At 28.2% G+C, this 57,671-nt stretch carries 57 protein-coding genes, 2 pseudogenes, 1 CRISPR repeat array and 1 other annotated feature; of the genes and pseudogenes, 3 read left to right on the top strand and 56 right to left on the bottom strand.

What is annotated here, in order from left to right:
* Nucleotides 1–440: 440 nt before the first annotated feature.
* The 4 genes from BUA90_RS07445 to ftsE form a co-directional block, all read right to left on the bottom strand.
* A complete protein-coding gene (locus BUA90_RS07445; protein WP_072967186.1) occupies nt 441–1,439 on the bottom strand; it encodes an Rpn family recombination-promoting nuclease/putative transposase in 999 nt (332 codons plus the stop codon).
* 322 nt (nt 1,440–1,761) lie between these two features.
* Complete coding sequence (locus tag BUA90_RS07440; protein WP_094756795.1) at nt 1,762–2,892, bottom strand: murein hydrolase activator EnvC family protein; 1,131 nt, start codon at nt 2,890–2,892, stop codon at nt 1,762–1,764.
* 16 nt (nt 2,893–2,908) lie between these two features.
* Nucleotides 2,909–3,808 (bottom strand): permease-like cell division protein FtsX, encoded by a 900-nt coding sequence (ftsX, locus tag BUA90_RS07435; protein WP_072967184.1) that lies wholly within the window; start codon nt 3,806–3,808, stop codon nt 2,909–2,911.
* Nucleotides 3,798–4,484: a cell division ATP-binding protein FtsE gene (ftsE, locus tag BUA90_RS07430; protein ID WP_072967182.1), complete on the bottom strand. Its 687-nt coding sequence runs from the start codon at nt 4,482–4,484 to the stop codon at nt 3,798–3,800. The genes ftsX and ftsE overlap by 11 nt, the downstream gene beginning before the upstream one ends.
* A 263-nt stretch (nt 4,485–4,747) precedes the next feature.
* Between ftsE and BUA90_RS07425 the strand changes: the two genes are divergently transcribed.
* On the top strand, nt 4,748–5,329 hold the full coding sequence (locus BUA90_RS07425) for a 5-formyltetrahydrofolate cyclo-ligase (RefSeq protein ID WP_072967180.1): 582 nt from the start codon (nt 4,748–4,750) through the stop codon (nt 5,327–5,329).
* Nucleotides 5,330–5,344: 15 nt separating this feature from the next.
* Here BUA90_RS07425 and BUA90_RS07420 read toward each other — a convergent pair whose 3' ends face one another.
* On the bottom strand, nt 5,345–7,747 hold the full coding sequence (locus BUA90_RS07420; protein WP_072967177.1) for a Lon protease family protein: 2,403 nt from the start codon (nt 7,745–7,747) through the stop codon (nt 5,345–5,347).
* Nucleotides 7,748–7,974: 227 nt separating this feature from the next.
* Here BUA90_RS07420 and BUA90_RS12700 point away from each other — a divergent pair, with 227 nt between their 5' ends.
* The gene (locus BUA90_RS12700) at nt 7,975–8,802 is read left to right on the top strand and encodes a methyl-accepting chemotaxis protein (protein WP_072967175.1); all 828 of its coding nucleotides are present in this window, start codon (nt 7,975–7,977) and stop codon (nt 8,800–8,802) included.
* 25 nt (nt 8,803–8,827) lie between these two features.
* On the opposite strand, the gene phoU is transcribed toward BUA90_RS12700, so the two are convergent.
* The 51 genes and pseudogenes from phoU to cas6 form a co-directional block, all read right to left on the bottom strand.
* On the bottom strand, nt 8,828–9,481 hold the full coding sequence (gene phoU, locus BUA90_RS07410) for a phosphate signaling complex protein PhoU (RefSeq protein ID WP_072967173.1): 654 nt from the start codon (nt 9,479–9,481) through the stop codon (nt 8,828–8,830).
* A gap of 26 nt (nt 9,482–9,507) precedes the next feature.
* The gene (pstB, locus tag BUA90_RS07405; RefSeq protein ID WP_072967171.1) at nt 9,508–10,266 is read right to left on the bottom strand and encodes a phosphate ABC transporter ATP-binding protein PstB; all 759 of its coding nucleotides are present in this window, start codon (nt 10,264–10,266) and stop codon (nt 9,508–9,510) included.
* A 22-nt stretch (nt 10,267–10,288) separates the two neighbouring features.
* Complete coding sequence (pstA, locus tag BUA90_RS07400) at nt 10,289–11,122, bottom strand: phosphate ABC transporter permease PstA (RefSeq protein WP_072967169.1); 834 nt, start codon at nt 11,120–11,122, stop codon at nt 10,289–10,291.
* Nucleotides 11,115–12,038, bottom strand: a complete 924-nt coding sequence (gene pstC / locus BUA90_RS07395) for a phosphate ABC transporter permease subunit PstC (RefSeq protein WP_094756793.1) — start codon at nt 12,036–12,038, stop codon at nt 11,115–11,117. The genes pstA and pstC overlap by 8 nt, the downstream gene beginning before the upstream one ends.
* A gap of 149 nt (nt 12,039–12,187) precedes the next feature.
* Nucleotides 12,188–13,015, bottom strand: a complete 828-nt coding sequence (locus BUA90_RS07390) for a phosphate ABC transporter substrate-binding protein (RefSeq protein ID WP_072967159.1) — start codon at nt 13,013–13,015, stop codon at nt 12,188–12,190.
* A gap of 291 nt (nt 13,016–13,306) precedes the next feature.
* Nucleotides 13,307–14,221 carry a branched-chain amino acid transaminase gene (locus BUA90_RS07385; protein ID WP_072967157.1) on the bottom strand — a complete coding sequence of 305 codons (915 nt, stop codon included), beginning with the start codon at nt 14,219–14,221 and terminating at the stop codon, nt 13,307–13,309.
* A complete protein-coding gene (gene ilvB / locus BUA90_RS07380) occupies nt 14,214–15,923 on the bottom strand; it encodes a biosynthetic-type acetolactate synthase large subunit (RefSeq protein WP_242945062.1) in 1,710 nt (569 codons plus the stop codon). Before ilvB ends, BUA90_RS07385 begins: the two co-directional genes overlap by 8 nt.
* A gap of 35 nt (nt 15,924–15,958) precedes the next feature.
* Nucleotides 15,959–16,951: a ketol-acid reductoisomerase gene (gene ilvC / locus BUA90_RS07375; RefSeq protein WP_072967155.1), complete on the bottom strand. Its 993-nt coding sequence runs from the start codon at nt 16,949–16,951 to the stop codon at nt 15,959–15,961.
* 47 nt (nt 16,952–16,998) lie between these two features.
* Nucleotides 16,999–17,232 carry an ACT domain-containing protein gene (locus tag BUA90_RS07370; protein WP_242945064.1) on the bottom strand — a complete coding sequence of 78 codons (234 nt, stop codon included), beginning with the start codon at nt 17,230–17,232 and terminating at the stop codon, nt 16,999–17,001.
* Between the two features lie 361 nt (nt 17,233–17,593).
* Nucleotides 17,594–17,860: a binding site (T-box leader), on the bottom strand.
* Nucleotides 17,861–17,975: 115 nt separating this feature from the next.
* Nucleotides 17,976–18,968: a muramidase family protein gene (locus tag BUA90_RS07365; protein ID WP_072967151.1), complete on the bottom strand. Its 993-nt coding sequence runs from the start codon at nt 18,966–18,968 to the stop codon at nt 17,976–17,978.
* Between the two features lie 106 nt (nt 18,969–19,074).
* A complete protein-coding gene (locus BUA90_RS07360; RefSeq protein ID WP_072967149.1) occupies nt 19,075–19,545 on the bottom strand; it encodes a protease complex subunit PrcB family protein in 471 nt (156 codons plus the stop codon).
* An 88-nt stretch (nt 19,546–19,633) separates the two neighbouring features.
* Complete coding sequence (locus BUA90_RS07355; RefSeq protein WP_072967147.1) at nt 19,634–20,572, bottom strand: transketolase family protein; 939 nt, start codon at nt 20,570–20,572, stop codon at nt 19,634–19,636.
* On the bottom strand, nt 20,572–21,396 hold the full coding sequence (locus BUA90_RS07350) for a transketolase (RefSeq protein ID WP_072967146.1): 825 nt from the start codon (nt 21,394–21,396) through the stop codon (nt 20,572–20,574). Before BUA90_RS07350 ends, BUA90_RS07355 begins: the two co-directional genes overlap by 1 nt.
* A 17-nt stretch (nt 21,397–21,413) precedes the next feature.
* Nucleotides 21,414–22,280 carry a YitT family protein gene (locus tag BUA90_RS07345; protein WP_072967144.1) on the bottom strand — a complete coding sequence of 289 codons (867 nt, stop codon included), beginning with the start codon at nt 22,278–22,280 and terminating at the stop codon, nt 21,414–21,416.
* A 107-nt stretch (nt 22,281–22,387) separates the two neighbouring features.
* A complete protein-coding gene (locus BUA90_RS07340; RefSeq protein WP_072967142.1) occupies nt 22,388–23,131 on the bottom strand; it encodes a WecB/TagA/CpsF family glycosyltransferase in 744 nt (247 codons plus the stop codon).
* Nucleotides 23,132–23,155: 24 nt separating this feature from the next.
* A complete protein-coding gene (gene csaB, locus BUA90_RS07335) occupies nt 23,156–24,244 on the bottom strand; it encodes a polysaccharide pyruvyl transferase CsaB (RefSeq protein WP_072967140.1) in 1,089 nt (362 codons plus the stop codon).
* Nucleotides 24,245–24,280: 36 nt separating this feature from the next.
* Nucleotides 24,281–25,600 (bottom strand): O-antigen ligase family protein, encoded by a 1,320-nt coding sequence (locus BUA90_RS07330; protein ID WP_072967138.1) that lies wholly within the window; start codon nt 25,598–25,600, stop codon nt 24,281–24,283.
* A 29-nt stretch (nt 25,601–25,629) separates the two neighbouring features.
* Nucleotides 25,630–26,160 carry a hypothetical protein gene (locus tag BUA90_RS07325; RefSeq protein ID WP_072967137.1) on the bottom strand — a complete coding sequence of 177 codons (531 nt, stop codon included), beginning with the start codon at nt 26,158–26,160 and terminating at the stop codon, nt 25,630–25,632.
* A 16-nt stretch (nt 26,161–26,176) separates the two neighbouring features.
* Complete coding sequence (locus BUA90_RS07320; RefSeq protein ID WP_072967135.1) at nt 26,177–26,665, bottom strand: DUF4330 domain-containing protein; 489 nt, start codon at nt 26,663–26,665, stop codon at nt 26,177–26,179.
* 12 nt (nt 26,666–26,677) lie between these two features.
* A complete protein-coding gene (locus tag BUA90_RS07315; RefSeq protein WP_072967133.1) occupies nt 26,678–27,805 on the bottom strand; it encodes a glycosyltransferase in 1,128 nt (375 codons plus the stop codon).
* 49 nt (nt 27,806–27,854) lie between these two features.
* On the bottom strand, nt 27,855–28,964 hold the full coding sequence (locus tag BUA90_RS07310; RefSeq protein ID WP_072967131.1) for a glycosyltransferase: 1,110 nt from the start codon (nt 28,962–28,964) through the stop codon (nt 27,855–27,857).
* Between the two features lie 27 nt (nt 28,965–28,991).
* Nucleotides 28,992–29,153: pseudogene (locus BUA90_RS12825) on the bottom strand (DapH/DapD/GlmU-related protein); the annotation flags it as partial.
* Nucleotides 29,154–29,519: 366 nt separating this feature from the next.
* A complete protein-coding gene (murJ, locus tag BUA90_RS07300; protein WP_072967127.1) occupies nt 29,520–31,088 on the bottom strand; it encodes a murein biosynthesis integral membrane protein MurJ in 1,569 nt (522 codons plus the stop codon).
* 69 nt (nt 31,089–31,157) lie between these two features.
* Nucleotides 31,158–31,724, bottom strand: coding sequence for a hypothetical protein (locus tag BUA90_RS07295; RefSeq protein WP_072967125.1), 567 nt, complete (start codon nt 31,722–31,724; stop codon nt 31,158–31,160).
* Nucleotides 31,725–31,893: 169 nt separating this feature from the next.
* Nucleotides 31,894–32,244 (bottom strand): type II toxin-antitoxin system PemK/MazF family toxin, encoded by a 351-nt coding sequence (locus BUA90_RS07290; protein WP_072967123.1) that lies wholly within the window; start codon nt 32,242–32,244, stop codon nt 31,894–31,896.
* Nucleotide 32,245: 1 nt separating this feature from the next.
* Nucleotides 32,246–32,524, bottom strand: a complete 279-nt coding sequence (locus BUA90_RS07285) for a CopG family ribbon-helix-helix protein (RefSeq protein ID WP_072967120.1) — start codon at nt 32,522–32,524, stop codon at nt 32,246–32,248.
* 137 nt (nt 32,525–32,661) lie between these two features.
* Nucleotides 32,662–33,831: an alanine racemase gene (gene alr, locus BUA90_RS07280; protein WP_072967118.1), complete on the bottom strand. Its 1,170-nt coding sequence runs from the start codon at nt 33,829–33,831 to the stop codon at nt 32,662–32,664.
* Between the two features lie 18 nt (nt 33,832–33,849).
* The gene (locus BUA90_RS07275; protein WP_072967116.1) at nt 33,850–34,479 is read right to left on the bottom strand and encodes a LolA family protein; all 630 of its coding nucleotides are present in this window, start codon (nt 34,477–34,479) and stop codon (nt 33,850–33,852) included.
* Nucleotides 34,480–34,560: 81 nt separating this feature from the next.
* Nucleotides 34,561–36,108 (bottom strand): bifunctional ADP-dependent NAD(P)H-hydrate dehydratase/NAD(P)H-hydrate epimerase, encoded by a 1,548-nt coding sequence (locus tag BUA90_RS07270; RefSeq protein WP_072967114.1) that lies wholly within the window; start codon nt 36,106–36,108, stop codon nt 34,561–34,563.
* Between the two features lie 91 nt (nt 36,109–36,199).
* Entirely contained in the window at nt 36,200–36,565 is a 366-nt protein-coding gene (gene acpS, locus BUA90_RS07265) for a holo-ACP synthase (RefSeq protein ID WP_072967111.1), read from the bottom strand.
* A 152-nt stretch (nt 36,566–36,717) separates the two neighbouring features.
* Complete coding sequence (locus BUA90_RS07260; protein WP_072967109.1) at nt 36,718–37,314, bottom strand: hypothetical protein; 597 nt, start codon at nt 37,312–37,314, stop codon at nt 36,718–36,720.
* A 184-nt stretch (nt 37,315–37,498) separates the two neighbouring features.
* A complete protein-coding gene (gene nrdG / locus BUA90_RS07255; protein WP_072967107.1) occupies nt 37,499–38,044 on the bottom strand; it encodes an anaerobic ribonucleoside-triphosphate reductase activating protein in 546 nt (181 codons plus the stop codon).
* An 18-nt stretch (nt 38,045–38,062) separates the two neighbouring features.
* Nucleotides 38,063–40,426, bottom strand: a complete 2,364-nt coding sequence (locus BUA90_RS07250; protein ID WP_072967105.1) for an anaerobic ribonucleoside triphosphate reductase — start codon at nt 40,424–40,426, stop codon at nt 38,063–38,065.
* A 381-nt stretch (nt 40,427–40,807) separates the two neighbouring features.
* Nucleotides 40,808–41,107, bottom strand: coding sequence for a YdcF family protein (locus BUA90_RS12510; protein ID WP_200793503.1), 300 nt, complete (start codon nt 41,105–41,107; stop codon nt 40,808–40,810).
* The gene (locus BUA90_RS12505; RefSeq protein ID WP_200793502.1) at nt 41,104–41,400 is read right to left on the bottom strand and encodes a YdcF family protein; all 297 of its coding nucleotides are present in this window, start codon (nt 41,398–41,400) and stop codon (nt 41,104–41,106) included. The genes BUA90_RS12510 and BUA90_RS12505 overlap by 4 nt, the downstream gene beginning before the upstream one ends.
* 263 nt (nt 41,401–41,663) lie before the next feature.
* Nucleotides 41,664–42,425, bottom strand: coding sequence for a gamma-glutamyl-gamma-aminobutyrate hydrolase family protein (locus BUA90_RS07240; RefSeq protein WP_072967103.1), 762 nt, complete (start codon nt 42,423–42,425; stop codon nt 41,664–41,666).
* Nucleotides 42,426–42,451: 26 nt separating this feature from the next.
* Nucleotides 42,452–43,342, bottom strand: a complete 891-nt coding sequence (gene thrB, locus BUA90_RS07235; RefSeq protein ID WP_072967270.1) for a homoserine kinase — start codon at nt 43,340–43,342, stop codon at nt 42,452–42,454.
* Nucleotides 43,343–43,351: 9 nt separating this feature from the next.
* Nucleotides 43,352–44,845, bottom strand: a complete 1,494-nt coding sequence (thrC, locus tag BUA90_RS07230) for a threonine synthase (RefSeq protein WP_330390694.1) — start codon at nt 44,843–44,845, stop codon at nt 43,352–43,354.
* Nucleotides 44,846–44,870: 25 nt separating this feature from the next.
* A complete protein-coding gene (cobO, locus tag BUA90_RS07225; protein WP_072967100.1) occupies nt 44,871–45,386 on the bottom strand; it encodes a cob(I)yrinic acid a,c-diamide adenosyltransferase in 516 nt (171 codons plus the stop codon).
* A gap of 362 nt (nt 45,387–45,748) precedes the next feature.
* A complete protein-coding gene (locus BUA90_RS07220) occupies nt 45,749–46,663 on the bottom strand; it encodes a pseudouridine-5'-phosphate glycosidase (protein WP_072967098.1) in 915 nt (304 codons plus the stop codon).
* Nucleotides 46,657–47,760, bottom strand: a complete 1,104-nt coding sequence (locus BUA90_RS07215) for a carbohydrate kinase (protein WP_330547709.1) — start codon at nt 47,758–47,760, stop codon at nt 46,657–46,659. Before BUA90_RS07215 ends, BUA90_RS07220 begins: the two co-directional genes overlap by 7 nt.
* Before the next feature lie 87 nt (nt 47,761–47,847).
* Complete coding sequence (locus BUA90_RS07210) at nt 47,848–48,120, bottom strand: hypothetical protein (protein WP_072967094.1); 273 nt, start codon at nt 48,118–48,120, stop codon at nt 47,848–47,850.
* A gap of 76 nt (nt 48,121–48,196) precedes the next feature.
* Nucleotides 48,197–48,613 (bottom strand): secondary thiamine-phosphate synthase enzyme YjbQ, encoded by a 417-nt coding sequence (locus BUA90_RS07205; RefSeq protein ID WP_072967092.1) that lies wholly within the window; start codon nt 48,611–48,613, stop codon nt 48,197–48,199.
* A gap of 141 nt (nt 48,614–48,754) precedes the next feature.
* Nucleotides 48,755–49,261: a CRISPR direct-repeat array (repeat unit 30 nt; unit sequence GTTTCAATTCCTCATAGGTAGTCTAATAAC).
* Nucleotides 49,262–49,501: 240 nt separating this feature from the next.
* Nucleotides 49,502–49,765 carry a CRISPR-associated endonuclease Cas2 gene (cas2, locus tag BUA90_RS07200; protein WP_072967090.1) on the bottom strand — a complete coding sequence of 88 codons (264 nt, stop codon included), beginning with the start codon at nt 49,763–49,765 and terminating at the stop codon, nt 49,502–49,504.
* 12 nt (nt 49,766–49,777) lie between these two features.
* Nucleotides 49,778–50,674, bottom strand: a complete 897-nt coding sequence (gene cas1b, locus BUA90_RS07195) for a type I-B CRISPR-associated endonuclease Cas1b (protein WP_330390697.1) — start codon at nt 50,672–50,674, stop codon at nt 49,778–49,780.
* A 20-nt stretch (nt 50,675–50,694) separates the two neighbouring features.
* Nucleotides 50,695–50,865 carry a Dna2/Cas4 domain-containing protein gene (locus tag BUA90_RS07190; RefSeq protein WP_159430007.1) on the bottom strand — a complete coding sequence of 57 codons (171 nt, stop codon included), beginning with the start codon at nt 50,863–50,865 and terminating at the stop codon, nt 50,695–50,697.
* Between the two features lie 36 nt (nt 50,866–50,901).
* Nucleotides 50,902–53,160, bottom strand: coding sequence for a CRISPR-associated helicase/endonuclease Cas3 (locus BUA90_RS07185; protein ID WP_072967086.1), 2,259 nt, complete (start codon nt 53,158–53,160; stop codon nt 50,902–50,904).
* Entirely contained in the window at nt 53,147–53,848 is a 702-nt protein-coding gene (gene cas5b, locus BUA90_RS07180; RefSeq protein ID WP_072967084.1) for a type I-B CRISPR-associated protein Cas5b, read from the bottom strand. Before cas5b ends, BUA90_RS07185 begins: the two co-directional genes overlap by 14 nt.
* A gap of 10 nt (nt 53,849–53,858) precedes the next feature.
* Nucleotides 53,859–54,758: a type I-B CRISPR-associated protein Cas7/Csh2 gene (gene cas7b, locus BUA90_RS07175; RefSeq protein WP_200793501.1), complete on the bottom strand. Its 900-nt coding sequence runs from the start codon at nt 54,756–54,758 to the stop codon at nt 53,859–53,861.
* Entirely contained in the window at nt 54,751–56,526 is a 1,776-nt protein-coding gene (locus tag BUA90_RS07170) for a TIGR02556 family CRISPR-associated protein (protein ID WP_072967080.1), read from the bottom strand. The genes cas7b and BUA90_RS07170 overlap by 8 nt, the downstream gene beginning before the upstream one ends.
* Nucleotides 56,527–56,530: 4 nt before the next feature.
* Nucleotides 56,531–57,280, bottom strand: coding sequence for a CRISPR-associated endoribonuclease Cas6 (gene cas6 / locus BUA90_RS07165; protein ID WP_072967078.1), 750 nt, complete (start codon nt 57,278–57,280; stop codon nt 56,531–56,533).
* A 246-nt stretch (nt 57,281–57,526) separates the two neighbouring features.
* Between cas6 and BUA90_RS07160 the strand changes: the two are divergent.
* A pseudogene (locus BUA90_RS07160) lies at nt 57,527–57,671 on the top strand (IS3 family transposase); the annotation flags it as partial.

The raw sequence follows: 57,671 nt of genomic DNA, 5'->3' as shown, positions 1-57,671 counted from the left end.
AAGTAAATTGATTATTTGACTTGCTATTTTAATAATAAATTCACCACCTAGTCATCACATTTGTTAATTTTCTCTCAATCCAATTATAATATATCGTTTGCCTTTTTCATAATAAACAAACATCATGTACTATAAAATCTTTTTATACTCAAATTAATTTGAAAATACTCTATAAAATTTTAACAGCTATTTAAAATAAAAAATCAGACATCTAAATCCTAGCAATATTAATTTAAAATAAAATATCTAGGAGATGCCTGATTATTATTAATATACACAAATTCTTAACAAAATAAACATAATTATTAAATTTTTCTACACTATCTTACATTTTTGGTTCTTTTTTAATATTACATTTTTTAATATATTTTCTTCAAACATTTCATATCCATTTAGTATTTCTTTAAAGCTTCTTACTGCTGTCCATTTGTTAAAATTCTTTAATGCTTTTCTTTTTCAGCTTTTTCTTTTATCTTCATTACTTCTTCATAACTTATACCTGCTCCATCTGCAATTATCTTTAAATCTACTCCCATTTTTATTAGATTTTTTACTACTTCATATTTCCCTTCTTTTATTCCTTGTTTTATTCCTTCTCTTTTTCCTTCCATTATTCCCTGTTTTATTCCTTGTTTTATTCCCTGTTTTATTCCTTCTTTTTTCCCTTCTTCTTTTGCTTTTTCTTTTGCACGCTGCAGCATTATTTCTTGATATTTCTTTGCTGATATTTGGTCCAGCAAAGCTTTTTCTCTTGCTAAATACATCTGTCTTGCCCTTTCATCTGCACTTAACTTTTCCAACATCTTTCCAGCCATATCAATCACCTCATCTTTCTTTCTTATTTTTTCTATCCTTCCCTCTTTTCCTTCTTCACCAGCATTCTTTATAAATGTCAACCATTTTTCCAGTTCGTCCATTTCTTCTATGTCTTTCATATCATCAAACTTCTTAAGCTCAATATAATGTATCTCTAAATCTTCTAACAACTCATATTTCTCTTCTATTTCCATTATTCTAAATTTACTATGATACTTCTCCGTTTCATATAATAGATTGAAATTTAATATATTTATTACTATACACTTCTTTAATGTTTCATAGGCTTTAGATTCATTTATCGTTTCGCTATATAATTTACTCCAGTAATATAGACTTCTTTTTCTATAGTTATCATTGTTATTTATCTGCATCTCTATATCTATTATTTCTTCTTTTTCTGTTTTTACTTTTATATCCATTATTGATAGTTTGTCATTTTCATATTCTTTATTATTATATGGATTTAAATAGATTATTTCTTTAATTTTCTCCTTTTCTCTTAATCCTAATATTGAATTCAAAAGATGTATTAATATTATTTTGCTTTCCTCATTTTCTGACCCAAATAATGCTTTAAATGCAAAGTCTACTATGGGTCTCATAAGTTTTTGTTTCTTCATTTTTATTCTCCTCAATCTTGTTAATTCCTTTTTTCATTTTTTCACACTTCTTCCTATATTTATTATACCATAGAAAAAATCCTTCTTAACATAAAAAAACACCACTTTTGTCGAAGATTTTTATCTAAAAATTTTTATAATACTAAAAAACTTTTAATTCAGTTTTCTTTTTATTTTTTTATAAATTTTGCAGGTAGCACTTATGTAGTCAACAACATGAATAGAAAAGGTTATATCACAAAAAAATCGTTTCTTTGTAAATGAAAACAGCCAGATAACTGCTTATCTTCTAGCTGTTATCTGGCTTGTTTTATATGAAAAACTATGGTCTGACATATTTAAGCGGATCTACAAATTTACCATTTTCACGAACTTCAAAATGCAAATGAGGTCCTGTTGACATTCCTGTACTACCACATTTAGATATAACTTGTCCTCTACTCACATTTTGTCCTTCCTTAACTAATATTCGAGAATTATGTGCATAAAGCGTAACAATTCCTCCACCGTGGTCAATCATCACAACTTTACCATATCCTCCAAGCCAACCTGCATGTATAACTTTACCGCTTTGTGCCGCTACAATATTTTTGCCCAAAGGTATACCTATATCGATACCTGTATGAAGCTTCTTAGTCTTTAATATCGGATGTATCCTATATCCAAATGGAGAAGTTATTCTATGGTATCCCGGTGCAGGCCAAGTCATTTTTCCACCTACATATTTAGCAGATGATTGTTTTCTTCTTATTTCTTCTTCTATTCTCCTAGCTAACTTTACAAGTTCATCTTCTTCAGCTTCAAGAGCTGCATAGTCTTTCATAAGTTTTTTCTTTACTCTTTCCATTTCTCCTCTTGAAACTCTCAACTTTTCTTTTTTATTTTTCATTTGATTTAAAAGACTTATAAGCTCAGATTTATGAACTTCAAGCGATTTTTTCTTTGCCTCAATCAAATCTCTCTGCTGTTTCAAATACTTTAAAAGCTCTATATCCTTTTTGAATATCTTCTTTATCATATCCAATCTTGACATCAAATCAGCAAAATTTTCACTGTCAAGCAAAACTTCCAAATATCCTACATTTCCATTCTCATACATTACTCTTAATCTTGAGTCTAATATATCTTTTTTATCACTTATATCTTTCTCTGCTCTTGTTAAATCATTTTTAGCTGTTTCTATTTCTTTTTTTGTTTTACTGACATTATTTTCAATACTCTGCAATTCTCTTTCAAGTTTTTGAATTTCGTTTTCTAATCTCCTTATTTCTTCTCTTACCGTTTCCTGTTTCTTTTTATTTTCTTTTTTATCACTTTGTATTTTCTTTATCTTATTAGTAACTTCATTTAATTTCTTTTTATCATTATTTACACCTACTGCAAAGCTCTCAATAATCATAAATAAAACCATTATCAAAGATATAATCAATGTAATTATTTTATTTTTCCGCACATATATCCCTCCTCCCTTATACTCTCAAATATTTCCTCATAGACATTAAACTTCCCAAAGCACCTATTCCCGCACCTAATACTATAAATAAAACTATTATGTCATTTAATATGACATCTATTGGAAGAATATAAGCTGTAAATATATCATATAAATTATTTATTACTAAGTTATATATATATTTATATGTCCCATAAATTATCAATACACTAAGAAAAGCCCCTATTAAACCCACTAAAGTACCTTCAATAAAAAACGGCCATCTAATAAACCAATTTGTAGCTCCAACATATTTCATTATATTTATTTCTCTTTTTCTTGCTGCAACAGCTAACTTAATCGTATTTCCTATTATAAAAACCGATATTATTATCAATACTGCTATTACAGCTAATCCTATTAACTTTATAAGACTAGTTACTCCTATAAGTTTATCTATAATATCTTTATAAAAATTTACTTTTTCAACTCCACTTATACTTTTAAGCTGGTTTACTATTTTTTCACTATCTTCTATATTTTCTAAATATACCGTATAAGAATTTGGCAGAGGATTTCTATTTTCAAATCCTTCTAAAAGATACCCATGTTCGCCCCAACTTTCTTTCATCTTTTTTAAAGCATCTTCTTTGGATTCAAATTCAACGCTTTTTATTCCGCTTATCTGCTTAATTTCTTTTCCTATTTTTACAATTCTATCTTCTGATATATCATCACTTAAATAAATCTTGATAGCATCAAACTGATCTTTTGCCCATTCTGTAAAATTATTAATATTTAATACAAGCACAAAAATTATACCTAAAATTATTAATGTCGCTGACACAGAACCTATGGATACTAAGCTCATCATCCTATTTCTCCATATATTCTTAAATCCTTCTTTAAACATATATCCAAAAGTTTTAATCTTCATAACCGTAGCCTCCCTTTTTGTCATCTCTTACAACTTGTCCTTTTTCTAATGCTATAACTCTCTGCTGCATCATATCAACTATATCCTTAGCATGAGTTGCCATAACTACGGTTGTTCCCCTTCTATTTACCATTCTAAGCAATTTCATTATTTCCCAAGATGTTTCAGGGTCAAGATTTCCAGTTGGCTCATCTGCAATCAAGATTGGCGGATTATTAACTATCGCCCTTGCAATAGATACTCTCTGCTGTTCTCCACCTGAAAGCTGATTTGGATACATTTTTGCTTTATTGCTGAGTCCTACCATACTAAGTACCATTGGCACCTGTTTGCGTATTTCCTTTCCAGCTGCTTCAATTATTTCCATTGCAAAAGCTACATTTTCATATACCGTCTTATTTGGAAGTAATCTAAAATCCTGAAAAACTACTCCTACTTTTCTTCTCAAATAAGGTACTTTTCTTCTATGAATATGTGTAATATCTTCATTATCTATTATTATCCTGCCTTGAGTAGGTTTTACTTCTTTTAACAACATTTTTATAATTGTGGATTTACCAGCACCACTTGGTCCTACTAAAAATACAAATTCACCTTTTTCAATTTTTAAATTTATATTAGAAAGTGCCATTACACCATTCTTATATCGTTTTGAAATATTAATCAGTTCAATCATCACATCAACTCCTAACTTTATTTTAAGTTCGACATATAATCTATCTTTCCTTCAAAATTTTTTTGACAAATGATAGGAATTTTAGACTATTTTCCCTACTTATATATTATAATTATTTATATAGACGATATAAAGGAAATATAAATAATGTAATTTTTTTGTAAAGATTATAAGTCTATCTATAATTGAATAAAATTCAATATAGAATAATGTAAAAATATAAGTAAAATTTTAAAATAATAAAATCATAAAGGTGTGATAGCATGGAAAAAAAAGAAATGAGAAAGATTTTTCTTAAAAAGAGAAATGCTCTTACTACTGATGATGTAAATATGAAAAGCAAACAAATATTTTATAATTTATCCAGCTTACCAGAATATAAAAATGCAAATAACGTCATGGTTTATTTGGACTTCAGAAAAGAAGTAAAAACAAAATATATAATTGAAGATTTGTTTCTAAATAAAAAAAATGTAATCGTTCCCATTTCAAAAGTAAAAACTAAAGAATTGTTATTATCTAAGATTAATTCTTTTGATGACTTAACTATTTCTACTTATGGAATTTTAGAACCTAAAAGTGAAAAAATAGATATTGTATCTCCTGAAATAATAGATATAATATTAGTTCCCGGAGTAGTTTTTGATAAAAAAGGGTATCGTATAGGCTATGGTGCTGGATATTATGACAAATTTCTTTCAAATCTCAGTCATAATTTTACAGCCATAGGACTTTCATATGAACTTCAATTAATTGATAAAATACCAAAAGATAAACATGATTATCAATTAGATTTCATTATCACTGAAGAAAAAATAATCAAAACTAAAAAAGATAGGGATTGAGGCCCTATCTCATTGTTACTTCTCTTCATTTTTTTCTCTACTCTTTTCATATAATTCTTCAAGTCTTTTATTAACAAGATAATGAATTGTACCTATTGGATATTCGCCTTTTTCATTGATTTTTCCAGCCGGTACTCCAGTCAATATTTCAATCCCTTCATCTATAGTTTTTACTGCATATATGTGGAATTTACCTTCTTTTACAGCTTCTATCACTTCATCAGTTAACATTAAATTTTTGACATTTTGATGTGGAATCATAACTCCCTGTTTTCCTGTTAAACCTTTAATTTTACAAACTTTATAAAATCCTTCAATTTTTTCATTTACTCCTCCAATAGGTTGAATTTCACCTCTTTGATTGACTGAACCAGTAACTGCTATATACTGCTTAATTGGTACTCCTGACAAACTTGACAGTATTGCATAAAGCTCAGTACTTGAGGCACTATCTCCATCAACTCCTGAATATAGCTGTTCAAATACTATACTAGCAGATAGTGCTAAAGGTCTTTCTTGTGCATATTTATATCCCAAATAACCGCTTATTATCATTACACCTTTATCATGTATTTTACCACTAGTCTTGACTTCTCTTTCAATATTTATTATACCTGCTTTTCCTCTATATGTTGAAACAGTTATTTTGCTTGGTTTTCCAAAACTATATTCTCCAGTCCCTACTACTGCAAGACCATTTATTTCTCCAACTTTCTCCCCATCCACATCTATCAAATAATCTCCTTCTCTAAACATTTCTAAAACTTTTTCTTCAAATTTATTATTTCTAAACTTCTTTTCTTCAATTGCCTTTTCAATATGACATACCTTTATAATATCACTTCCATCTACTTCTGCCCAACTGTCTGCTTCATATAAAATCTCAACAATCTGATTAAAACGTGAACTAAGTTTCTTTTGATTAGATGCAAGTCTTGAACTGTACTCTACTACTTTGCCTACTGCATCTGCACTAAAATGTCTTAAATTTTCCTGCTTGCAATGTGTAGCTATAAACCTTGCCATTTTAAATGTATTATCTTCATTTCTATCCATTTCTATATCAAAATCAGCCATTACTTTAAACAACTTTTTAAATTCTTCATCATAATTATATAAAATATGATAAGTATACGGGTCACCTATCAAAATAACTTTTAAATTAAGCGGAATGGGCTGTGGTTTAAGGGTCGTAGTTACTACATATCCTAGTTGTTTCCCAAGTCCTTCAATATTCACTTCTTCAGTTGTTAACGCCCTTTTAAGTCCCTGCCATGCAAAAGGATTTGTAAGTAAATCCTTAGCTTGCAAAACTAAATATCCGCCATTGGCTTCATGAAGTGCACCGGGTTTTATTTGAGTAAAATCTGTTTTCATTACACCCATTTCATTTCTATATTCTATACTTCCAATTAAATTGTAATAAGTTGGATTAGTTTCAAAAACAACTGGAGCACATTTTCTATTGCTATTATCTATAAATAAGTTTACCTTATATCTTTCAAAAAATGAAACTTTAGAACGCATTTGAAATATTGCAAATGGATTATCTGTTGACTCATCTAAATCTTTTTTAAATTTATCAATATTTTCAACTATATCTTCTTTAAGCATTTCAAAATATTTGCATGTCTTGTCATTGCAATCAAATTTAGACTTTAATTTGTTTATATGAAATTCCACTACTTTACGGGAAGTTTCAACATCTAATTCTTTAAGTTTTTTTCTCAATTTTTCGTCTAAAACTCTAAGTTTATTAAAAATATCAACTGTTTCTAAACTCATTTCATTTGTTCTTTTTTTCAAATCTTCAAATTCTTCTGGTGACAAATTTCTATATTCAGTTTCACTCATAGGTTTACCATTTTTTAGTGGAATACTTACTAATCCTTTTTCCGTCTGTGTAAATTTAAAATCATATTTCTTACCCACTTCATTTAATTCATCTATTATCTGCTGTGTAAAAAGCTGATATTGCTGAAATATTGCATTTTTCATATTTTCATAATCTTTGCTTATAAATGCATTTTCTATCTCTTTTTTTAAAATTTTTATTGTATCTTCCATATCTTTTACAAACTCTTTACCCATTCCAGCTTTTAGATTAAGAGCTATTGGACTGTGTGGATTTTTAAAATTATATACATATACCCAATCATCTGGTATTTTCTTTTTAGAAGCCATTTTTTCAGTTATTAGCTTAACATAACTATTTCTTCCTGTTCCACTTTGACCTGAAACAAATATATTGTATCCTTTCTTTTTAACAGCTAATCCAAATTTTAACGCCTTTGATGCTCTATCCTGTCCTATAATTCCCTGAAGAGGTACAAGCTCAGCTGTACTGTCAAATTTAAAGCATTTCGTATTACATCTATTTTTTAATTTTTCTACACTAATTTTATATTTATCAATCACTTTCCCACTCCCCTTTACTAGATTTATTATAAAACTATATACCCTTTCTTTTTTAGATTAATCCAAATTATTTGAATTTTTATAGTAATATATGTATAATATTCTCAACATATTATTTTTTAATTAAAAATTATTATATCCCATATCAATACTAATCATTTATCATCAATTTAAATTATAAATACCACTACTTTCAGTTAAAATCAATTTTTAGGAGGGATTTTTTTATGGATAATGGATTGAATTTAATAGATTCTTTTATTAATATAGGAGATTTCTTAAAAGATTTATTAGATGACGATATTATGGTTGCTATATCTGATACTGAAAAAATATTAAAATACTATCCCGGAAGAAAACTTGATGTAAAAGAAAAGGAAGGAACTAGATTAAAACCGGGTGATGTAATGTATGAATGTATTAATAAAAATGAAAGAATATCAAAATATGTTCCAAAAGAAATTTTCGGCATACCTTTTAAAGCCATATCTGTCCCCATTAGAAATGAAAATGGCAGCTGTATAGGCTGTATTAGTATAGGAAAGAGTTTAGAAAAAGAAAAAAAATTAAGTGATTTATCTGAAAGTGTTGCAGCTGCACTACAGGAAATAGCAGCAAATGTTGATGAAATGTCAATTGGTGCAAATAAAATAGCTACATCTTCTCATGAAATCTCTATACAAAGTGAAAATACAAAAAATAAAGTTAAAGAAACTGATAAAATTTTACAATACATAAAAAATATTTCAGATCAGACAAATATGCTAGGTTTAAATGCTTCTATAGAAGCTGCTAGAGCTGGAGAACATGGTCGAGGTTTTTCAGTTGTAGCCGAAGAAATAAGAAAACTTTCAGACCAAACTAAAAACGCCATTGTAGACATAAAAAATATTCTTGAAAATATTCAAAATTCAGTCGAACAAATGTCAGCAGCAGTTAGTAGTACAGATAATTTTACAAAAATTCAAGCTAAAACTACAGAAAAGATTGTAGCTTCTATACAAGAGCTAAATTCTACAACTCAAATTCTAGCAGAAATCGCAAAAGAATTTTAAAGACCTCCTATTATAGAGGTCTTTTTTAATTTATGCTAACCCTATCTCCTTGTGATATATAAATAATTCTTTCACATATATTAGTTATATGGTCTGCCATTCTCTCAAGATACCTACCGACAAATAAAAGTTTTGTTCCCTGACTTATAAATTTGCTATCTTCATGTATCATCATCAATATTTCAGTATATATATCTTTATATAAATTATCTATAATTTCGTCATCTTCTCCTACTCTATATGCAAGTTTATAGTTTTCATTTATAAAACTTTCTTTAGTATTAGCAAACATTTCTAATATTATATCTCTCATTTTTGGAATATCTATCAATGGTTTAATATGTTCTTCATGACCTATTTTAATAGTTTCTTTACATATATTTACACAAAAATCTCCTACTCTTTCAATGTCTGTAATGATTTTAGAAATAGAAAATATTATCCTCAAATCTTTTGCCATAGGCTGCTGAAGTGCTATTAATTCTATAGTCTTTTCTTCTATATCATTCATTAATTTATCTATTTCATCATCTTTTTTTATTACTTCTCTAGCCAATTTTATATCTCTATTGACAAGTGAATCTACTGAGTCTTGTATTAACTTACTAACTTTTTCCATCATATTAACTACTTCTTCTTTAAGACTTTTCAAAGACGACTCAAAACCTTCTCTTACCATAACATATTCCCCCTTATCACATGATTTTAACCAAATCTACCTGTTATATAATCTTCTGTTTTCTTATCTTTAGGATTTGTAAATATAGTACTTGTTTCTCCAAATTCTATTAATTCTCCCATTAGAAAAAACGCAGTCTTATCTGATATTCTTGCTGCCTGCTGCATTGAGTGAGTTACTATAACTATTGTATAATTCTTTTTTAATTCTTCAATTAAACTTTCAATCCGCGATGTAGCTATCGGGTCTAATGCTGATGTTGGTTCATCCATAAGAAGTACTTCAGGTTCTACTGCTAAAGCCCTTGCTATACAGAGTCTCTGCTGCTGTCCTCCTGAAAGACCTAAAGCATTTGTCTTTAATCTATCTTTAACTTCATCCCATAGTGCTGCTCCTCTTAAACTCTTTTCAACTATTTCATCTAAAATAGATTTTTTTCTTATACCATGAGTTCTTGGTCCATAGGCTATATTATCATAAATACTCATTGGAAATGGATTAGGCTTTTGAAATACCATTCCCACTCTCTTCCTTAATTTTATAACATCTATATTTTTGTAAATATCTTGCCCATCAAGTTTTACTTCCCCATTTATTTTTACTCCTTCTACTAAATCGTTCATTCTATTTAGAGTCCTTAAAAATGTAGACTTCCCACAGCCTGAAGGTCCAATTAATGCTGTTACTTCTTTTTCGTATAAATCTATATTTATACTATATAATGCTTGAAAATCTCCATAAAACAGGTCTAAATTTTTTACTGATATTTTAATATTTCTGCTCACTCTGCACACCTTCCCTTGATAATTATCTTGCCTTTTTAAATTTTAAAGCTATCCTATTGGCACTAAAATTTATAATTATTATAATTATGATTAAAATGGTAGCCGTAGCATAAGCCTTTTTAAATGATATTCCTTCTTTAGCTAATAAATACAAATGAACGGATAAAGTTCTGCCGGATTCCATTATACTTCCCGGAATTCTCGGTGTCATACCTGCAGTTAAATATACTGCTGCAGTTTCGCCTACTACCCTACCTATACTTAAAATAACAGCTGTAATTATTCCAGAAATTGCACTAGGCAGTACAACCTTTATTATTGTTCTCAATTTAGATGTGCCTAAAGCTAAACTACCTTCTCTGTATGAATTTGGAACAGATTTAAATGCTTCTTCTGTAGTCCTTATTATCGTTGGCAGTACCATTATGCTAAGCGTAACAGCTCCAGACAATAAAGACCATCCAAGTTTAAGTGTTTCAACGAAAAAAATCATACCAAATAAACCAAATATTATAGAAGGAATTCCTGCTAAACTTTCTGTAGCAAATCTAATAAATCGAACTAATTTGCCTTGTTTTGCATACTCAACAAGATATATCGCAGCACAAACTCCTATTGGAGTAGATATTAATATTGACAGAAGTACTATATATATCGTACTAACTATCATTGGAAGTATTCCGCCCTTTTCACCAGATGGCATTGTAGTTAAAAATTTTAAATCTATTTCTCCTATACCATTTATGACGATATACCCTATTATCCAAAATAAAATACCAACTGTGAATATAGCTGAAAACCATATACCAGCTTTCAATGTATTGTCAATTAATTTCCTCTTATTCAATTTACTCACCAACCTTGTGTGTAAATATATTTAAAACAATGTTAAAAAACATTATGAAAATAAAAAGTATAACTCCCGTTGCAAAAAGTGCTTCTTGATGCAGTCCAAAAGCATATCCCATTTCAATTGCAATATTTGCAGTCATTGTTCGAACTCTATCTAATATGGAGTGAGGAATTAAAGGTGTATTTCCTGCAACCAATATTACTGCCATAGTTTCTCCTATTGCTCTTCCTACGCCTAAAACTACTGCTGCTAAAATACCAGAACGTGCTGCCGGTATTATTACTTTAAAAATCGTCTGTATATGAGATGCTCCCATAGCTAGAGAACCTTCTTTATACTCTTTAGGCACTGCTCTAATAGAAGTTTCTGAAATACTTACAATAGTAGGAAGTATCATTATAGTAAGTATGAATATAACAGCTAATAAACTGTTACCTCCACCTCCAAATAACTTATCTATAATTGGTACAATGACAATTAGTCCAAAAAAACCGTATACAACAGATGGAATACCTGCAAGAAGTTCTACTGCCGGTCTTACAATTTTAGCAATCCATTCTGGTGCTATTTCAGCAAGAAATATTGCTGTAAACAGTCCAACAGGTACTCCAAGTATCACTGCCCCGAAGGTAGCATAAATTGAAGCAAGTATCATTGGAAGTATTCCATATATATCTAACATAGGTTTCCACTTTGTACCTAATAAAAAATCTTTTATACCTATCTTAAATATAGCTGGTCCACCTTTTATAAATATAAAAATTGAAATCATAAAAACTGCTATTATAGCTGCTAAAGCACAAATGAGAAAAAAAGTTTCTATAATCCTCTCAAAATACTTCCTTTTTTTATTTTCTTTTAAATCTATAAATTCTTTTTTTCTAATTAATGTCTTATTAATACTTTCAGCACTTTTCAACTACTTCACCTCCATAATCAAACTGAAAATTCAATACTGCAAATTTTGCGATAATTGTTTAAATTTTTAAAACACTCTAACTATTTTTTGTCAAACAGCAGATAACTCCACTAAATTAGTGGAGTTTTCCACAGAAAATTATATTAATACTACTTTACTGTTATTAATTTTTCTCCAACTATTTTCTGTCCTTCATCACTCAATATGAAGTCTAAATAAGCTTTTGCTGCCGGTTTAATTTCACCCTTAGTTACCATTAAAAATGGTCTTGAAATCTTATAATTTCCAGCTTTTATATTTTCAACTGTTGGCTCTGCTCCATCAACTTTTAATGCCTTTACAGAATCATCTAAATATGCAAATGATAAATAACCTATTGCATATTCTTTGCTAGCTACATTTGCCTTTACAGCACCATTTCCCTCTGCTACTAAAGCGTCTTCTCTGACAGCATTTTCTATCCCTACTATTTCTTCAAAAGCTCCCCTTGTACCTGAACCTGCTTCACGACTTACAACTAGTATTTCTTTATCTGGTCCGCCAACTTCTTTCCAATTTTTAATCTCACCTTTAAAAATCTTCGCTATCTGTTCTTTAGTAAGTTCCTTTACTGGATTATTTGGATTAACAACTACTGCTATTCCGTCATATGCTATAACATGCTGTGTTAATCCCCACTCTTTTTCCTTCTCTTTTAAATTACGTGATGCCATTCCTATATCTGCACTACCATTACTAGCAGCTTTTATACCAGCTGAAGAACCTATACCTTGTACATCTATCTTTACTTCTGGATGTATAGACATGAATTTATCTGCTAAATTTTGAGCTACCGGAGTAACTGATGTAGAACCAACAACTGCAATAGTCCCTTTTAATACATCATTATTTTCAACAGAAACTTTTTTTTGAGAACAACCTGTAAATAATGAAACAGTTAAAATTCCAATTAATATTATAGAAAATATCTTTTTCATATATCTTTTCCCCTTTCAAGTTTTTATTTTTTCTCACATAAATAAAATATCATTAATCAGTTTATATTTTGTTATAACAATGTTAATCAAATGTTAATTCTACGTTAACTCAAAAAATATCTTCAACACTTTTTCAGATTTTTAGTTCCAAGCTCTCAACTTTAAGCTTTTAAAGTCAATCCTTCAAGCTTTTAAAAGATTTTATATAACTCTCAATTCTAAATTTTAAACTCATAAAAAAAACTGCTAGATATGCATATCTAGCAGTCTATTTTGTTTATTTTTCATTATTTAATACACAGGTGTACAGAAATGTGCATATTTAGGATTTTTTCCTGTTGTTATATTGAAGAAAATTTCTTTTATTTTTTTACAAACTTCACCCGGTTTTCCATCTCCAACTTTTCTGTTATCAATTTCAACTATTGGTGTAACTTCCATCGCAGTTCCACTGAAAAATGCTTCTTCAGCAGAATAAAGTTCTGTTCTAGTTATACTTCTTTGTACTACTTCCATTCCCAATTCTTCTCTTGCCAGAGTCATTACTGTATCTCTAGTTATACCTTCAAGAATATTATCTGAAGGAGGTGGAGTAATCAGTTTTCCATTTTTATATATAAATATATTTTCACCCGGTCCTTCACAGACATAACCACTATCAGTGAGTAAAATTGCTTCATCATAACCATTTTGCAGTGCTTCAAGCGAAGCCAAAGCAGAGTTTAAATATCCCCCAGTTGGCTTTGTTCTCGCTGGAATCATATTATCAGAAATTCTACGCCAAGAAGATATACAAACTCTAAATGCATCTTTTCCAGCAAAATTACCCATTGGATGACAGTATATCAAAATGCGATTATCATCATCATAAAGTGTAGGAAATAAATGGTCTGAACCCTTAAAAGCAACTGGTCTAATATATACTGTAGTTTTAAACTCATTTTTTCTAAGAAGTTTTAAAGTCCAATCACAAAGTTCTTCTACTGTATAAGGAATATTGATATTTAATGCTTTGCATGACTGCAGTAATCTTTCATAGTGTTCTCTTAATCTAAATGCATACAATTGATTTGTTTCTTCATCCCAATAAGCTCTTATACCTTCAAAACATCCAAGTCCATAGTTAAAAGCTTTACACCTTATGCTTATTTTTACTTCTTCTTCCTTTACAATTTTTCCTTGATAAAAAACGTATGAATTACTCATTTTTTTCTCCTCCCTTTATTATTAAATTATCTATAGGTTTGCCCGGTGGAACAATTGGATATACACATTCATCTTTATTAATTAAACATTCTACAACTGCAGGTCTATCTGCTTCTAAAATTTTTTCAAAGACCTCTCTTAATTCATCTAATGTTTTTACTCTATACCCTTCTATTCCATAGGCTTTAGCTAATTTAACGTAGTCTACTTCTCCTCCTAGACACGTTTCAGAATACCTTTCATTATTAAACAGTTTTTGCCACTGTCTAACCATACCTAAACAGCTATTATTAAAAAGTATTGTTATTATTGAAAGTCCATATCTGCTCACCGTAGCTAGTTCGTTACAATTCATTCTAAAACTTCCATCACCTGTAATATGCACTACCCTTTTATTTGGGTTTCCAACCTTAGCTCCTATTGCTGCACCAAGTCCATAACCCATAGTACCTAATCCACCAGATGATAAAAATGTTCTAGGCTTTAAAAATTTCCAGTACTGTGCAGTCCACATTTGATGCTGTCCTACATCTGTAGTTACTATCACATCTTCTCCTAAAATTTTATTTGCAAATTTCAATATATTTTTAGGACAAAATTCTCTTTTTTCTTCTGTTTCTTCTATTTTCCAACTGTATATTTTATTTATCCATTCTTTTCTATTTTTCTTTTCTAAGTACTTTTCTAAATCTTTTAATATTCTTTTAACATCTCCTATAAGTGAAAAATTAACTTCTTTATTTTTTCCTATTTCAGTTTTATCTATATCTATATGTATAATCTTTGCCTTTGGAGCAAATTTTTTAGCATTCCCAATTACTCTATCGCTAAATCTAGCTCCAACTGCAATAATTAAATCAGAATTCGTCACTGCTAAATTAGCCTCTTTAAAACCATGCATACCTACTAATCCTAAAGATAATTTTTCATTTCTTGGAAAATTACCTAATCCCATTAATGTATTAACAATTGGAATATCAGTTTTTTTAGCAAATTTGTATAATTCATTTGATGCTTCAGATGTAATTACTCCTCCACCTGCATATATAACTGGCTGTAATGATTTATTGATTAAATATGCTGCTTCTTTTAAAATCACTTCGTCTTTTACATGAGATTTGTTTTCATTACTACAATTAATATTTACTTTTCCTTTAAAATACGTCTTTTCTAAAAATATGTCTTTTGGTATATCAATGAGTACAGGTCCCGGTCTGCCACTTTTCGCAATATAAAAAGCTTCTTTAATAATATCTTCCAAATCTTCAACATCTTCTACAAGATAGTTATGTTTAGTTACAGGTACAGATATTCCCGTTATATCTACTTCTTGAAATGAATCTCTTCCTAATAGACTCCTTGGTACTTGACCGGTAATAACAACTAAAGGAACTGAATCCATAAAAGCCGTAGCTATCCCTGTGATAGTATTTGTAGCACCCGGTCCCGATGTAGCAAAACATACTCCTACTTTTCCCGTTGACCGAGCATATCCATCTGCTCCATGTACTGCTCCTTGTTCATGAGATGTTAATATATGAGTAAAATAATCTTTGTAATCATATAATGCATCATAAAGGGGTATAACTGCTCCTCCGGGATACCCAAATATTGTATCTATTCCTTCATTTATTAAAGATTTGAGCACTATTTCTGCTCCAGTAAATTTAACTATCTGACTATTTTTTGCTTCTAATCCCACATTTCATCATAAACAGCTCCTTTGTTTTCTACTCACTACTTTTCAATCCACGACATCATACTTCTCAAATTTTTTCCAACTTCAACAATTGGATGACTAAGTTCTCTTTTCTTTACAGAATTGAAAACTGGTCTATTGAGTTTATTTTCTAACAGCCACTCTTTTGCAAATTCTCCACTTTGTATTTCTTTTAATACTTTTTTCATTTCTTTTCTAGTATCTTCATTAATAATTCTCTTGCCTACCATATAATCTCCATATTCAGCTGTATCACTTATACTGTATCTCATCTTTTCAAAACCACCTTCATATAGAAGGTCTACAATGAGCTTCATCTCATGTAAACATTCAAAATAAGCTATTTCCTTTTGATAACCTGCATTAACCAGCGTATCAAATCCAGCTTTAATAAGTTCTGTTACTCCACCACATAATACACACTGTTCTCCAAATAAATCTGTTTCGGTTTCTTCTTTAAATGTCGTCTCTAAAACTCCTGCTCTAGTTGCTCCAATTCCCTTAGCATATGCAAGAGCCATTTCTCTTGCTTTACCTGTATAACTTTGATGTACTGCAAATAATGCTGGAACTCCCTTACCATCTTTATAAACTCTCCTTACCAAATGTCCGGGTCCCTTTGGTGCAACCATAAATACATCTACATATTCAGGCGGAACTATCTGATTGTAGTGTATATTAAATCCATGTGCAAAAACTAACGCATCACCTTCATCTAAATACGGCATAATGTATTCAGTATACACGCTTTGTTGAAGTTCATCTGGTATTAAAAGAACTATTACATTGCTTTCTTTTGCTGCTTCGGCAACCTCTACAACTTTCAATCCATCACTTTCTGCTTTTTTCCAAGATTTACTTCCACTATATAATCCAACTACTACATCAACACCACTTTCTAATAAATTTAAAGCATGTGCATGACCTTGACTTCCATATCCTATTACAGCAACTTTTTTATTTAAAAGATAATTTAAATCTGCTTCCTTATCATAATACATTTTTGCCATTATAAATCCCCCTTAAATTCATGAAATTAATAATTTAAATTTCTAATTTACATAACTTCTAATTCCTTAACTTCATATACATCTACTAATTTTTCTAACTGACTTATAGCTCTGTTTATATCTATGTTAAAACAATCCTGCAGAGTAATTGTCAAATCTGCAAAATTTGAATTTTCTATTTGCTCCATTTTTACACTTGTAACGTTAAATCTCTTTCTCTTTAATACTCCAACAACTCTCGTCAAAACTTCTAATCCCGCATCAACCCGAGCATATAACATTTTATTCAAATTCTTCCCTCCTAAAAACTCTCAATTTAAAATACGAATAAATAATAAGAATTACTTCCATATAAAAAATATTTTTCGAAATATTCTAACTTTTTAATTTAAAGAAGGATATTAATTACCTAATATCTAATAGTATATTTATGCTTTTTATTTTTTCTTTTAGGCTAAAGGTTTTATAAATTCCTTTAGCTTTTTTTCTGTTTTATCTAAATTATTCTATATTTGACTATATTTATCCCTCCTCTCATAAAACATATTTATAATTTTTTGTTTCAAGTTATTAATTATGTTTTACTAATACATTTTTTAATTATATATAAAAACTCTCGCCTCTAAGACACAACTATATCGTCTTAGGGGCGAGAGTTATTTCCCGCGGTACCACCCTAATTCCCAATTGCCTAACAAACATAAGACAATCAGCTCTTTATCAGGTCGAAGGATTTACCTTGAACCCTAGCTATATAACGGTAGCACCCGGCCTCATCTACTCAAAATAATCTTTCGAATTAGCAGCTCTGGAGTGATCATTGCATATCCCCTTTAACACCAACTCTCAGCAAATGTTGGCTCTCTGTAGTTAAAGAATAGATATCTTTCTCTCCGTCATTGCTTTTTTTATTTATTTAATGGAGATTATACTATTTTTATTATTACAGGTCAATATATTTTTGTGAGTTTTCTAATAATTTTTAAATATTAAATTTTTTTAATATTAATTAAAAATTAAATTATTATAATCCTGCAGCTATTTTAATATTTTTTTGATGGTCATAATCTACTTTACCGTCTTTATGTCTTGTACTATTTGCAAAATGAATATCCATATGTCCAATAAAATTATTATCGGTAATATATTGAATACTATGCGGCATAGAAGCTGCTGAAGCTGCTATTTTTCTACCATCTACAAGTATTAAAACAGGTCTTGTTATCCAGCTGTAGCTTCCACCCCATACTTTTTTTATTATTTCTGAATCATATTTTGTTAGTGGTTCACAATCTGCATGATTAGCTCCTATAGTTCTTTTCATAGTCCATTCTTTTCCTGTATAAAAATCTCTTACTTTAAAAATTTTTCCAATTGGTACTACATATTGAGCTTCTGTCCACCAGTCTAAATATTCACCATATTGTTGTCCCGGAGTTTGTTTAACTGGTATATGATGTACAGGAATTTTTAAAACATCTCCTACATATACAGTAGAGTTTTCATTCATATTATTTTCTTTTAAAAGTTCATAATAAGATATTCCAAATTTTATTGCTATTTTCCAAAGGTCATCATTTTTTTGAACTGTATAGTATGTATAAGTTATATAAGGCTTCTTTTCTATATTATTATCATTTGGAACTATAACTACATCTCCAATATTTAGCTGACTGTATTTATCTGCTCCATTTATTTTCAAAAGCAAATTAAAATCAACATTAAAATACTTACTTATTTTCCAGTAAGTATCTCCCCACTTTACTTTATACAACCTTTTTTGTGAAGAATTATAAGGAAGTAAAATCGTATCACCTACATCAAGATAAGGTTTTTGATATGAAGAGTTTATATCTAATAATTCTTGATAGTTTAAATTATATTTTTGGCTTATTTTCCAATAGGTGTCTCCAGACTTTATTTTATAAGAAACTGTTTCTGCCGATGATAAAATACTGCTTTGCGATAATATAGTAAATCCTATCAATCCACCTACAATTATTTTCTTTAAATTCATCTACAAACCTCCTATTAATTTTACTTCTCAATATATATTCGACAAAAATCGTCAAATTCTTTTATGTAATTTATGCCAAAAAAAATGCAGCTTAAAAAGCTGCTTTTTAATCTTCATATTCGGTTTTCAATTCTATTCTATATGGCAATTCAGTTAAATTAGTTTTTGCTACTACATAAGGATATGTAATCCCTTGAGTTACAGCATCACCTTGTTTTGGGTCTGTAAATTTAGCATGAACCACTAATCTAAATTTTCCATCTTCCTTAATTTTTTCTATTTTCTCAATATCAACTGTATATCCTCCTGTAGGCTTTTCTCCTCTAGTTACAACTACATAAACCTCATCATCAACTTTACATGCTAATGCCCTTTCCAATGTTTGATATCTAGGTAAAATATCTTTTAATTTTTTTGGTATCTGCTGATTTTCAATGATTTCAAACTTTACATTTTCTTTTCCATCTGTAAAATGCTTCACTGCCATTGTTCCACTTATAATAACGAGTATAATTACAATAGAAATCATAATCGATTTCTTGTTTAAAAAATTTTTAATTGACTTTTTATTTTCCATAGTGTCCCCCCTATAATTTAAAGTATTTCATTAATAAATAGTATTCAAAAGGGGACATAAATATTCTAAAAAAAGGAAAGTAGTAAAACTACTTTCCTATAAGCTGCTTAGCGTTTTCTATTATATTTTCAGCAGTTAATCCATACTTTTCCATAAGTTCATCTGGTTTACCAGATTCACCAAATGTATCATTTATGCCTATTCGCTTCATTGGTACTGGACAGTTTTCTGCTAAAACTTCTGCAACAGCACTACCTAATCCACCAATTATATTATGTTCTTCTACTGTAATTATTGCTTTAGTTTCATTGGCAGCTTTCACTATTATATCCTTATCTATAGGCTTTATCGTATGTATATCTATCACTCTAGCAGAAATTCCTTCCTCACTAAGTTTTTCACTTGCCTGTAAAGCTTTTGATACCATAATTCCTGTAGCAATAATAGTTATATCACTACCTTCTTTAACTTCTATTCCTTTACCAATTTCAAATTTAAAATTATTTTCATCATAAATTACAGGTACTTTTGCTCTACCTAATCTAACATACACAGGTCCTTTATATTCTGCAATGGCTTTTATAGCAGCTTCAGTAGATACCCCATCAGATGGATTTATAACTACCATATTTGGCAACGCTCTCATACATGCTATATCTTCTAAAGCTTGATGTGTAGCTCCATCTTCACCAACAGTTATACCAGCATGAGTTGCACAAATCTTTACATTTAACTTAGGATAGCATATTGAATTTCTTATTATTTCAAAAGCTCTGCCGGAAGCAAATACTGCAAATGTACTTGCAAATGGAATTTTTCCAGAAGCAGCCAATCCGGCAGCAACTGCCATCATATTTTGTTCTGCAATACCCATATCAAAAAATCTATTTGGAAACTCTCCAGCAAACATATTAGTTTTTGTCGATTTAGACAAGTCAGCATCTAATACAACTATATTTTCATTTTCTCTTCCTGCTTCTAATAGTGCTTTACCATATGCTTCACGAGTTGCAACTGCTTTATTCATTATATTTCACCTCCAAGCTCTTTTAGTGCTTTTTCTCTATCTTCTTTAGTTGGAGCACTTCCATGCCAGCCTACTTTATTTTCCATAAAAGAAACGCCTTTACCCTTTACAGTTTTTGCTATTATCATAGTTGGTTTTCCTTTTACAGATTCAGCTTCATCAAATGCTTTAAATATTTCTTCAAAATTATGTCCATCTATTTCTATAACATGCCAACCAAAGCTTTTCCATTTTTCATCTACAGGTTTAATATTCATAACTTCTTCATTTTTTCCATCAATCTGTAATCCATTATAATCTAATATTGCTGTCAAATTGTCTAATTTATAATGAGCAGCAGCCATTGCTCCTTCCCAAACTATCCCTTCATTTATTTCTCCATCTCCAAGCAATACATAAATTCTATTTTTCTTTCCATCAAGTTTTGAAGCCAAAGCCATACCGATTGAAGCTGAAAAACCTTGTCCTAAAGAACCTGTTGACATTTCTATCCCAGGTGTTCCCTTCATATCTGGATGTCCTTGAAGCATAGAATTTATTTTTCTCAATTTAAAAAGTTCATCTGGTGAAAAATATCCTCTTCTAGCCAATGCTGCATAAAGTACTGGTGCAGCATGTCCTTTTGACAATACAAATCTGTCTCTATCTTCCCAATTAGGATTTTCAGGGTCAATGTTCATTTTTTTAAAGTATAGAGCAGTAATTATATCTGCTGCAGAAAGTGAACCACCCGGATGTCCAGAACCTGCCTCAGCAATCATATTAATAATATCTTTTCTAATTTGCACAGCTATTTTTTCCAATTCTTTATAATCTTGGTTCATTACTTTATACCTCCTTATTATTTGTTTATTTCTGTAAATCCTTCACCAAGTACTTCATGAATAGTTGACACCATTATAAATGCCTTTTTATCTATGTTATGTACTATTTCTTTTAATTTGGAAACTTGAGCTCTATCTACAACACAAAGCAGAACATCTTTTTCTTTGCCTGTATACATTCCCTTACCCTTTAAAGCTGTAACCCCTCTATTTAATTTACTTATTATTTCACTACTTATCTCTTCAGGATAGTCTGTAATTATTTGAAATGCCTTTGCATAATTCAATCCTTCAACTATAAAATCTGCAACCTTTACTATTACATATAAAGCAATTATCGAATATAATGAAGTTTCTATATTTTTATCTACTATTCCAGCTGTTGCTATAATGATAAGGTCTATCATCATCATTAATTTGGCAATACTTAGATTTGGTATATATTTATGCAAAATTGTTCCAGCTAAGTCTGTTCCACCTGTAGTAGCCTTACTCTTAAAAACAAATCCAAGCCCTATGCCCATCAATACTCCACCGTAAATTGAAGCTAAAAGCAAATCCTCAGTAGCATTAATATTTTTTCCTAAAAATATAATTAAAATTCTGATAAAAAATGAAAGAAAAAAAATCCCATATACAGTTTTCATCCCGAAGGCTGCACCTAAAGTTATAATGCCTATTATAAATAATGGAATATTGATAGCTAAATTTGTAACATCTATTGGTATTCCACTTATCTTTTGAATAACTATAGCTAGTCCAGTTACACCCCCGGGTGCAATAGTATTTGGCTCTAAAAATAATACAAGACTTGCAGCCATTAAAAATGTCCCAAATGTAATTCCCATATAATCCATTAATGATGACTTTTTTATCTTTTTCATCTTCCCACCCATTTTTATAAATTTCAAAATACAAAACAAATTATAACACAGTTGTTTTTTTAATAAAACATATTTTTTTGTTATTTTTTTTTAATAAAACTAAAAAATTAGTTTTTAGGTTTAGTAATATCTCTGCTTAATATTACCTTTAACATAAATTTAGGAAGTGATGTCATTCTTTTATATCTCCAAGGCTCTTTCAATAATCTATAAAACCATTCTAATCCTAGTTTTTGATAAATCACTGGTGCCCTCTTTGCTGTTCCAGCCCATATATCAACGCTTCCTCCCACACCTATTGCAACTTTTACATTTAATCTTTTTCTATTTTTATATATCCATTTTTCTTGTCTTGGCGCTCCAAGAGCTACAAATAATACATCTGGATTAGCTTTATTTATTTTCTCTATAATAATTTGTTCTTCCTCACTATTAAAATATCCATGTTCAAACCCTTTTATTTCAATATTTTTAAATCTTTTTTTTATATTTTCACATGCTTTTTGAGCAACACCCGGTTTTCCTCCTAAAATGAATATAGAACCATTTATATCATTACAATATTCTAATATTTTCCTCATAAAATCCACACCTGTTACCCTTTCAGGTATCTCAAGATTATGTATTTTAGAAGCATATATAAGTCCAATTCCATCAGGTATATTCATATTTGAATTTTTAAGAACTTCTAAAAGTTCTTTATCCTTATTTGCCATCATTACTATTTCAGTATTTGGAGTAGTAATTATTGAAAGCTTATCATCTGTCATAAACATTTTAAAGTTATTAAAAGCTTTTTCTAAAGTAACCTTATCTATCGGCACACCAAATATTTCTGCTGTACTTCTCATATACTACACCTGCTTTATTTAAAATTAAATATCAGAAATTATTTTATATAAACATTTTTTATTTGCCTCTGTCTTATTTTTAAGAATCCTCGACCTACTTTTAACTGTTTCTAAATTGTGCTCATAATTTTTAATTAATTTATCAAATTCACTGCAGAGAAAACTTAACTTCAATTCATCTGGAGTTCCTAGATTTTTCTGATTTATCATATTTAAAAAAGATTTTATTTTAGGGTCATATTCTATACCCATCATGGGAATATTTTGTATTGAAGCAAATATTAGAGAATGTAATCTCATTCCTATAAGAATATAACTTACACCAATTATACCTAAAATTTCCTGAGGAGTATATTCTCTCTGAATTATATAAGCATTATTTTTCATTTTTTTAATAATCTTTTTGGAAATTTCAGTATCCTTCTCTATCTGCATTGGAACAAATAGTACAGTATACCCTCTTTCTACTATATAATCTGAAAAGTTTGCCATAACCTTTATAAAATCATTTGAAAAATTCCATGACCTCACAGATATTGCTACTATAGGTCTGTTTCTAGGAATGTTTTCATCAGATAATATAGTATCAATTTTCTCTCTAGGCGATGCCTCTAATATATATGTTGCATCACTCGTCACTTCAATATCAACTTTAATCCCTACATCTTTCATAGTATCTTTAGAATCATAATCTCTCAAAATAATTTTATCAACTTTGTTAACTATATGTTTCACTAAATACTTATTTATAGTTTTATTTACAGGTCCAAATCCATTACTAAAAAAAAGTACTTTTTTCCCAAAACATTTTGCTAAAAATATTAATCCTAAATAATATATAAGTGAACGACTGCTAGTTACATCTTGCAGTAAAGAACCCCCTCCACTTATTACAAGGTCGCTATTTTTTATCGTGGTCAATATTTCTTTTAAATTATTTCTCCTAATTCCCTTGATATTATGGATTTTTTCTGTATATCTAACATTATAAGACAATGCTGATATTTCAATTGGAATATTTAAATCTCTTATAGTTTTAATAATAGAAGATAAAATTGCTTCATCTCCAATATTTTTAAACCCATAATATCCAAATATAAAAACCTTTTTCATCGATTTTTCCTCTCTTCCAAATATTGACACAAAACTTTAGCTGTCAACAGCTTTCTCGTTCCAAGAAGCTACAATAATTCCAATTATAAGCCAAAATGCAAAAACTATTCTGTAATCAAATAAAACGTGTTCAACTAATCCATGAAATAAAAGTCCTGATAGTGCTCCAATTGAAGCGACAGATAATCTTTTAAAGAATTTATCATTAGATTTTAAAATATTTAAAATTCCTATTCCATAAGCTTTTAAAACACTGTATAAAAATGTTAATAATCCTAAAATACCAGTTTCTATTGCAACTTGTAAGTACATATTATGAGCATGTGCAGCTTTTACACCTGCTAGCATATAATTAGGATATGCTTTTATAAATGCTCCATAACCTAGTCCTACTCCACTCAGCCAAAAATCTTTAAACATTTTCAATGCCGCAGACCAAATTAAAAATCTATAAGCATTGGAGCTGTCATGTAAATTTCCTATACTTTTTATTCTATCAATTACTACTTCGGGTAGGAAAAATAAAGATATTATACCTATTAACATACCTATAGGAATTAATCTATTTTCTTCAAAAAGTATTATTATTAAAACAGCTATGGCAAAACCTACCCATCCACCCCTTGAAAATGTTAAAAGAAGACACAATACATTTACAGCTGTAAAAATTCCTACCAGCACTTTTCTTAAAAAGTTTTTACTATCAATAAATAGAACTAACCCCATACTACACGCAATAACTAAATATTCAGCTAAAATATTAGGATTATCCATAGTTGAATATGCTCTAGCCTTTAAATCTGGATTTACTTTCTTATCAACCCAAGACTGATGACCCATATCGCCTATCATATATTGATGTATGCCTATAATTGAAACTAATACTGCTGCAAGCAAAAAACACAAAAGTAAATAATTAAGTTTTTTCTTATCAAAACTTTTAGAAATCATAAATACTGCTAAAATTATCGATATATAATAAAATAATTCTTTAATACTTTGAACTAACGTAATTGAAAATACAGAAGACATTAAAATTGTTAATGAAAATAACAATAATGGCCCATCTATTTTAGTTATCTTTAACTTTTTCTTTTGATATAAAGTTTTAACTAGGAAAGAGCCAAAACTATAAAAAATCAACAATGAAATGTATTTAAAGTTTATAAAAGGCATCATTAATACTGCCAAATATACTCCTATTTCCGACCTTAATGCAATAACAGGTAATACCATCAATGCCAAAAATACCAAAATACTTGCTTTAGTAGGAAGTATATTTAAAGCTATTGCAAAAATCATACTTAAGAAAATTACCATTAAAATACTTTTTTTCCTTTGTAAGATAATGTTCATATTTTCCTCTCCTAGCTAAATATATAAATTTACTTAATATCATTTAAAATTTTATATCCTATTTTAAATGCTTTGCTATTTCTAACTATATTTACAAAATCTATATCTAAAATATAAAGCAAACTCAATATAAAAATTAAAATAATAATATTTTTATTACCTGTCAAAATGAAATTTCCAAATAAAATTTTAATAATTATATTAAATATTAAAGTCAATATCCCAATAAGATATATCATTTTAACTGTTTTTAAACTTTCTTTGGAAAATAATTTTTTAGTATTGTTAATAAAAAAACTATTTTTAAAAACAGATTGGATTGCACTTTTTTTATAAAATAATCTCTGCATCTTTTTTATTAACCATAAATACAATTTATATATGACAGATTCTTTAAAATAGTCAGTATCCTTTTTATTAGATAATATATTAAAAATCTTACTGTTTATTAAACTAAAAAAGAGAAACGATAAAAATTTTGATATTGCTTTTACTATAATACTATTAATATATATGTTTTTTATAAAGCTATATATTCTATATGAAATACTATTATTCATAAGAACAGCCCCTTATTTACTCTGTAATAATTTTTACTGCTCTAGTACTTACTGCATATAGTTTATGCTTTAGGATTATTTTTCCTCCTATTTTTACTTCTTTACTTGCTATAGATATTGCATTGTCGCTAACTATACCTCTACATTTTAAAGTTATATAAACGTCATATTTCCCATCAACTTTTGCATTTACTACTCTACCATCTGAAGTTTCTACTTCTTCATAATGCGGCTTTACTTCTTTGTCTACAATAGTACCAAATAATAAATTACTGTCATATTCTCTCACTACATCTCCTACATTTATAGTATCAACCGTTACCTTCCTAACATCTTCAATCCACAAAGTTACTGTAATATCGGATTCACTTAATGCAACTTTATTATCTAAATAAATAAATTTATAAGCCGCACCACCTATTAATGCAAATATTAAAAGAATTACTAATAAATCAAATAAATTTACTGTTCCAAATAATCTTCCCTTATCATCTACAAATCTCATATTTCTTCCTCCTTAAAATTTACTGCTAATTATACTTTTATATATTTCTATATGTCTTTTAGCCATGATTTCAGTTGAAAAATTATTTTTCACATATTCATATAAATTGTTTCCAAGTCTGCTCCAATCTTCTTTTTCACTAGCTAATTTTAACATAAGATTACTCAACTCTTGACTATCACCCTTTTTAAATAAATAGCCTGTCTTTCCATGAAATATTATATCCTTTATACCTCCAACATCTGAACTGATAGTCGGCTTTTTGAGCTTAGCTCCTTCAAGTATCACATAGGGAAAACTTTCACTATATGATGTAATCGTATTTATATCTATAGCATTAAAAAAATCAAATGGATTATTAATAAATCCTAAAAAGTAAGTTGCTTTTTCAATTCCCAATTCTCTTGCATATTTCTTTAAATTTTCTCTTTCTTCTCCATCTCCTGCTAATAAAAATCTTAAGTTTTTATTTTTTTTGTAAGCTTTTGAAGCTCCTTCTAAAAATATATTTTGTCCTTTTACAGGGTCAAGTCGCCCCATTATTCCAATCCATATCTCATTTCCCGTATTTTTTATTCCATGATTTTTAAAAAATTCATCTCTACTCACATAATTTATTTCTTTATTAAAATCTATTCCATTGTATACTGAAAAAACTTTGTTCTGTGAAAAACCTCTGCTAATTAACATTTCTTTAAAATTATCGGAAACTCCTATATAATAATCCATAAATCTAAGCGAAAATGCATTTATATTCCTAAAAATCACATTTTTTAAATGACTTCCAATAAAATCATCTAATCTGTAATCACTATGTATGGTAGTGATAACTGTTTTTCTTAAAAATAATTTTATAAGCAGAGAAATAAAATTAGCCCTCGCTCCATGACTATGAATAATATCAAATTTTTCACTATTTATAGTGTTTATAAGCTTTTTTACTGCTGAAAAATCCAATCTGCTTTTTTGCTCGTATACTTTTATATTAATGCCTTGTTTTCTAGCTTCTTTTGAAAAATCACCTTCTAAAAAACAGATTAATTCAATATCTATATGTTTTTGTAGTTCTTTAAGTAAATTTATTACATGGGTCTTAGCCCCACCTGTATCTCCACCACTAATTAAATGTAATACTTTCATTTATATCTGCCAATCTAGCAGCTGCCTCCCTTCTTTAATTATATTAACCTTATTTTTCAAAAACAGCTGCAATCATTTGTTTAATTCTCTGTTCCCATGAATTATCTATTGCAAATTTTCTTCTCTTTTCTTCCAAATTTTCATTGTTTTTTTCCATAGCTATCCCTAATTTAGAAATAAATTCTTCGTCAGTATCAGCTACATCAATAATATCATTTAAATCCCTAACTTGTCCAAAATTTGTCGAGACAATAGGATACCCAAAATAACAGTATTGAAATACTTTATTTGAGTTTACAGTCTTTAATCTAGGATACACATCTTCTGATACAAAAGGTATAATTCCCATATCAAGACTTTTAAAGTAATCTCCTATATCTTTTTTATCTTTTTCTCCTAAATAATGAATATTAGATATCCTACATAATTCACCTATTTTTTCTTTTCTATCAGTCGGTCCAATAAGTACAAAATCATAATTCGGATAACTTTTAGCACACTTTTCTATAAGTTCAAAGTTTACCCATTCAAAAAGTCCTCCTATAAATCCACATATAGGTTTTTTATAATCATGTGCTAGTATATTTTTTGCATCCTGAAATCCATCTAAATCGACTCCATTTTCTATCAAAAATACTTTTTTATCTTTTACCTTATTTTTCAACTCACTAGCTGTAACAAATATATAATCTGACTTTTGAATTGTTTCTTCTTCATACTCTAAAAGTTTACTTTTCCACTTTTCATTAGTAGCAAATTGACTAAAATCATCGCTTATATCATAACAAACTATTCCTTTATTCCCCCTACTGCTTATTACAGCTCTAATCCAATAAGGTGATTCAAGAATAATAAAAGGGTCATCAAAAAGTTTAAATATCTTTGTCAACTGTTTAGTTAAAATAATATCGTTCAGTTTATATATATAAGATATTTTTCCTTTTAAATATGGAAGTGCTGGCAAACTCATAATAGTAATTTCTTTATCTTTTTTTACTTTAGGCTTAAAACTTAATCGAAATGTTTCGTGTACATTTTCTTTTTGTATATATATAACTTTAAATCCTGCTTTTTGAAAATATTTTGCAAGCATATGCGACCTATGTAGCAATTTACTTTCCCAATTCAATAGGGAAAATATAACAACCTCTTTTTTCATATTCTACTTCCCCTCAAGGTATTTTCCTTATTTTCTAAATTTTATTATTTTTGCAGGGTTACCGCCTACTACTGCATAAGGTGGTACATCTTTAGTTACAACTGCTCCTGCTGCAATAACAGAACCCTTTCCTATTTTAACTCCAGGTAAAATAATTGCCCTAGCTCCTATCCAAACATCATCTTCTATTTCTACCAATTCTTTAGGAGTATCCCCTTGAAATATCATTGGAATATTTACATCATCTATTTTATGATTTGATGTATATATCATAACTTCTGGTCCCATCATAACATTTTTTCCTATTTTTAGAGGACCTGAAACTCTACAGTTTATCCCAAGTCCTGAATTTTCACCTATTTCAATATCAAAACCTCTACCAAAAAAAACTCCATGTTCTATGTTAACATTTTTACCAGTTTTATTAAATACTTTCTTGCATAAAACATACCTTATTTTCTTTGCTCCAAAGGAATATGGACTTTGTGAAGCTGGCAGGTGTCTTCCTATTAAATAATAAAGAATGAGACATATGTTTTTTATGATATTCATAATTCACCTCTTGTCTTTCTTTAAAAAAATCATAACATAATTATCTATTAAATACTTCGTTTCATTTATTCTTAAAAAAATAGTCATTAAAATGTATGTAAAAATTCCAACAAACACAGAAGTAATTAGAGATATTCCTTTATTAATCAAAATAGAAGTTCCATTTAATCTAAAAATTAAAATATTATATGAAAAAGAAACCATTAAACTCATTATTAATACACTTATCAAAACTTTAAATATTTGTTTTATTATATCTTTGTTGTCAAACTTTCCAACCTTTTTCATCAAACTAATATATAGCATTATACCATTTGAAACTGTTGCTATAGAAGTAGCTAATGCTAATCCACCTAAATCCATTATTCTAACTAAAATTATATTTAATACAATATTTATACCAACACTTATCATTCCAAATTTCATTGGAGTTTTAGTATCTTTCAATGCAAAAAAACTTTTGTTAAAAATTTCTTGAAGTCCAAAACCTATCATACCTATAGAATAATAAATTAAGGCTGTTTTAGTCAAAATAACAGCTCTTTCATCAAAAGCTCCTCTTCTAAAAGCTATTTCTACTATAGGTCTGCTAAGAACTATGAGTCCAGCAGCCATAGGAATAAGAATAAAAAATAAAACTTTTATTGTAGAATTTATTTCTCTTTTAAATTTATCATAACTCTGTAAACTACTGCTTTGTGCAAATTTTGGAAATAAAACCGTACTTATACCATATATGGTTGTTGTAGCTATTGAAGAATAAATCATATAAGCATAATTTAATGCAGCAACTTTTCCGTCAGACAGTGTAGATGCCAAACTTGAATCAACTAAAATATTTACAGTATAAACTGTCGTAGCTAATAGTGTAGGCAGTATCAGTTTAAAAAAACTTTTAACATCTTCGTCATTAAAATCAAAAATGATTTTTAATTTAAAACCTTTCTTTAAAAGATATGGTACTTGTATTAAAAATTGCATTATCCATCCTATTAAAGTTGCTACTGCAAGTCCTTTTATTCCGTATTTAGAAGAAAAAAATATCAAATAGCAAATTATAATTATATTAAATGGTATACTCAATATCGAAGTAATGGAAAACTTTCCAAACGATTGTAAAATAGATACAAACACATAAGTAATAAATATACAGCCCAAAATTGGAAACATTATCTTTATCAAAGATACTGTAAGGTTATACTTGTAGCCTTCAAAACCTATAGCTATATACCTAGTATAATAAGGTGATAATAAAATGCCAAATGTAATTAATAATAAAGCTATTCCTATTAAAATAGTAAAAATTTTATTTGCAAACTGATATGCTCTTTCTTTATCACCTTTAGATATATATTTGACTATTATTGGAATCATAGTAGCAGTTATAGCACTTCCTATACTCATAAATACCAACGCAGTTACTTTGTAAGCTAAATAATATGAATCGGCTTCAAGAGTTGTTCCAAATCTGCTTCCTATTAATATTTCTCTTATTGAACCAAATAATTTCGATATTATGGTAAGACCTATTACTAATATAACTGTATTTATAGTACTCTGTCTTTTTACCATTTCATCCTCCAATTTCTTTTTATAATACACTTAAACAAAAGCGACTAAAGCCGCTTTTGTTTAAACTTTCTATTCTATTATATAATAGCTTCCCTTTACCATAAAAATTGCATCTGTTTTGGCCTCTGCTCCTCTACCATCATCACGTGGTACTATTAAAAGGTGATTAGAAGGTACTCTTTCTCCATATTTTAAATCTTTCCCCATAGTTACATCAGCTAACCCTCCGTACTGACTGTCAATAACAGTAGCTTGCCCAGCTCTTAAAATCAATTCAGTACTTGCACCTAATATAATTTTTTTATTTGCTGGTACTGTAACTATTTCATATGTACTTGAAATAGAAGACGAAATATTTATATCTTTATTATTATTGCTACTATTTCCCATATCTTTACTGATTTTCTGTATTTGATTATTTATTTCAACTATAGAATCATTTATCTTTTTTATGCTTTCATCTATGTAATATTTCAATTGATTATTTCTCATTTCAACATATCCTTGAGTAACTATAGGGTCTTCTTCTGAACCCGGCTCTGAATCCACAGCTTTACTTATGTATGGAAATGATATTAATGCTGCTATACCCAATGCAAAAGCTATAATTTTTCTATTCATAGATTTTCTTATCACAAGCTTACCCCCTTAGAATATTTTATCTTTATTAAGTATATCATAGATTTTTATAGATGTGATTATAAACTTTACATTATTAATTTTTTACATTATTTAAAAACTATTTTATAACAAAAAACAAAACCCCCAATTTCGAGGGTTATTCATTTTATTCTTATTTATTTCATTATATATCAACAAGTCCAAGACTTATCATCAATGCTTCATTAACTTTTTTCATTATATCTTCATCAAGCCTACAAATTTTCTCAATAAATCTTCTCTTATCTATAGTTCTAACTTGTTCTAAAAGAATAACAGAATCTTTTGGTAGTCCATTTTTCAATCCATTTAGTTCTACATGCGTTGGTAATTTAGCCTTATTAATCTGCGAAGTAATTGCTGCAATTATAACAGTTGGACTATATTTATTTCCTATATCATTTTGTATAACTAATACAGGTCGTACACCACCTTGTTCCGAGCCAATTACAGGACTCAAATCTGCATAAAAAACGTCTCCTCTTTTAATTAACAATCTACTCACACTCCGCAGCCAATTGTGCCTCATATCTTTTAAGACAGTCCATATCTATATCCATACCCATTTCAGCATATACTAAATTTATTGATGCCATTTCTTGATAACCTATTTTCATTGCTTCTCTTATATCCATCTTTTTCCTCTCCCTTAAGTACAATTTCATGGCCTCTCTTATAAACTCACTTCTATTTTTATTTTCTAATTTTACTATGTAATCAACTTCTTGAAGTAAAGAATCAGGAACACATACCATTATTCTTCTAGATTCGGCCATAATGCACCTCCGGGAAAGTTTCCTTAAAATAAATATAATACTCCATATTAATTATATAATGACATGTACATTATATATTATTAATATAAGTGTGTCAATATAACTCTCTTTTTATACGTCTATATGATTTTTTATTCTTATAAGTTCAAAACATAGTCTACTTTTTTTGCTATCTTTTTATCTTTAATATATACTCTTGGTACTCTTTTACTAATCATGCAAACTACTTCATAATTAATAGTACCTAATTTTTTAGCTATATCATCTACAGAAATAGAATCTCCACCATCACTTCCAAATATTATTATTTCATCTCCAACTTTTACATCTAAACCTGTAACATCAATCATACATTGATCCATGCAAATTCTACCAACTACAGGAACTTTATTTCCTTTAACTAAAACTTGTGCCTTACCTGTTAACATCCTAGTAAATCCATCAGCATAACCTATAGGCAGTGTAGCTATTCTAGATTCTTTATCAGTCTTATATATAAGTCCATAACTTATTCCAATTCCCGCTTTGACATCTTTTACATGAGCTACTCTTGTCTTTAAAGACATAACTGGCTTTAAGTTTACTCTTTTCTTATTTACTTCATTAGAAGGATATAATCCATAAAGCATTATTCCTGCTCTAACCATATCATAATTTAATTCTGGTAAATCTATTATTGCAGCACTATTAGAAACATGTTTAATTGGTATCTTAATACCTTCTTTTTCCAATTCATCTACAACATAATTAAATTTTTTGACTTGTTCATAAGTAAATTCTTTATCTTCTTCATCTGCAACTGCAAAATGTGTAAATATACCCTCTATAAAAATATTTGGAAGATTAACTATCTTTTTTATCTCCTCTATAGATTTTTCACTTGGCTGAAAACCTAATCTGTTCATACCTGTATCTATCTTTACATGCAACATTACAGTTTTTCCTAATTCCTTTGCTTTATCAGAAAAAAACTTAGCTTGTTTATATGAATAAATCGTTTGAATTATATTAAATCTTATTACATCTTCTGCACTTTCATTTGGAGTATAACCTAATATTAAAATTGGTACATCTTTATATTTTTTTCTAAGCTGTATAGCTTCTGAAAGCGTTGCTACTGCAAATCTGTCTGCTCCATTTTCAAGAAGAGTTTGCCCTATATAAGATGCTCCATGTCCATAAGCATCTGCTTTTAAAACAGCAGTTACTAAAACACCCGGTTTTATAATTTTTTTTACTTCCCTAATATTATGGGCTAAATTATCTAAATTTACCTCCACCCATACCGGTCTTAACTCCTTTATCATTTTAAAATACTCCCCCTATCAATTTTTAATGTGAATTTTAAATACATCGTCTTCAATTTTCTGATTATATTCAAAATTTCGATATTTGATATCTACTCTTATTTTACCATTAATATCTAAAATTTGAAGACGATATGGGTAATATTTTTTTATTTCAAACCATAATTTTTCTCTGTTAAAGTATGGGTGTTCACCGGGTATTTCAGTCTCAAATAGTAAATAGTCAATTTTTTTAATAGTTTGTTTTTTGATTTTTCCATTTTCATTATTCAGATAATTATGTATAAAATATCCTAAAAACATTTTTTGCTCTACTGTATTTTTATAATTTTCCATAATCCAACCTTGCCCTATTTTCGGATGTCTTATTAAAACTTTATTTCCATTATATATAGTTGTTTTACCTCTTAATTCTTCAGGCTTTTCTATATCTATCCTATATTTATCAGGTGCCTTATACCACTGCTTTACAATATATGTTTCAGGCTCTTTATTACCATAAATTGTTATATAAGCAGTACAGGTATAACTATCTAAACCCGTAATAAATTTTTGTACATCATAAAATAACTGTTCATCACTTTTTTCCCTACATCCAACTAAAATTAAAATTATAAAAATACTAATTAAAAAAATCTTATATTTCAAATTCATCTCCCCCTGTAAAATCATAGATAAATTCTATCTAATAATTAATTTTACGTGGGGATTTTTTAAATATTCTTTATTTTATCTGCCAATCACATCTTTAATAGTATATGGGAGCTTTTCAATAATATCTCCTGCAACTAATCCATATTCTCCTTTTTTCTCTGCAACTCTATCACCTGTCAACCCATGTATATATACAGAAATAATAGCTGCTTTTAGAGGCTCTATTCCTTGTGCTATAAATCCTGTAATTATCCCCGTTAAAACATCACCGCAACCTGCTGTAGCCATTCCCGGATTTCCATTTACATTAATAAATACTTCTCCTTTTGGCGAAGCTATAATAGTCCTTGCACTTTTTAACACAGTTATTACATTCCACTTTTGTGCAAAATTCTTTGCAACTTCTATAGGATTTCTTTTGATTTCTTCTATGCTCAATCCAGTTAGTCTAGACATTTCTCCTAAATGTGGTGTTATGACTATTTCTGATTTTTTCTTACTAAGCCATTCAACATTCTTTGATAAAACATTAAGTCCATCAGCATCAATAACCATAGGTTTATCAACTTCTCCAATAATGCGTTTAAGTATTTCTGATAGTTCTGAAGTATTCCCACAGCCCGGTCCTATAGTCAATACATCTGCATCTTTTGTTCCTTCTAATATTTCTCTAATATTATTAATTCCTATAACACCTTTTCTAATTTCCCCAAGTGGAACAGTTATAGCTTCTGGTACATTAGTTTTTATTATAAAATTCAAGCTTTCAGCTATATATAATCTCAAAAGACCTAATCCACTTCTTAAAGCAGATTTACATGTAAGTATTGCCGCACCTGTCATTCCAAAAGAACCAGCTATTACATTTGCCTTTCCATAACTTCCCTTATGACTATCCTTTTTTCTTATAGGAATACTGTCTTTAACTATTTCTTCAGTAATAATATTAAATTTTAAATTCATCAAATCTACAACTTCCCTGGGTATTCCTATATCTTTTAATATAAGTTCTCCACAATATTCAGCTCCGGGATAAAGTATATTTCCACACTTTTTGAGCCCAAATGTAATTGTCTTATCTGCTTTTACAGCTAAACTACAAACTTGTCCATTATCTCCACAAATTCCAGATGGAACATCTACAGAAAAAATGTACTTACTATATTTATTCATATACTTAATTACTTCACTAGCAATTCCCTTAACTTCACTAGATAATCCTGTTCCAAATAATGCATCTATCACTACTGTGCTGCTTAAAATTCCTTCTTTAAGTTTTAAAAGGTCTTTTTCATCAAGTATATTAGTTATATTTATGTTAAGATTTTGTATTATTTTAAAATTAATTAATGCATCTTTAGAAATATCTCTGCTATCTCCTACAATGAATACTTTTACATTATATCCTTTATTATATAAATGTCTTGCTATTACAAATCCATCCCCCCCATTGTTTCCTCTACCACATATAATAGTAAAATTAGAGTCTCTTTTAAAATCTTTTATTATTTCTTCAACTACACCCAATCCGGCATTTTCCATTAAAATTATCCCCGGTATTCCATACTTTTCTATTGTTGTTTTATCAATTTTCCTCATTTCTTCATTTAATACGACTTTCATTTTTAAACCCCACCTTTATTTTTATGCTTTTTTATATCTGATTAATTATAAATTTTATATTATAATTTAACAGCTAAACTTTTAATTTAACTTATATACCTATCGCCTGAGATACTGCATATTCTCTGCTGTGAGAAATTGAAACTAATATTTTCTGTATTCCATTTGCATGTGCTATTTCTTTAGCTTTTCCATACAAAATTACTTCAGGTTTTCCTAGCTTATTTCTAATTATTTCTATATCTATCCATCTAAACCCTCTTATACCAGTTCCTAAAGCTTTTGCAACAGCTTCCTTTGCAGCAAAACTTCCTGCTATAGTATTGATATTATAGTTAATCTTTTTGAAATATTCGATTTCTCTATCTGTAAATATTTTTTCCAAAAATCTCTCTTTTTTAACTGCATTATATATTCTATTTATTTCTATAATGTCTATTCCTATTCCATTAATCATAACTTCACCTATCCTTTTTTTATAATTTTATAATTCTAAAACCAATTTTACTGAATTTTTTACTTTATTTGAGTATAAAATTTTATTCAGTTAATGGTCAATAGCTTATAAATATCAGCAAAAAACTAAAGACACATGATTTCATGTGTCTGTTATAAATACTTTCTATCTAATCTGTCAATTTCTTCATGTCCAAGTGTTCCATGCAGGTATAAATATAAGTTATTAATCTTCTTTTCTTTTGTAAATTTTTCTTCCCACATATTACCTAAAAGTTTTCTTATTCTTTGTATCTCCTCATTTAAATACTCTAATCTTTCTCTTCCTTCTCTTATATAATCATAGGAAATTATAACTGTTTCTTTTAGCAACTCAAAATTAGTCTTATCAATTTCCTTAGGCAAAGTTTCTAATCGAAATTGAATTTCATCTATAAAATCATTTATTTCTAATATTTTATTTTTAGCTTCTTCAAGCTGCATTAGTGCCCTTTCATTATTTTTAGAATTTGCTTCATCAGAAAGTTTTAAAATCAAATCCATATATGCCTTTTTTTGTTTTTTATACTCTTTTAGTTTGATCTTACATTCTCTTTCTTCTTCTAATAATTTTTCTAGCTTATTTACTAGTTTTTTCATATTTCTAGTCAAAATATCACTAAATAAAGTTTTCCATTCTTTATCCTTTATAAGTACAGGTATTTTATTTTTTTTCAAAATACTTTCGTCAAGCTTTATATCTTTTGCCATAGACATTACCTCTCTATTACTATCGACTTATGATTGCAAAATTAATACTTTCAAAACTTATCTTATTCAAACCCATTATAATTTTTCCTCTATGTATTAATTTCGGCTAACTACATCTCTTTCTTTAACTTTACATAAGAAAACCCCTTGATAGAAAATTTTATTCTCTATCAAGGAGCTTTTTTTATCTTGCTATGGCAGCTTCTGGAATTTCGTAATATTCCTCTTTAAGCAAAGGCTTCTTATATTTTAAAGATTTTGGTACATCTAAAATCCTCTGATTTTCCGAACCTCTAAATTTTAAAAGCAGATTTTTCTTTTCAAGTATAAACGGTCCATCTATAAGAACATCTATATATTGTAAAAATTCTATCCAACCCTCTTTATACCTTTTTCCATTTTTATTGATGAGTTCTTCAAATGTATATCCAGTATAACACCATATATCTAATCCAAGCTGTCTTGCTGCTTTTGCTATCTCTAAACACTCAATAGGCTGTTCAAAAGGCTCTCCACCAGAAAAAGTTATACCTCTATGAAGTTTTAAATCTTTTATTTCCTTTATTACGTCATTAATATCCATTAAAAATCCACCATTAAAATCGTGAGTTGAAGGATTATGACAGCCCTTGCAATTATGTTTACATCCCTGAGTCCATATAACCGCTCTAAGCCCAGGACCATCAACTATACTATCTCTTGTAATTACATGGGATAGTCTTATAAACATAAAATCACCTTCCCATATTTAAAAACTATGTTTCGTTCTATCTTTTACCTCCGCAAGTTTCGCATCATTAAATCTGTCTATCGTTCCAACTAAATATCCTGTTATTCTTCTAATTCTCTCAAATTTCACTCCATCATCTTCAGTTCTGCCACATCCTGGACATCTATCACCGATAACACCGTTATATCCACAAACCGGGTCTCTATCCACAGGATGATTTATACTTCCATATCCGATACCAGCTTCATGCATAGCTCTAACAATCGTTTCAAAAGCTTCTAAATTATCAGAAGGATTTCCGTCAAGTTCTATATATGTAATATGCCCAGCATTTGTAAGTTCATGGTAAGGTGCTTCTAATCTTATTTTGTCAAAAGCACTTATTTTATAATAAACAGGTATGTGGAAGGAATTTGTATAATAATCTCTATCAGTTACACCTTCTATTTCTCCAAATATCTTCTTATCTATTCTAGTAAATCTTCCTGATAATCCTTCTGCTGGAGTTGCAATAAGAGAAAAGTTAAGTTTATACTTTTCTGCTGTTTTATCTAATTTTTCTCTCATAAATCTAATTATTTTAAGCCCTAACTCTTGAGCCTCATCACTTTCACCATGATGTTTACCTATCAAAGCTTTTAAACATTCAGCAAGACCTATAAAACCGACAGTTAGTGTACCATGTTTAACTACTTCAGTTAACCTATCTTCCCAATCTAATTTGTCTGAATCAATCCATACTCCCTGCCCCATTAAAAACGGAAAGTTTTTAACTTTCTTGCTCTGCTGTACTTGAAGTCTTTCCATTAACTGGTCTATAACTAAATCTACTTTTTCATCAAGTTCTTTGAAAAATCCTTCTAAATCAGCAGTTCCTTTTGTTACTTGTCCATGTTTTATTCCCAATCTCGGTAAGTTAATAGATGTAAACGAAATATTTCCTCTACCCGTAACTATCTCTCTAGTTTTGTCATATACATTGCCTATTACTCTAGTTCTACATCCCATATAAACAGCTTCTGTTTCTGGACGTCCCGGTATATAATATTTTGCATTAAATGGAGCATCTAAAAATCCAAAGTTAGGAAATAATCTTTTAGCTGATACTCTACAAGATAATTTAAATAAATCATAGTTTGGGTCTTCAGCATTATAATTTACTCCCTCTTTAACTTTGAATATGAGTATTGGGAATATTGGAGTTTCTCCATTTCCAAGCCCTGCTTCAGTAGCAAGAAGTAAATTTCTTGAAACCATTCTTCCTTCTTCAGATGTATCTGTACCAAAATTAATACTACTAAATGGAACTTGTGCTCCTGCTCTTGAATGCATTGTATTTAAATTGTGTATAAAAGCTTCCATAGCTTGATAAGTTCTTCTATCTGTTTCCTTATATGCATGTTTTGTAACAAAATTATGTACTTTAAATGCTTCTTTCTCATCTATATTAAATTTTTCTTTTAATAATTCTATCTCAGCTTCTACATATGCATCATTTTCTTTTAATCTTAACTCTGCTTTGCTCTTTTCTTCACAAGTTTTTATTATTTCCTCAGCTAATTTTACCGCTTCATCATATTCCAAATCAAAATTTAGCATAAGTGCTTTAGATAAATTTTCTTTATAAAGTCTTTTATAAGTTTTTTTCACACCTGGAGCTAATCCATAATCAAAAGTAGGTATACTTTGTCCACCATGTTGGTCATTTTGATTAGATTGTATTGCTATTGCAGCTAATGCAGCATAACTCATTATATCTTGAGGTTCTCTTAAAAAGCCATGACCTGTAGAAAATCCACCTTTAAAAAGTTTTAATATATCTATCTGTGTACATGTCAAAGTTCCCATATTGAAAAAATCTAAGTCATGTATATGTATGTCTCCATTGTCATGAGCAAAAGCATGTTCAGGTTTTAATATATGAGTTTTACAAAATTCTTTAGAAACTGCACTTCCATACTGAAGCATTGTTCCCATTGCAGTATTTCCATCTATATTGGCATTTTCTCTCTTTGTATCACTTTCTGTTGCATCTTTTAGTGTAATATTTTCTATGGTCTTCATAAGACGAGTTTTACTTTCCCTTATTCTCGTTCTCTCTGCTCTATAGAGTATATATTCTTGACTTGTCTTTGCATGTCCTTTTTCGATAAGCACTTTTACTACTGCATCCTGTACTTGTTCAACTGTCGGTATTTCATCTGCATACTTCTTATTTAAAAGAGCTACAACATCCATAGTTAACTTTTCCGCTATTTCATAAGATGCTTCAATTCCTTCCTTATCTGCAACCGATTTTGCAGCTTTAAAAATGGCAGCTGTAATTTTTTCAGGAATAAAATTAATTATTCTTCCATCCCGCTTCTTAATATACTCAATCATTAAACTTCTTCCTTTCTCTATATTTTGTATGTTTTACATCTCTATATACTATATATAGATGCGAAGGTAACAAAAAATACCCTTACAGAGCAAAAAGGGTTAAAAAATTATTCGATTAAATTTGTAGTCTATTAGATTGTACCAAAATTATATTACTAATACAATATATAAATCGTCCCATTTTTTTATAACTATGTACATATTATTCTAAATTTCTTTAATATACTTCAATATTCTCCATTTTTTCTCTATCGTATATAAATTATTATTAAAAGTTGATATTTACTACAATATAGATTAGTAAAATTAAAATTGAAAAAATCGGTCAAAAGACCGACTTAAACTATAAAACTATTGTACCATTTATTTCAAATTCATATGTCAATCTAATAAAAAAGATTTAATAACTGCTGCATATTCCCTTAAATATATATATTTTTTTATACTCTCTGGAGTTTTAGCAGGTATTCCATAAGCTTTAAAGCCCAATCTCTTAGCCAAAAACTTTGCTCTAAATAAATGAAAATCAGAAGTAATAATCAGTACTTTATATTTATTTTTTTTATTAATTTTTTCAATTATATTTTTAGTGAATTTTAAATTTTCATAAGTACTTGTCGATTTATCTTCTTGTATTATTCTATCTTCTTGTATTCCTTTTGCTATTAAAAACTTCTTCATTGCTTCAGCTTCTGGAACATCTTCATTTTCCCCTTGTCCACACCAGTTACCACAATTTTTAGCTTTTTATTTTTTACTGCATATTCATAAGCCTTATTTAATCTTTCATACAATGCTGGTGAAGGAGTACTTCCATACAATCTAGCTCCTAAAATAATAATATAGTCTATATTTTCAGAATTAATATCATCATCTAATCTTCCTTCATTTATAATTAATCCTTCGATAATAATAAAGGACATTATAAATAAAAAAAGCAATATTATTACAATCTTTTTTAATATATTTTTCATAAAATTTTCACCTTTATATGTCTATACAATATTTATAATAGCATCTATTAAATAACATAATATTATAATATTTTATAATTTTCAACTTCATTTTATCATAAATCGGCTTGAAAACTGTACCAGTAGCTAAAGAACTAAAATAAGCACTTGGAAACAAAAAACATCCCATAATAGCAGTTGCGTTTTGACCAAATTGCTAATCCCAATGCAACAATAGCTGGAAAAATAGATAAAAAACCATAATGCACAACAGCATTTTCCATTTAAACATTCTTCCTTAATCTTTTTATATTATTTATAAACAACTGGAATACACTTAACTGTTCTTTATGTACTTCAACCATCATCTCTGGATGCCACTGAACTCCAACTATAAATGAATAATCTGGATGTTCAAATCCTTCAATTATACCATCTTTTGACCATGCTGTTTTTAACAAACCTTCTCCTAATTTATCTATAGCTTGATGATGAAAACTGTTAACTTTCAATTTATTTGTTTTAAACGCTAAATATAACTTGCTTTCATTATCAATAATTACATCATGGCAATATTCATATTTGGGAATCATTATTCCTACATGTTCTATGTCAGTCATATTTGTTTTTGATATATCTTGATATAATGTCCCACCAAAATAAACATTTATTAATTGAAACCCACGACATATCCCGAAAACAGGCTTATCCTTCTTTAAAACCTTATCTAGTAATTTAAATTCAAAATCATCTCTTTCAGGATTTATTAAACCTATTCCCTTTTTTAATGCCTGTCCATATTTAAATGGATAAATATCAGGTCCACCAGAAAAAAGAAAACCATCTAATATGTTTGATAATTCTTCTATGTAATCATCATCATGTATAACAGGTATAGTAACAGGAATTCCTCCTGCCTTTTTAATACATCTTGAATAATCCATAGTCGACATCTGCATATCTTGACCGGGCAACCCCCTATACCTTTTCTCCTTTAATTCCCTATCTTTCACTAAGTAAGTAGTAATACCTATTAACGGTTTCACATTATCACCTTAATTCAAAATATTTTTTATAATTGCACTTCTTCAACCTTAGCACCATAAAAATCAATACTTAATTCATATACTTTCCATGTAGCATTTAATCTTGAAAATTCCCTCTCAAATTTTTCTTTAATATAAACTCCTTCCTTATCCAAAGCCATTATAGTTGGACCAGCTCCACTTAAAAATACTCCCACAACGCCTATATCTTCACATATTTTTATTATCTCATCATAATCATCAATAAGTTTTCCTCTATAATTTTGATGTAATTTATCTTTACAAGCTTCTCTCAACAAGTGAAACTCTCCATTTACTAATGAAGATATTAACAAGGCAGTTCTTCCTACATTGTAAACTCCATCTTTATAAGGTATATTTTGAGGAAGTACCGACCTAGCTTTTTCAGTTGATAATCTAAAATTTGGAACTAAAGCATAAAACTTTAAACCTTCAGTTATATTTATTTTACTAAAATACACTTTACCATTTTCATATATCGCAGCTGTCATACCTCCAAATAAAGCAGGAGCTACATTATCTGGATGACCTTCTATTTCTGTAGCTATTTTTAGCAATTCTTCTTTTGATAAAACATCTCCAGCCAATCTGTTTGCTCCCACAACACCTCCAACTATACAAGCCGCACTGCTGCCAAGACCTCTAGATATTGGAATATTATCTTCTATTAATATCTTTATCCCTTTGTATTTATATCCTATTTTGTCAAATGTCTTTTTCATAGACTGGAATACTAAATTATCTTCATTTTGAAATTCTCTATCAGTTCCCTCTATTTTTAAACCTTCTTCTATTTCTTCAAAGTAAAAATTATTATATAAATTCAGTGCTATTCCTAAACAGTCAAACCCCGGACCAACATTAGCTGTTGTCGCAGGTACTCTTACTTTTATCATTTCTATCACCTATTTCCCTTCTAATAGTTTTAATATAGTTTCCTTTATTTCATTACCTTTGCAAGTATATTTATGAAGTATTTCTCTTTTATTTAAATCCTTTATACCCTTTGGAACATTTGTACCTAGTAATTCAGCCATTTTTTCTATAAGTTCAAAATCACTAAACTTTTCATATTTATTATCAACTGCCTTAAGAACATCTCTAGTAAATTTAAAAGGACTTGCTGTAGATGCAATGATAGTTTTTGTATTATCATTTGTTTCTTCTTTATATTTTTTATATACAAAATAAGCTACTGCAGTATGCGTATCAATCAAGTAATCTGACCTATTATAAACTTCTTCAATCGCATTATATGTTTCATATTTAGTTGCGTATCCACCATATATTACATCAAGTTTTTCTTTCATTTCATCAGGTATTTCATATATACCATATTTATTTAATTTATTCATCATATCACTTATAGCTTTTTCATCACAATCACTTATATCATATAAAAATCTTTCAAGATTACTTGATACTAATATATCCATAGAAGGAGATATAGTCTTTTTAAATTCCCTTCTTCTATCATAAATACCTGTATTTATAAAATCATACAATACATTATTTTCATTTGAAGCACATATCAATTTATTCACAGGTAGTCCCATTTTCTTTGCATAATATGCAGCTAGTATGTTTCCAAAATTTCCTGTTGGTACAACTATATTGATTTTTTCTCTATCTTTTATCTTTTTTTCTTTCAACAAATTTAAATAACCATAAAAATAATAGACTATTTGCGGCACCAATCTGCCTATATTTATTGAATTTGCTGAAGAAAACATATATCCCATATCATTGATTTTTTTATTAAACTTTCTATCTGCAAAAGTTTCCTTGACACCTCTTTGAGCATCGTCAAAATTTCCTTTAATACCTACAACAAATGTATTTAAGCCTCTTTGAGTAATCATCTGCATCCTTTGAACTTCACTAACTCCATCTTGAGGATAAAATACTATAATTTTTACTCCTTCTACATCAGCAAATCCTTCTAAAGCAGCTTTCCCTGTATCTCCAGATGTAGCAGTCAGTATTACTATTTCTTTGTCAACATTTAATTTCTTACTTGCCTTTATAAGTAAATAAGGAAGTATAGAAAGAGCCATGTCTTTAAATGCAAGAGTTGGTCCGTGATACAGCTCCAAGAAAAATACTCCTGCTTTCTCCACAACTGGTGCTATTAACTGAGTTTCAAATTTTTCATCATAAGCTTTTTCTATGCACTCTTTTAATTCACATTCATCAAAATCTGTAAAATATTTTTTCATTATATAAAAAGCTAAATCTTTATAATTCATAGTCATTAGTTCATCAAGACTTTTTTCTATCTTTGGTATCTCTATTGGAACAAATAATCCTCCATCACCAGCAAGTCCTTTTACTATAGCTTCACATGATTTTACTCTTTCATCACTGCTGCGTGTACTTTTATAAAATAAATCCTTCAAATTCATCACCTCTTAAATTTTTTCTTTAACTTTCTATACCTTTTCTCGCCTGTACTCCTTTAGTATAGTAGTGCTTTATTTCTTTCATTTCTGTAACTAAATCTGCAATATCTATTATTTCCTTTGGAGCATATCTACCTGTAAGTATAACTTCAACATGCTCAGCTTTATTTTTAAGCATATCTAATACTTCTTCTAAAGTAAATAATTTAAAATATAAAGCTATATTAATTTCATCTAGTACAACGACATCATATTTGCCTTCTTCTACAATTTTTTTACATTTTTCCAATCCTTTTCTAGCTGCTTCTATATCTTCTTTTTCAGGCTCCCTATATATAAAACAATCCCTTCCCAACTGTTCTATTTCTATTGTTGGTATATATTCTTGCACTTTAACCTCACTGTATTTCATGCCCTTAACAAATTGTCCTATATAAACTTTTTTTCCTGCACAAGCAGCTCTAAGAGCTAGTCCAAAAGCTGCAGTGGTCTTTCCTTTCCCATTTCCAGTATAAACATGTATATACCCTTTTTCCATGATAAATTCCTCCTTTTTATTTTAATAAATATGTATTCAATACTTTTAAAAATACAAAATTTAAGAAATAACAAATAATAAGTTATAAATATAATTTTCTATCTTTTTATTATAAATCCTTCATTTTGATATAAAATATCGACTATTTAAAAAAATATTATAAATTTATAATTATAAAAATTATTATTGTCAATTTTCTACTCAATTCAAATACAATATTTTACATGAATTACACTAAAATGTCGAAAAAATAAATGTCGACTAATGAATAAAAAAATGTCGTCGATTTCCCGGGAAATAAATTATTTCCCAAAACATCAGACGACATCTTTTTATTACAATATTCTCTTACAAATTCTGCATTAGAGGTTTGATAATTCGACAGCTAATTTAGAACCAATTTTAGCATTATTATATACAAGCTGAATATTTGATTCAAGGCTCTTACCTTCTGTTAGTGATTTTATTTTTGAAAGTAAAAATGGAGTAGTTTCTTTACCTTTTATACCCTTTTCATCTGCTTCCTTTAAAGCATCTTCTATGGCATTATTTATCATATTATAATCCATTTCATACTCTTCTGGTATAGGATTAGCTATTACTAATCCACCTTTCAAATTCAAATCCCACTTTGCCTTTATTGCTACTGCAAGTTCCTTTAACGAATCCACTCTATAATCTACTCCATAACCACTTTTTCTAGTATAAAAAGCTGGAAATTCATCAGTTTTATATCCTATTACTGGAACTCCTTGAGTTTCTAAATATTCTAATGTTAAACCTATATCAAGTATAGATTTTGCTCCTGCACATACTACTGCAACATTTGTATTTGCAAGTTCAGTTAAATCGGCAGAAATATCAAATGTCTCTTGAGCTCCTCTATGCACTCCTCCTATACCACCTGTTACAAACACTTTTATACCAGCTAAGTTTGCTATTATCATTGTTGCAGCTACTGTAGTTGCTCCATCAAGTTTTTTAGCTATTACAAATGGTATATCTCTTCTACTAGCCTTTACAACATTTTTATTTTTTGCTAAATATTCTATTTCTTCTCTTTTAAGTCCTACTTTTAATTTTCCATTCAAAATTGCTATTGTTGCTGGAACAGCTCCATTTTCTCTAACTATTTCTTCTACTTTTAAAGCCGTATTTACATTTTCAGGATAAGGCATCCCATGAGATATTATTGTAGATTCTAATGCAACTACTGGCTTTCCTTCATCTAAAGCTCTTTTTACATCTGGATGAATATCTAAATATTTTTTTAACATTTCGTCATCTCCTTTAATTTCTCTTGTATTTTATTTAAAGACATATTAGGATTTATAGTATTTTTATGCGATATAGTAAGTAAAGAAGCTGCCATTGAAAACAATGCACTTTCTTTTAAAGATAAATTATTTAGATAACTATAAGTCAAACCTGCTATAAATGCATCTCCAGCTCCTGTAGTATTTACTACTTTTACTTTAGGAGAAGGTAAATATTCTATTTTTTCTTCATCTCCAAAATATACTCCCTTTTCTCCAAGGCTTATATAAACTCTCTTAACTCCACTATCTATAAAATATCTTATTGCCTTTTTTATGTTTTCTTCGCTATCTATTTTAAATCCTACAAGAATTTCAGCTTCTAATTTATTTGGCTTAATAGTGTGAAAACATCCAATTATATCTTTTATCTTTTTTACTTTTGCAGTCGAAACTGCATCTATTAGAAAATCAACTTCTTTAAAATTACTAACTAAATATTCTATTACTTCTTTCTTTAAATTTGTATCCAAAACTACAACTTCAGAATTCTTTATAATATGAGATTTGCTTCTTATATAATCTATATTTATCTCATCTATTATATCCATATCTGCAATGGCAACTTTCATATCTCCATTTTCATCTAATATTGAAAGATAAATTGAAGATTGTCTATTTTTTAGTATCAGTGAATCTTCCATATCTATTCCAGATATTTTACATTCATTTAAGATTTTGTTTCCGTACAAATCATCTCCTATTGCAGTTATAAGTTTCGTTTCCACATCCATTTTGACTAAATTCTCACTAATATTTCTTGCTACTCCACCTAGAGATATTTTTATTTTCCCCGGATTTGAATCATTCAACTTCAACCTATCATCTGGAAAACCTTGTATATCTACATTGGCACCGCCTATTACTGTTACATATTTTTTATCTTCCAATATATAACCTTTTCCTTTTATATAACCTTTTTTAATTAAGTTTGCAATATGAACTGCTGCTGAAGAACGTGTAATACCCAATTTTTCTGCTAAATCTTTTTGTGATATAAATGGATTTTTTCTAATAATATCTAATATTTCTCTTTCTCTGCTCGTCAAAGAAATCACCTAACTTTTGCTTATGATATAAACTCTTGCTTATAATATATCATTTTTATTATATTTAATCAATATTTTTTGCAAAAAAATAAAAGCCTATTTGGCTTTATACACTTTTTCTATTTCTTCTATTCTTTTATTAAGCTTCTCTATTTCCTTTGCAAGCCATACATTTTCAAACATAGTTTGAAGTAAAGCTAAAAATAAAAAAACTATCATAAAATAGCTAAATGGTATAATTGGTGAGTTTATTTTCCAACTATAATATATAAACGACAATCCAAAAATTATAAAAGGTATTCCAAGTCTCTTTATAACTGCAGATATTTCAGCTAAACACTCTTTTAAACTATAATGCCATTTGAACATATAGCTATCACCTCTTAGCTATATATTCAATATTCTTTAGCAAAGTCCTTTTTATAAAATTATTATCTTTAGTTTTTTATTCTCCAATAATCTTTACAAGCACTCTTTTTGGTCTTTTTCCATCAAATTCTCCGTAAAAAATCTGCTCCCACGGTCCAAAATCTAATTTTCCATCTGTTATGGCAACAACAACTTCCCTTCCCATAATTGTTCTTTTTAAATGGGCATCTGCATTATCTTCAAATCCGTTATGGTCATATTGCTCATATGGTTTCTCTGGAGCTAGTTTTTCTAAAAAACGTTCAAAATCTCTATGTAATCCCGGTTCATCATCATTAATGAAAACACTTGATGTTATATGCATAGCATTGCACAATAAAAGTCCTTCTTTAATACCACTTTCTCTTAAACATTCTTCTATTTTAGCAGTAATATTTATAAAAGCTCTTCTAGTTTCAGTATTAAACCACAATTCTTTTCTATAGGATTTCATAAATAAAAACCCTCCTGATTTTTCTTTTTTATAATTTATTTAAGATTTCAGAACAAAATTTTATGCAAAAATAAAAAAATTATTCCTTATAGATAGTCTAATAACCAAAATATTTGGAAAAGTAAACCCACCTGCAAAACTGTTTCAATTCCTTATAGGTAGTCTAATAACGCTTTCCTGCCTCCAGACCTTCCAAAAGGCACGGTTATGTTTCAATTCCTTATAGGTAGTCTAATAACACAGAGGAGCTATGATTCATTGGTTTAAAGAAATGGCAAGGTTTCAATTCCTCATAGGTAGTCTAATAACACCTTGGCAACCTTGCAGCAGACGTATATTTTGAGGACAGTTTCAATTCCTCATAGGTAGTCTAATAACCTTCTAAAAATTCAATTTCAATTTCTGGATAATAATATTGTTTCAATTCCTCATAGGTAGTCTAATAACCTGTGTTGTCAAAAATAACTTTGTGACTATCGTCTAGTTTCAATTCCTCATAGGTAGTCTAATAACAAATGTCTCGAATTGTTGATGAGATAAACGCTCATGCGTTTCAATTCCTCATAGGTAGTCTAATAACATTAGAAAAAATTTATCTTCTTTTGGGCAATATTTTTAGTTTCAATTCCTCATAGGTAGTCTAATAACCAATCATATACCTTGATACTACCACATTTCTTTATTTTCGTCAATTAACTGATTTTCGCCTTAATTCCTACTATTTTAGTATGATTTCACCCTTCTATATATTGAAATTTACACGTTTTTGATAAAAAATAAAATGTCGTCGATCCCCAGGGGTTTTTGCACTACTGAAGGTCGACGACATTTTGAATATGTATTTTAAACACATGTTTTACAATTATTTCATTTTACATACTCCTTTATTTATAATATATTTTCTTCTCCACCCTTTTTAATACCCAATGTTTCAATTGCAGAATATTTAGTAGTTCTAAATCTATATATTATAACAGAATCTCTATCTTCTTTTATTATTCTTCTAAGTTCTGTCTTTAGCTTTATTAAATTTGCTTCTGTTATTTCTCCTTCTAAAACTGAATTTTGCACCCAATAAAGATATTTTCTACATGTTTTAAGTACCTTAGCAACTCTTTTCTGCTCAACATCATATACAAGTATAACAAACATTTCTACACCTCTCTACCATCTTGATACATAAGGCTCAAATTCACTCTCGCCTATCAAATGTTTTTCAAGCTTATATAATTCCATTCGTATAAGCCTTCTATATGATACTTTTCTTCCTAATTGTCTATGATTTATTGTCTTTTTCAATCTTCTATCAAATTCTTCAATAAATACTCTTTTACCTTTGTCTTTTAAAAGTATACCACCCATATCTTCTTCAAAATCACTTTTAGTTATCATCTTCTTTGAAAGTAAAGTAAATATTAATCTGTCAATTATTATCGGTTTAAAAATCTCTGATATATCAAGATTTAATGTAAAACGTCTAAAATTAGTAGCATGTAAATAACCAATTCTAGGGTCTAAATGAGTTTTATATATTTCTCCAAGAACAAGCACATAAAAAAGAGAATTCCCAAAACTTATAAGAGCATTTAATTCATTTTGAGGTGGTCTTCTAGTTCGCTGATTGAATATAAAATCTTCATTAGAAATTATTTCATCAAAAGCTTTATAGTATATATCTCTTATATTACCTTCTATAGCCATGAGTTCATTTACTTTGTTACATTTTTCTATTTTTTTATAAAGTAGAATAATATTTTCCTCAATTTTTCCTAAATCCTTACCACGATTTTTATAGTATTTTATTACATTCAATATATTTTTACAGCTTCCTTCAACTATTTTTGAAGCTAAAATTATTCGTTTATTTTCATCAAGATAATGTTCTGCCTGCTTTAATATAATATACCCTGAATTTAAATGTTCTCTTGGATAATATGTACCAACATAATAACCATAATGATTGAAAAAATGCAGTAATATTTCTTTTTGAGACACAAATTCAAGAAATCTCTTATTTAAATCTACTTTTCCAACTAAAACATGTCCATTTTTCTTGTTTATTATATCTATTTTTATATTTCCTAAAGAAATCTCTTTTTTTCTCTCATATATGAATTTTCATGAATAAATCTACCTAAATCTATATATTGATTATCTTGATCAGGAGTTAAATTATGGGCCATAAGCCAAACTTCTCTCTTACAAATGTAATAGTACCAAATAAGAGTACCATTTACTTTTACATCTTCCACTTTCCCCACTCCTAATTTAATCTTTTATAATAAAAACTAGAAAAACATTGTTTGGTCATTATTAGTAATAAATCCATATTCATTAGAATAATAATAATCTAAATTTTCAATAGGTATTTTCCCATAAAATCTATCTCTCATAAATGGAAAATCTTTAATGTTAATATTAATTACATAAGAAAGAAATTTCTCTTTAATTTCTAAAAACTTATTCATCCTTTTAAATCTATCTTTAATATCAAACAATTCCTCATACTTTGTCCATATATAAGCAGCCTCTTTATCTTTTTCAATAAATACAGGCATTATATATAAACTGTTATTTTCTATTAATTTAAACTGATTATCAACTTCACTAAAATTAAGTTGATTAATGTCCTCTATAATTCTATTAGAATAATCATCACTCTTATCTTTATTTATTTCTTCAAAATAATATTTTGAATAGTCAAAATAATCACTTTCAAATATATAAGAATTATCCTTTAATATTTTTTCTGTCTTACTAATCAAAAATCTGCCATAAACTATATTGGCAAATACACTTTTTTCCCCTTTTAACTTATAAATATAAACATTACCTATATCTTTTTCATTATTTCTATTACATCTCCCAGCACACTGAACTATACTGTCCCAAGGCCCTATATCCCTAATAACAACATCATTATCAATATCAACTCCAGCCTCGACTACTTGTGTAGACACTAAAATGTACTTATCTAACTTCTTTATTTCTAAAATTCTTTCCTTCCTATCTTTTGGTATTACTGATGCAGATAAAAAAACAACTTTTTTATCTGTAATATCTTTGATTTGTTTATAAACTTCTTGTGCTGACTTCACAGTATTTAAAACTATCATTATTTTATTTGCTCTTTTTATAATTGACTCTATTTCCTCAATAAACTCATCAATACTTCTTTCTTTTAAATCTATATTTAATTTTGTTCTCTTAAAAATTTTAAAATATTCTCTGGTATTTTCTACAAGTTCAACATCTCCTTTAAATATCAAAGGTTGAGTAGCTGTCATTAAAATAAAATATGTATTCAATAAATTCGATAATACTTTAAAACTATGTCTAATTAATTTCCAATATTTATAAGGTATATTCTGAACTTCATCAAGTATAACTATAGAATTTGCAAGTTTATTAAATTTCAAAAGTTCGCTATTCTTATTAGAAAATATACAATTAAGTAATTTTATAAATATTATTACAACAATTTTTGAATCCCATGTCTCTATTAAAAATTTGCTTTTCTCCGTCTCAAAATAATCTTCACTATCTTTATATTCTACTTTTGATAAATAATGATGTTTTAAAACATCAGATGTTCTATTGCCAAATATCTTTTGAAATATTTCATATGTCTGATCAATAATACTTGTAAACGGAAAAGTATAAATAATATTATAGTGTATACCTTTTTCTTTATATAATTTTTCTCGCAATTTTAGTGCAAAATTTAAACTATTTAGTGTCTTTCCCATACCCGTTGGCAGAGTTAATGTAAATATTTTTTTATTTAAGTTTTCTATTTTACTTTCAACGTTAATTTTTGCTTCGTTTCTCTTATCATTAATAATATTTTTACATTTAGGAAGTTTTTCAATAAATTCTTCTAGCTTCTCTATTTTTATCTCTTTATTTTTTTCTCTTTTTTTGTCAAATATAACAGAAAATTTATCGCTATATATTAAAATTGAATAAAAATATTTTAATTTGAAATATTCTTCAATATTTAAAAGCATATCATCTTCATAGTAAATTACAGCTTCCATTTCATCGAATAACTCTATAAATATGTCTTTAATCTCTTCACTTTTAACACATGGTAAATTAAATTTTTCCAATATTGAGTTTAATTCTTTAAAATCTATTGTTTTTAACTGCTTGTCCAAAATTTCTATTTGACTTTCTACTTCTATTTTTTTCATAGACAGTTCATCATACATATTTTGAATATTACCATGATGTCGTTTTACTATCAAAAATCCTTTAAGTGCTTTATCTTTATCAAATTTTTTCTGCAAAATAACGTAAGTAAATAAAGCTGACAGAAAGCCATGATTTTTAATAAAACCATGGCTTTCTATTTTTTTGATATAATCTTGAAAATACGATGTAGCCTTTCCCAAATCATGTCCTATTAGAATGATTTTTAAAAAATCTCTATCTTCAAGAAATAATTTATTTTCTTTTAAAATTTCCATCCCATAATTATAAACTTTTTCAAGATGGTCCACTAATAACGTTTCTGGATGGGATAAAAGTTTAAATGAATACAATTTTATCCCCGCTTTCTAATTTATAATACACAGGTATATTGCACATAATAGTCTTTCCTGTTCTTTCATATAACACACTTATGTATTCTGTTATCTCTCTTTTTTCATTCATTTCACTATAAACAGTATCCTTTAGATACTCTCTGCCATTTTGAATTTTTATACTAATATTTTCATTAAAAGGTATTAATGTATCTATTTCCACAAATTTTTTATTCTCAAATTTTTCTGCGTGAAATTCTCCAATAAATTTATAATTAGCTATTAACTCTGATAAGCCTAGACAAATACTATAAATACATTTTTTATCAATCAATAATTCTTTTAAATTTCTATAAAGTTCATTGTCTTTATGATAAAAATATATCCTATATTTACAGTCCTTTATTACTTCTAGATTTACTTGTGTTCTATTTTTTATCTTGCTCATATCAATAGCTTGTTTTGTATCAATGTAATTAATAGGTATTCTCGTTTTCTTTATGGAATTTATTATCTTTATGGCTATCTTACAGTTTTTATTTTGAAAATATTTCAAATACTCATTTTTATCTATACCTAAAATAGCAGATACCAATCCATATATAGCCGTTTTAGGGGGAAAAGAAAATGTCAAAGGTGAAGATGTAGTAAAGTATTTTCTAAAATGGCCGTAATCTCCCCACACATCAAAAACTAAAATTTTCATATTACATCACCTAAATTATTAATTTATTTACTTTTATCCCAACTTCTTCTAGTACTTTAAATATATCAACACTCATATTTAACCTACTATCAACTTTAATTTCTACATCTTCTATCTTATCTTTATTTTCTTTTAGTATCTTAATAAAATCATCAATATTTAATATGAAATCTTCTACATTTCTTATTTGTTCATCTTCTTTATCTGATTCTATTCTCATTGTTTTTAAAAGGTCTCCTATATGATAATATTTTTCTTTATAATTAACTTTCACTAATAATCTCGGTACTTGTCCTATTTTGGACCTTGAAATCAAATTCTTCGTTCCATTCCAAATTGCTTCTATAAGAAGCTTAACATCTTCTTTGGTAAGTTTAGTAGCTTCTGCAGCCTTTTCATTTATAATTCCATAAAATCCTATAAGTGAATATGGAAGTATAAATTCTTCTCTAAAAGTCTTATTATCTTTATTCTGTCCTGAAGCAAATGCTCCTGTACCTTTAATCCTCTTTATTTCTACTTTATGTAAGCTTCTTCCCATAGTAAATTGAACCGGACCTGTAAAAGTAACTGAATCTTTGTCTAATGGTATAGTAGCACCAAACAATCTTACATCTATACACTGTTGTAAAATATTTTGTATAATATCTTCTTTTTTCTTTCCAAAATCTTTAGCTCTTATTTTACCATCTTGTACTTTGCCTTGTTCGTTCCTAATTTCTCTAACAAAAATTTCTTTTCCCAAATAATCATATAAATAATCTCTTATAGTTCTCTTTAACCTTACATCGGTAACTATATTTATACCTGTTTCTTCATCAATTCTAGGTTTATTTTGATCTATTGGGTCACCATTTGGATTATTATCTTTAATATCGTATAAAAAAATTATTTCGCTTCTATTAATCATCTTCATATTCCTCCTTATCAGTTAATATAATGTGTCTTTCTAAATTCATACCTAATGAAAAATAGAATGGTATATCAAGTTCTGAAATTGTCCATTTTTCTCCAGCTTCAAGTAAGTATTTAGATGCTAAAGCTTGTATATCTCTATAATATTCTGCATCATATTCTATAAACTTATTTTGTATTTCTGGAAGTAGTCTTTTTATATCTTTTTTAGATAATCTCAATCCTTTTAATCTACTTATAAACGGTTTCCTCTTTTCTTTAGCATACTGTAAATTTAGTAATTTTTGAGTTAAAAATCCTAATAAAAATACAGCTTTTTTATCAGGAGTAGTAAAAAAATCCATATTTTCATTAAATAAATTTTCAAATAATTCTTCTTTTGAATTATAATTAGCTATATTCCACTCCATTTTATCCATAATTTTCACCTGCCCTTTTTCTTTAAACAAAACGCCTAATAATCTTAAATACATTAAAAATCCATACGATTTAATAGTTTCATAATAAAAATATTTTCCTTCATCCTGATTAAATTTTTCTATAATGTGATTACAGATATGAGATATTATAAACTTATAATCAATTTCCTTGTCAGAAAGTATAATATCAATAGTTTCAAGAAAATATCTATTGTACGTCTTTCTTGGGAATAATGTATTTAAAAATGAAAAATTCACTTTAATATTCTCACTAATCTCGCTACTACTAAAAATAGAATTTATTTTTGTCATATTTTCATATATTTTTCTAAATCTTGAAGGCAAAATTTCTTGTACATTAAGTTTGATATTAAGAGCAGAATTATTTACTTCAAAGAAAAGCATATCGAAAGTCGCATAATCTTCCACTTTTGAAAGCCTTTTTATAATCATTTCTTCTGCATTTTCATATCTATCATCAATATTTCTATCATCTAATTTTGTTAGAGTTTTTAATACCTTATCTAAATTTTTTTTATAAAGAAGTTTAGGTATTAAATAAAAATCTCTTCCTTGAAACTTAAACTTTAAATTTTCATCAAGATATTTTTTGCCAAGTTCAAGATTAATCGCACAATCTTCACATACAGGAAAATTCTTCCACGAATCTAATTTTTTGAAACCACCTGCTACATATCCTTTTTTATCTACAGTATAAAACTTAAATATATTAGCATTACCAAAAACTTCTTCTTTCTCTTTTTTACAAATTGAACACTTTTTGTTTTTTCCTTTTGATTCTTTTTTATCTATTAGATAATAACTTTTTATGGCTTGGTTTTTAACTTTTTCTTTAAATATTTCAAATTCGCCAATATATTTTTCATCATACTTAACTGTCAAAATATATTTGTTTTTTGAATTTATACTGCCTTTAATATCATTTATTATTTTTTCTTGATTATCTTTTAAGGTGTCTAATAATTTTTTTATCATATCTTTTTCACTGTGTCCTTTATATTCTTTAATTGTATCTTCTAGACATTTTAATATTTTCTTATTAAATGTTTTTTCAGGTGTTGTTAATCTAGCAGTCGGTGTATAATCAGCTCCATTAGTCGCACCTTTTTTATATAGATATTTTAAAATAAAATCTTTTCTAAACTCAGCTATATTTATTCCTATATAGTCAAAATCTTTATTTAAAGTTATTTCTAATACAGTATTGTATGTACCGTTATCATTTGGATTTTCGACAAATAACTCTAATACATCTCCTACTTTTTTCTTCATAATATCCTCTAATCTTTTCTTCCCAAGTTCAGATACAGCATTTAATTCCATCAGTTCACCTCCTTACATCTACTATCTCAAAACACCCAAATCCTTGAGCGTTTTTACTTCCTAATCCCGTATCATAAGCTAATTTAATTAGTTCTTTAGAACCTTTCATTATAAATTCACCTATCCAGCCTTTAATGATAAATCCTCTATAATTAGCTAAAATTAATTTTATTTTCTCATCATTAATTGGATTTACTGAAAATTCACATTCTGGCATATCTTTTCTATAAAAAGATTTATATTTTTTCTGCAAATTTTTATATGCTAATTCAGAAAAAACTCCATCTCCGGGCTTGTAATAAATCGTTTTTTTCTTGCCATGAATATCAACTGTACTGTATGTAACTGCTGGAGACAGCATTTTTATAACAACCTCTTCTTCTATTTCACGATTAGAAAATACTTCTATTTTTTCTAATCTTATTTGAGTTTTTCCTAAAACGAGATTGTCTTTTTTTATCAATGTACTAGCAAAATCATTAATAAAATCATCTAGTATTGATGAAACCACTAACTTAATAGGAGATGAAAATATTATTGTATTAGACTGCTTGTCCATTTTAAATGGTCCAAATACCCTTGAAAAAGTAAATAACTTAAAACTCCTTTTTTCATATTTATAACCTTCATCATGCAAAAAACGTCTAAATGCATTATCAGAAATATTTTTATAGATAAATCCTTGTAAAATATGATTGTAGTGTATTGGTAATACTAATTTATTTTTAAATGAAAATTCTATACTTAATCTCACTGCCATCCTCCTACAATTTTATATTTTTATGTTTATATATTCTATTTTTATCATTTATTTCCTTTGAAATTTCAAAAAAATAGATAAAACGATATAATTTCATAATTATATAACTTGTTGAATAATTAAATTATAAGCGTTAGGTCATCAAAGGCTTAAATTTTATTACCTATTTATTCCATGGATATTTTGTTAGAAATAATCTTTTTTCTTTATCATCTATTAATTTTTTTACTAGATACAACATCAGGCTCATTTAAAGCAAAAGACAATAGAAGCCAAGAAGAAAATGAGCTAATAAGACTCAGAAAAGAAAATCAAAGATTAAAAATGGAGAATGATATTTTAAAGCAAGCGGCGCTGATAATGGGACGAAAATAGCCATTATTAA

It is taken from the genome of Caminicella sporogenes DSM 14501 (assembly GCF_900142285.1).
Taxonomy (GTDB): Bacteria; Bacillota; Clostridia; order Peptostreptococcales; family Caminicellaceae; genus Caminicella; species Caminicella sporogenes.
The sequence above is the reverse complement of the archived record's forward strand: the minus strand, read 5'-3'. Positions and strand labels throughout refer to the sequence as shown.

What these genes read in the sequence shown, in the direction of transcription:
- BUA90_RS07330 (WP_072967138.1), bottom strand. Translation starts at nt 25,600, where the DNA reads ATGAACATTATCTTACAAAGGAAAAAAAGTATTTTAATGGTAATTTTC.
- BUA90_RS07370 (WP_242945064.1), bottom strand. Translation starts at nt 17,232, where the DNA reads ATGTTATATGCTCGGGTTGATGCGGGATTAGAAGTTTTGACGAGAGTT.
- BUA90_RS12700 (WP_072967175.1), top strand. Translation starts at nt 7,975, where the DNA reads ATGGATAATGGATTGAATTTAATAGATTCTTTTATTAATATAGGAGAT.
- BUA90_RS12505 (WP_200793502.1), bottom strand. Translation starts at nt 41,400, where the DNA reads ATGAAAAATATATTAAAAAAGATTGTAATAATATTGCTTTTTTTATTT.
- thrB (WP_072967270.1), bottom strand. Translation starts at nt 43,342, where the DNA reads ATGATAAAAGTAAGAGTACCTGCGACAACAGCTAATGTTGGTCCGGGG.
- BUA90_RS07315 (WP_072967133.1), bottom strand. Translation starts at nt 27,805, where the DNA reads ATGAAAGTATTACATTTAATTAGTGGTGGAGATACAGGTGGGGCTAAG.
- BUA90_RS07320 (WP_072967135.1), bottom strand. Translation starts at nt 26,665, where the DNA reads ATGAGATTTGTAGATGATAAGGGAAGATTATTTGGAACAGTAAATTTA.
- BUA90_RS07250 (WP_072967105.1), bottom strand. Translation starts at nt 40,426, where the DNA reads ATGATTGAGTATATTAAGAAGCGGGATGGAAGAATAATTAATTTTATT.
- nrdG (WP_072967107.1), bottom strand. Translation starts at nt 38,044, where the DNA reads ATGTTTATAAGACTATCCCATGTAATTACAAGAGATAGTATAGTTGAT.
- BUA90_RS07260 (WP_072967109.1), bottom strand. Translation starts at nt 37,314, where the DNA reads ATGGCAAAAGATATAAAGCTTGACGAAAGTATTTTGAAAAAAAATAAA.
- BUA90_RS12510 (WP_200793503.1), bottom strand. Translation starts at nt 41,107, where the DNA reads ATGAAGAAGTTTTTAATAGCAAAAGGAATACAAGAAGATAGAATAATA.
- cobO (WP_072967100.1), bottom strand. Translation starts at nt 45,386, where the DNA reads ATGGAAAAAGGGTATATACATGTTTATACTGGAAATGGGAAAGGAAAG.
- BUA90_RS07345 (WP_072967144.1), bottom strand. Translation starts at nt 22,280, where the DNA reads ATGAAAAAGATAAAAAAGTCATCATTAATGGATTATATGGGAATTACA.
- acpS (WP_072967111.1), bottom strand. Translation starts at nt 36,565, where the DNA reads ATGATTAATGGAATAGGAATAGACATTATAGAAATAAATAGAATATAT.
- BUA90_RS07385 (WP_072967157.1), bottom strand. Translation starts at nt 14,221, where the DNA reads ATGAGTAATTCATACGTTTTTTATCAAGGAAAAATTGTAAAGGAAGAA.
- BUA90_RS07210 (WP_072967094.1), bottom strand. Translation starts at nt 48,120, where the DNA reads ATGTTCAAATGGCATTATAGTTTAAAAGAGTGTTTAGCTGAAATATCT.
- BUA90_RS07355 (WP_072967147.1), bottom strand. Translation starts at nt 20,572, where the DNA reads ATGAATAAAGCAGTTGCAACTCGTGAAGCATATGGTAAAGCACTATTA.
- BUA90_RS07325 (WP_072967137.1), bottom strand. Translation starts at nt 26,160, where the DNA reads ATGAATAATAGTATTTCATATAGAATATATAGCTTTATAAAAAACATA.
- BUA90_RS07445 (WP_072967186.1), bottom strand. Translation starts at nt 1,439, where the DNA reads ATGAAGAAACAAAAACTTATGAGACCCATAGTAGACTTTGCATTTAAA.
- BUA90_RS07310 (WP_072967131.1), bottom strand. Translation starts at nt 28,964, where the DNA reads ATGAAAAAAGAGGTTGTTATATTTTCCCTATTGAATTGGGAAAGTAAA.
- BUA90_RS07425 (WP_072967180.1), top strand. Translation starts at nt 4,748, where the DNA reads ATGGAAAAAAAAGAAATGAGAAAGATTTTTCTTAAAAAGAGAAATGCT.
- csaB (WP_072967140.1), bottom strand. Translation starts at nt 24,244, where the DNA reads ATGAAAAAGGTTTTTATATTTGGATATTATGGGTTTAAAAATATTGGA.
- BUA90_RS07365 (WP_072967151.1), bottom strand. Translation starts at nt 18,968, where the DNA reads ATGAATTTAAAGAAAATAATTGTAGGTGGATTGATAGGATTTACTATA.
- ftsX (WP_072967184.1), bottom strand. Translation starts at nt 3,808, where the DNA reads ATGAAGATTAAAACTTTTGGATATATGTTTAAAGAAGGATTTAAGAAT.
- BUA90_RS07390 (WP_072967159.1), bottom strand. Translation starts at nt 13,015, where the DNA reads ATGAAAAAGATATTTTCTATAATATTAATTGGAATTTTAACTGTTTCA.
- cas2 (WP_072967090.1), bottom strand. Translation starts at nt 49,765, where the DNA reads ATGTTTGTTATACTTGTATATGATGTTGAGCAGAAAAGAGTTGCTAAG.
- cas7b (WP_200793501.1), bottom strand. Translation starts at nt 54,758, where the DNA reads ATGATTAATAGAAGCGAAATAATTTTTTTATACGATATTAAAGATAAT.
- ilvC (WP_072967155.1), bottom strand. Translation starts at nt 16,951, where the DNA reads ATGGCAAAAATGTATTATGATAAGGAAGCAGATTTAAATTATCTTTTA.
- BUA90_RS07360 (WP_072967149.1), bottom strand. Translation starts at nt 19,545, where the DNA reads ATGGAAAATAAAAAGTCAATTAAAAATTTTTTAAACAAGAAATCGATT.
- BUA90_RS07350 (WP_072967146.1), bottom strand. Translation starts at nt 21,396, where the DNA reads ATGAACCAAGATTATAAAGAATTGGAAAAAATAGCTGTGCAAATTAGA.
- BUA90_RS07285 (WP_072967120.1), bottom strand. Translation starts at nt 32,524, where the DNA reads ATGGCCGAATCTAGAAGAATAATGGTATGTGTTCCTGATTCTTTACTT.
- phoU (WP_072967173.1), bottom strand. Translation starts at nt 9,481, where the DNA reads ATGGTAAGAGAAGGTTTTGAGTCGTCTTTGAAAAGTCTTAAAGAAGAA.
- BUA90_RS07270 (WP_072967114.1), bottom strand. Translation starts at nt 36,108, where the DNA reads ATGAAAGTCGTATTAAATGAAGAAATGAGGAAAATTGATAAAACAACA.
- alr (WP_072967118.1), bottom strand. Translation starts at nt 33,831, where the DNA reads ATGATAAAGGAGTTAAGACCGGTATGGGTGGAGGTAAATTTAGATAAT.
- ftsE (WP_072967182.1), bottom strand. Translation starts at nt 4,484, where the DNA reads ATGATTGAACTGATTAATATTTCAAAACGATATAAGAATGGTGTAATG.
- cas5b (WP_072967084.1), bottom strand. Translation starts at nt 53,848, where the DNA reads ATGAAAATTTTAGTTTTTGATGTGTGGGGAGATTACGGCCATTTTAGA.
- BUA90_RS07220 (WP_072967098.1), bottom strand. Translation starts at nt 46,663, where the DNA reads ATGTTAAAAAAATATTTAGATATTCATCCAGATGTAAAAAGAGCTTTA.
- BUA90_RS07170 (WP_072967080.1), bottom strand. Translation starts at nt 56,526, where the DNA reads ATGGAATTAAATGCTGTATCTGAACTTGGGAAGAAAAGATTAGAGGAT.
- murJ (WP_072967127.1), bottom strand. Translation starts at nt 31,088, where the DNA reads ATGGTAAAAAGACAGAGTACTATAAATACAGTTATATTAGTAATAGGT.
- BUA90_RS07340 (WP_072967142.1), bottom strand. Translation starts at nt 23,131, where the DNA reads ATGAGAAGTACAGCAGAAATATTTGGTGTGCCGATAGATAAGGTTACT.
- BUA90_RS07205 (WP_072967092.1), bottom strand. Translation starts at nt 48,613, where the DNA reads ATGAAATCCTATAGAAAAGAATTGTGGTTTAATACTGAAACTAGAAGA.